Origin of the sequence: Deinococcus grandis (assembly GCF_001485435.1) — a bacterium.
GTDB lineage: Bacteria > Deinococcota > Deinococci > Deinococcales > Deinococcaceae > Deinococcus > Deinococcus grandis.
The window spans coordinates 1,809,494-1,864,173 of the sequence record NZ_BCMS01000001.1 but is presented as its reverse complement, the minus strand read 5'-3'; the positions used below and the strand labels follow the sequence as shown (position 1 = coordinate 1,864,173).

Below are 54,680 nucleotides of genomic sequence, written 5' to 3'. Positions count from 1 at the left end.
CGCCCACCTGCACGTGCCCCGCCTCGATCCAGGCCGACACCTGCGAGCGGCTGGCGCCACTCAGCGCCGACACGACCGCGTCGAGGCGTCCGGGCGTGGCAGTCAGGGTCAGGCGGTCAGGGGAGGGGGCGGCGTCGTTCACGCGCCCGAGTGTACCCCCACGCCCCGCCCGGTCCGCCCCAGGGTTCACCCGCACTTCACGGTGGGCGCCCCCGTCATCCGATCCGGCCGGAACTGCATACAGCTGAATGAACCCAGTACCCGCCCGGCGCCGCCGGACCGGGTCACCGCCCCCACAAGGAGACCATCATGCCCAACATCGGACCCGCTGAACTGCTCGTCGTGCTGCTCGTCGCCCTGGTCGTCTTCGGCCCCCGCAAACTCCCGGAACTCGGCAAGAGCCTCGGCAACGGCCTGCGCGAATTCCGCAGGAGTACCCAGGGCCTGCGCGACGACCTGAACATCACCGCGCCCGCCCCCACCGCCCCGGTGGCCCCCGCCGCCTCGGTCTCCGCCGCGCCCGCCGCGCAGCCCGCCGCCGCGCACGCCGTGACGGCCACCCCCGGCACGGACCGCGTCGCCCCCGACAGCAGCGCCCACCGGGCGTAACGGAGGCCCGCGCGTGACCGCCCAGCATCCGGCCCCGGCCACCGGGCGTCCCACGCGCGACCTTCATGAACGGCGGCTCAGGATGCCCGCCCAACGCCACGCTTCCCCGCTGGTACGCTGGACCGGACCTATGACTGCCCCCCTTCACCCCGACCTGCCGGACGAGGCGCTCATCCGCGCGATGGCCGACGGCACCGAAGACGCCCTGCGGGAACTTCACCGCCGCTACGCCCGGCTGCTGTACAGCCTCGGGCACCGCATGCTCCGGCAGGCGGACGACGTGGAAAGCTGCGTGCAGGACGCCTTCATGAACGCCTGGCGGCACGCCGCCCGCTTCGACCCCACCCGCGCCAGCGCCAAGACGTGGCTGGTGAGCATCGCCCACCACCGCTTCCTGCAGGAACTCCGCGACCGGCCCGACACGCCCCTGGAGATCGAGGACTGGGACGCCCCCACCGCCTCACCCGACGTGGACTCGCAGGTCATGGCGCAGGGCGCCGTACAGGCCCTCGACGAGACGCAGCGTCACCTCGTGGAACTCGCCTACTACCGCGGGTACTCCCACAGCGAACTGGCCATCCTGACCGGACTGCCGGTCGGTACGGTAAAATCCCGTCTGCGCGCCGCGATCGACCGCATGCGCACCCACCTGGGCCTCCAGTCATGAGCGCCCACCCCGCTCCCCGCCCCCTCCTCCCCGCAGCCGCGCGCGCCGCACGCCAGGCAGGTGAATCGTGATCAGCAGAGAAGACATCCTGGCGCTCGCCCTGGGACAACTGGGCCCCGCCGACGAGCAGCGCGTCCGGGCCGTCATCGAGGCCGACCCGGCCCTGGCCCGCGACTACCGCGCGGACCTCGAACTCCTGCACGGGCTGCCCGACAGCCTCCCGGACGCCCCCGTGCCCGACGGCGCCGAGTCGCGCCTGATGGACCGCCTCGCGCGTGAAACGTCCGCGCACGCCAGCGCGGCGCCCACCCCGCCCGCCGCGCCGGTCGGCACGCCCCCGAACGTTCCGCTGTACCCGGACGGTCAGGCGCCCCCCACACCCGCCCGCTCGCCACGCGGCCTGAACTGGCGCCTCATGCTGCTCGCCGTGGTGGCCGCCGTGACACTTGGCGTGATCTTCCTGCGCCCCCCCGCCGAGCAGAGCCTGCTCAGCCAGTACCAGGACACCCCCGGCGCGCAGAGCCAGCCGCTCGCCGCGAACGGACAGCCACTGGGCGAACTGATCCGCCTGCCCGACGGCCGCGCGTTCCTGCACCTGAACGCCCTGGCCCCCCAGGACCGCGTGTACCAGCTGTGGCGCATCGAGGGCGGCAAGCCCGTCAGCGCCGGTGTCTTCGACGGCCAGGGCATCGTGATTCCCCGCGTGGAGTCCGGGCAGACCGTCGCAGTCAGCGTCGAACCGACCGGCGGCAGCGAGCAGCCCACCACCACACCCATCCTGATCCAGCAGCTGTGACCACCACACAGGGGTAGGGACCACAGAGAGGGAGGCCGCAGGCTGTACGCCCGGCCTCCCTCTCACCTGTCGCCTACATGGCATTCATGGCATTCAAGTCATGCCCCGGCTGCGGCGTCGTCCGCTGGTCCCCTCACCACCGCCGAGTCGAGCAGGGTGAGCACCTGAACCGGACACCGCCCTCAGCGCAGCCAGTCGTCGCCGACGTCTTCGACCTTCTTGCCGCGCAGGTCGTCCACCTCGTCCTTGCGGGTCGCCCACGCGGGGAAGGGGTAGTTCACCAGCACCGGGTTCGGCACGTCCGGCTGACTGACGAGCATGGTGCCCGGCTGGAGGATGCCCGCGCGCGCGCGGAAGCTCTGCGGCAGGAAGCGGTACTCGGGCCGCTCGGCCTCCGCGAGGTCCAGGCGGCCCACCACGCGGATCGCGGCGTTGGACACGATGCGCCGCTCGACCTCGCTGGCGGTCTGCTGCGCGCCGATCAGGATGATCCCCAGGCTGCGGCCACGTTCGGCGATGTCCAGCAGCACGTCCTTGATCGGGCTGTCCCCGTCGCGCGGCGCGTACTTGTTCAGCTCGTCCAGCACGACGAACACCGTGTCCTGCCGCCCCACACGTTCCTTGTGTTCGAACAGGTCGCGCAGCAGCACGCCCACCACGAACATCTGCGCCGTGGCGGACAGCGTGTGGATGTCCACCACGGTCGTCTGCACCCCGGGCTTCAGCGGGTCCGGGCGGTACTGCGCGGCCTGCTGGGCGCTCAGGTCCCCGCGCACCAGCGGCGTGAGGTGCTTCTGCACGCCCCGCAGTCGCCGGATGAACGCCTGCAAGGTGGCGGGGGACTGCTTGCCGACCCACTTCCGGTCGCCCTCGCCGTCGTTCGCGTCCAGCAGCTTGTACTCCAGGTACGCGACCAGCTGCGGGAAGGTGCTGATCCGCACCCCGCCCAGCTCGTCGAAGCGGACGTCCTCGTCGATCAGCTGCTCGGTGTCCGGCTGCCAGTCCTCCACGGTCAGGTACGGCGTGTCCGCACCCTGCGCGAGGCGGTACAGGCGGTCCTCGATACTGCCGATCACGAAGCCCAGGTTCACGCTGGCGTCCCGGTCCACGAACACGTACGGCAGCATGCGCCGCAGGCAGAACTCCCGCAGCGAGTACAGGAACGGCGTCACACCGCTGGCACGCTGCTCCACGTGCGGCACGATCGCGCCCGCCGCGCTGCCGGGCCGGGGCGGCGCGAGGAACTGCACGTCCCGGAACGCCTCCGCCGGGAGGTTCATCAGGTCGTAGCGGGTGCGCGGCAGGCCCTTCTGCGCCTGCGCGTCCGCCTCGCGCGCCGCCACGTCCTTATTCGCCTGATCGAGAAACAGGAGGTCCTCGCCCTTCACGTTGAAGATCAGCGCCCGGCCCGCCGACGCGGACGCGCCCATCACGCCGCTGCGGAAGATCGAGTGCAGCAGGAACAGCGCGTAACTCGTCTTCGTCGCCACGCCCGAGATCCCGCTGATGTTGATGTGCCCGCCGTTCTCGCCGTTCACGAACCGGTAGTTCAGCGGCAGCACCTGCCCGTCCGCCAGCAGCCCGCCGGGGAAGGCGCGGTCGCCCATCTTGTCCGCGCTGAGCGCCATGCGCAGGTCCGCGTCCCGCGCGTGCCGCACCACGTCCCCCGGCTGCGGCGGAATGAAATTCTCCGGGTGCACCCGCGTGACCAGCACCCGCGCCGCGTAACTGACACTCGCAGGCAGCAGGCCCGCTGCGACGTCCTGCACGTCACTGTCGAACGTCACGCCCTCGTGCCGGGTGCGGACGTGATCCACGATTCCGTAGAAGCGCACCTCCGCCCCGTCGGGCTTGCGGGTGCCCACCACGACCAGATCGTCCAGCTGGATGCTCGCGCCGGGCTGCACCGCGAACCAGAAACTCACCGGGGTCACGTCCTGCGTGCCCAGCACCATGCCCACCACCGCGCCCGTCGCGGCCGACGGCCCCTGCACGCCCGTCATGCCACCGCCTCACGCCCGAACGTCGCGGCGATGTGCGCCCGGATGCGCCGCGTGACCAGATCCGCGCTGCCCATCGAGCGGTTCATCGCCTGCTCCAGCGCCGCCGTCGGGATCAGGTTCTGCGGCGCGCGCGGGTCCTTGTGCGCCCGGCTGCCCAGCCGCGTCAGCAGCGTGCCCGACAGGTTCGCCACCTGACGCACGATGGGCGGCAGGAAGTCCGTGTCGTCGGGTGCGAACATCTCCAGGCGCATCACGCCGCTCATCGGATGCTGGTAGAACGCCGCCTCGGACAGGCGCACGTACCAGATCAGGCGCGTGAACTGCCCGCCCTCGTACGTCATGCGCAGGATGGGCGTGCGTTCGCCGGGTTTCAGGTCGCTCAGCAGTCCGGCGCGGTCGGCGGGGAGGTACATGGTCTCCATCGTCTTCACGCAGCCCACCACCGCCCCGTTCAGGTTCTGGCCGCGCAGGGTGCCGTCCTGGATGGTCAGGGCGGTCAGCCACTCGCGGTCGTCGGTCTCGTCGAGCGGCACGCGGGACGCGAGCTCATGCGAGAGGCGCTGCTCGGCACTCAGCATGTGCTGTTGCAGCGTGTTCAGGGCCGCCAGCGGGTCGTGCCCCTGCATGGGCGCCGGGGCGTACTCCAGCTGCCCGGTGTGCGGATTGCGCGGCGTGAGCTGCGCGGGTTCCACGAGCAGGTTCGGGGCGTGGGCCAGCAGGCGCTGCGCCTTCACGGCCAGCAGTTCCGCCTGCCGGGTGCCGTGCGGGCACAGTTCGACCGCCCCGACCACGTAGGCGCCGAAGCCGCCCAGGCCACTCTGACCGTGGGTGTCCTCGATGAAGATGCGGGATTCCATGCGGCGTTTGCCGTCCACGACGAACACCTGTTTCAGTCGTTCCGGGATGGGCCGGGCGGGAATGGCGGCCCAGCGGGGCGTTTCCACGTCGTCGAGGGTGCCGCCGAAGGCTTTCAGGGTGAGCTGTCCTCCCTGGATGTCCACGGGCCAGGGGTCGAGGCGGATACGCATGCGGGCCATTCTACGTGCCGGACAGAAAAAGTGTGCAGTGACGTGCGCGGCGCACAAAAACGCCGCCCCGATGAAGGGACGGCGTGCAGGGTGCAGGGGACTTCAGCCGTGGTAGCCGCTGAGCAGACGCAGGCCCGCCTCGTCGGTCAGGGTCAGGCAGCGGTATGCGGGGTTCAGCAGGCCGTCGTCGCGCATCTCGCCGATGAGTTTGCTGACGCTCTCGCGGGTGGCGCCGGTGCCCTCGGCGATCAGTTCGTGCGTGGCGCGCACGAAGCGCGTGCCGTCCGGGTGCTGGCCGCCCAGGCTACTGTCGGCGAGGTTCAGCAGGTAACGGGCGATGCGTTCGCGCAGGTCGCCGTCCTGGATGTGCACGCCGTCGGTCATCATGCGCTGCAGCTGGTGGCTGAGGCTGCGGGTCAGGTCCCACAGTTCGCCCTGCGACAGGTGCTGCGGGTGGATGGGGGTCAGGACGGCGTCGGTAAGTGCAACGACCTGATGGCCGCGGGTGGTGCCGTGCAGGCATTCCTCGCCGAAGATGTCACCGGGGCGAATGTGGCGCACGGTCAGGTTGCGGCCCTGCGGGGTGAGGCGCACGGCACGCATCAGACCGCTTTCCAGGCGGTAGAGGCTGGGGGCGGCGTCCCCGGCGTAGTAGAGGGTCTGACCGCGGCGGACGGTGCGGTTGGGATCGGTGTAGGTGGGGACAGTCGTGGGGGAGATGTAGGTCATGGCCGGAACTCCTGGGGTCGTGCGTCCGCCTGCGGCGCTGGTGCCGTGGCGGGGGTGGGGCGTGCGTGTGGGGGCCGCCTGTCCTTCGATTGATCAGGAGTGTACAAACCTTGTACAAGCCTGAATCGTGTGCGGCACACAGTGTGAACACTCCGCCAAACGGCCCCCCGTCGGGTGTGGCTGTTCTCACCCTTCCCGACCGGCTGACCCGTTCAAAACCGACGGCCTGGGCAGTCTTTTCCGGCCATTCGTGCCCGTTCACGCTCACGGGTCACGCCCGGCACGGCAGACTGCCGGACGTGACCCTCCCCGACCACGCCGGACCCTACCGGGCCTGGACGCCCGCCGCCTACACCTTCCCCCTGCCGGACGGGCACCGCTTCCCGGCCTACAAGTACGCCGGGGTCCGCGACCGCCTGAGCGGACTGCTGCCCGTGCTGGACACCCCGAACCTCAGCTGGGCGGACGCCGCCCGCGCCCACGACCCGCTGTGGCTGCGGCGCTGGCGCAGGGGCGAGATCGACCGGCACGAGGAACGCGCCTTCGGCCTGCCCTGGAGCGCCGAGGTAGTCGAGCGCGCCCGCCGCGCCGCCGGGGGTTCCCTGGCCGCCCTTCACGACGCGCTACGGGTCGGGTGGGGCATCAACCTGGCGGGCGGCACGCACCACGCCTTCCGGGACCGCGCCGAGGGCTTCTGCCTCGTCAACGACGCCGCGATCCTGACCCGCGTGGCCCTGGGTGACGGACTGGCTCGGCGCGTGGCGATCCTCGACCTGGACGTGCACCAGGGCAACGGCACCGCCGCGCTGCTGGAACACGAGGCGCGGGCCTTTACCCTCAGTGTCCACGGCGAGCGGAACTACCCCTTCCGCAAGGAACGCAGCAGCCTCGACCTCGGCCTGGGGGACGGCGTGACCGATCAGGAGTACCTGCGGGTGCTGCGCGAGCAGGCACTCCCGGCACTGGACGCCTTCCGGCCCGACCTTCTGCTGTACCTCGCGGGCGTGGACGTCCTGGCCGGGGACCGCTTCGGGCGCTTCGCCCTGACCCTGGACGGCGTGCGCGAACGCAACCGCGCCGTGCTGACCTGGGCGCGCGGCGCGGGCATTCCGGTCGTCACGATGATGGCCGGCGGGTACAACCGCGACCACGCCCTGACCGTCGAGGCGCATGCCAGCGTGGTGCTCGACGGCCTGGACGTGCTGCCCTGAACGCTCCCCGCCCCCGGCGGCGTCCCGTCTTGCCGATCGACTGAATCGTTCAAGGTGAATAATGCCCCCCATGACGACCCGCGCGCCGTGGAACCGCAACGAACGCCTGGGCATCCTCAACGGCTGGGCGATCTTCCTCGGCGACGGCTTCATGAGCGTCGCCGTCGTCCTGACCGGCTTCGCCGCCCGCCTCGGCGCGCCCAACTGGGTCATCGGCCTGCTGCCCGCCATCGCGGGTGGCGGCTGGATGCTCCCTCAGCTGCTCGTCGCCGCCCGCGTCCGGCCCCTGACCCACAAACTGCCGGTGTACCGCTCGGCCGCCATGGTCCGCACCGCCACGTACATCTTCATGGTGCTGGCCGCCGCGCTGCTCGCTGACCGGCCCGCGCTGTGCCTGACGCTGTTCATCGTCGCCATGAGCCTGAACGCCCTGGCGTCCGGCGTCAGCGGCCTGCCGTTCCTGGAGGTCGTCAGCAAGACCGTCCCCACCGAACGCCGCGCCCGCTTCTTCGGCACCCGCAACCTGTACGGCGGCCTGCTCGCCTTCGGCGCGGGGCTGCTCGTGCGGGCCATCCTGGGCAGCGACCTGGCCTTCCCGCTGAACTACGCCCTGATCCTCGCGCTGGGCACCGTCGCGTTCACGTTCGGGTACTGGGTGTTCGGGCAGGTGCAGGAACCCGCCGACACCCCCCTGGACGCCCAGGGCACCCGCGCCGAGTTCCGCGCCATCCCCGAGACGCTGCGCGACCCGCACTTCCGCGCGTTCCTGACCGTGCGCCTGCTGCTGGCCGCCGCGAGCATGAGCGACCCCTTCCTGGCCGTGTACGCCCTGCGGGAACTGCACTACCCGGCTGCCACGCTGGGGAGCTTCGTCATGGCCCTGACCTTCGCCGCGCCCCTGAGCAACATCGTCTGGCAGCGCGTCGCCGAACGCAAGGGCTCCCGGCGGATCATCCGCTACGCCAGCGTCTTCTACGGCCTCGCGCCCCTGTGGGCCCTGACGGTCGGACTGCTGCACCTGCCCAGCTGGACGTACCTCCTCGCGTTCATCCTGACGAGCACCGCCGCGCAGGGCTTCAACCTGGGCCACACCAACCACCTGCTGAATATCGCGCCCGAGCATGCCCGCAGCCGTTACATCGGCACGCTGAACACCCTGGTCGGCGCGGCCCTGTTCACCCCCGTCCTCGGCGGGCTGCTCGCCGACCGCGCCGGATACGGCCCGGTGTTCGTCCTCAGCGGCCTGCTGTGCGCCGCCGCGTGGGTGTGGTGCGGGCAGCTCCGCCGCGACGCCTGAAAAGGACTCCGATTGAATGGCTGACAGAGCCGCTGGGTCCGAGCGGACCCGCAGAGCTTCGCAGCAGAGCGAGCAGGAAACTAACGGAATCCGTATGAACAGCAGGAGGGTGCCCGCCAGCGTCCGCCGGGGGCACCCTCCACGTCCTGCCGCTCAGTGGTCCAGGATCTTGCTGAGGAACGCCTTGGCGCGCTCGTGCTGCGGGTTCTGGTAGAAGGCTTCCGGGGTGGTGTCCTCGACGATGTTGCCCTGATCGAAGAACAGGATGCGGTCGGCGACCTCGCGCGCGAAGCCCATCTCGTGCGTGACGACCAGCATGGTCATGCCGGTGCGGGCCAGTTCCTTCATGACGTCCAGCACCTCCTTGATCATCTCGGGGTCCAGGGCGCTGGTGGGCTCGTCGAACAGCATGACCTTCGGTTCCATCGCCAGGGCGCGCGCGATCGCCACGCGCTGCTGCTGCCCGCCCGACAGCTGCGCCGGGTACTTGTGCGCCTGCTCCTCGATGCCCACGCGGCGCAGCAGCTCCAGGCCGCGCTTCTCCGCGTCGGCTTTGCTGGTTTTCCGCACGCGCGTGGGCGCCAGCGTGATGTTTTCCAGCACGGTCAGGTGCGGGAAGAGGTTGAACGACTGGAACACCATGCCGACCTCGCGGCGGATGGCGTCCAGGTTGCCCTTGCCGTCCAGCGGAATGCTGTCCACGGTGATCTGCCCGCCGTCGTGCGGGTCCAGGGCGTTGATGGTGCGGATGAAGGTGCTCTTGCCGCTGCCCGACGGACCGATCACGACCACGACCTCGCCCGGCTGGACGCGCAGGTTCACGCCGCGCAGCGCGTGGAAGCTGCCGAAATGCTTGTGCACGTCGCGCACGTCGATGATCGGGGGGGCGTCCCGGCGGATCTGGCTGCCCGTGGCGGTGGGGGAGGACTGCGTCATGCCCAGCATGGTACCGCCACGCCGGAATGCGGTGCGCTTGACCCGGTTCACCTTTCAATTGAGTCAAAAGGTGCCGTGCTACGATCCGCCTACTCTTCACACCCCGGGCCGAGACTTCTCATCTGCCCGACCATCCCAAGGAGGACCCATGAAGAAGACCACGAAACAACTCGGTGCCCTGCTCGTCCTCGGCACCGCCGCCATTGCCCTGGCACAGGGCACCACCTTCCTGACCATCGGCTCGGGCAGCACCACCGGCGTGTACTTCCCCGTCGCGACCGGCATGGCCAAGATGGTCAACGACGCCGGGGCCGGCGTGCGCGCCAACGCCCGCTCGACCGGCGGCAGCGTCTTCAACGTGAACGCCATCGCCACCGGTGAACTCGACGCGGCGCTGGCGCAAAACGATGTGGCCTACTACGCCTACAAGGGCACCGGCCTCCAGGCCTTCCAGGGCAAGGCGAACACCAAGCTGCGCACCATGGCCGTCCTGTACCCCGAAGTCCTGCACGTCGTGGCCCGCAAGGACAGCGGCATCCGCTCGATCGCCGACCTCAAGGGCAAACGCGTCGTGATCGGCGACCTGGGCTCCGGCACCGAACTGACCGCCAAGCAGGTACTCGAATCCTACGGCCTGGGCTTCGACGACCTGGGGCAGCCCCTTCGTGTGTCCCTCGCGCAGGGCACCAGCCTGATGCAGGACAAGCGTGCCGACGCGCTCATGTTCACGGCAGGCGTGGGCGCCAGCGCCATCAGCCAGATCGCGCAGACCGTGGACGTCACCATGGTCCCCGTCAGCGGCAACCAGGCCAGCAGCCTGATCAAGAAGTACCCCTTCTACGTCCGCTACAACATCCCCGCCAAGAGCTACAAGGGCGTGGGCGCCACCGTCCCCAGCGTCGCCGTGCAGGCCACCCTGGTCACCAGCACCGCCGTCAGCGACGACGCCGTGTACAAGGCCATGAAGGCCATCTTCGACGACGAGGGCGCGCTGAAGGCCATCCACCCCAGCCTCGCGAACAACTTCAGCTACGCCAAGGCCGTCAAGGGCATCCCCGCGCCGCTGCACGCCGGGGCCGTCAAGTTCTTCAGGGAAAAAGGCCTGAACGTCAAGTAACGGCCCGCACCTGGGGGCCAGCCGGGGACACACTCGAGCTGGCCCCCAACCCCATTCACCCCATGACGCGGACTCCGTCTGTTCCGTCGGCCACCCGGAACGACACCGGGTCGCCAACTCCACGCCCGGACTCCGCTCCGCTCCTACTCGCATCCGCTCGGATGGAACGGTTCTTCAGAACCGTTCCACCGGAGTCCGGAGAAGGAACCCATGAGCGACCCCACCCGTCCCATCAGCAGCGACCCCACCCTCACCCCACCCGGCCAGGAGATGACCGACGGCGAACGCCGCGCCATCGAGATGGTCGAGGCCGCCGAGACCGGCGGACGCAAACTCGGCGGCTGGCAGCGCGGCCTCGTCACGCTGGTCGCCGTCGCGTGGTGCCTGTACCAGATGTACGCCGCGCAGGTCGGCAACATCGACACCCTCACCCTGCGCGCCACGCACCTGGGCTTCGCGTTCTTCCTCGCGTACCTCGTGTTCCCCCACCGCAAGACCCCCGGGCAGCCGCAGACCCGCGTGCCCTGGTACGACTGGATCCTGGGCATCGGCGCGACCGGCACCGCCGCGTACCTCATCGCGCAGTACCCGCACATCGCCAACGAACAGGGCGGCCTGCTGACGAACACCGACGTGTGGGTGGGCAGCGGCATGATCGTCCTGCTGCTGCTCGCCGCGTGGCGCACCATCGGCGTCGCCATGCCCATCGTGGCGGGCGTGTTCATGCTGTACGCCCTGACCGGCCCCAAGGGCCTGATCCGCGGCGACCTCGGGCCGCAGCTTCAGCTGCACGCCGGGCAGACCTGGCCCCAGGTCGTGGGTCAGCTGTTCGCGAATACCGAAGGCATCTTCGGCACCGCCATCTTCGTTTCGGCACAGATCGTGTTCCTGTTCGTGCTGTTCGGCGCGATCTTCGACAAGCTCGGCGCGGGCGAATGGTTCATGCGCGTCGCGCAGGGCGTCCTGGGCGGCTTCCGGGGCGGCGCGGCCAAGGCCAGCATCCTGTCCAGCGCCCTGAACGGCGTGATCTCCGGCTCGGCCGTCAGCAACGTCGTCACCGGCGGGAACATCACCATCGGCACCATGATCCGCACCGGGTACAGCCGCGAGAAGGCCGGCGCGATCGAGGTCGCCAGTTCCAGCAACGGCCAGCTCATGCCGCCCGTCATGGGCGCCGCCGCGTTCATCATGGCGCAGAATCTGAACATCGAGTACCGCAGCCTGATCCTCGCCGCCGCCATCCCCGCGTTCCTCTGCTACGGCGCGCTGCTCGTCGTGGCGCACATCGAGGCCCTCAAGCTCGGCCTGAGGGGCCTGCCCAGAAACGAACTGCCCCCGGTGCGGCAGACCCTCCTGAGCGGCTGGTACTACATGCTGCCCCTCGGGTACCTGATCGGCACGCTGACCATCAACCCCGACGCCACCCCGGAACGCGTCGCGCTGAACACCATCTTCGTCATGCTGATCATGATGTTCGTGCAGGAAGCCGTCCTCGCGCAGCGTGACGGACGCGGCCCCGCGCGGGGCCTCCTCGACGGCGGGAAGAAGATCATCGAGGCGTTCGAGGGCGGCGCCCGCTCCATGATCGGCATCGCCATCGCCACCGCCGCCGCCGGGATCATCGTCGGCATCGTGACCATCACCGGCCTGGGCTTCGGCCTGGCCGACATCGTGCAGCTCGCCAGCGACGGCGTCAAGAACCTCATGGCCTTCGCCGGGCCGCAGGTCGCCACCTTCGCGTCCATCGTGGTCGTGCTCGTCATGGCGCAGCTCATCGCGCTGATCCTCGGCATGGGCCTGCCCACCACCGCCAACTACATCCTGATGAGCGCCCTGATCGTCCCGATCATCGCCAAGATCGCCGGGCTCGACCCCAGCAACCCCGCGCAGATGCTCCCGGTGCACATGTTCGTCTTCTACTTCGGGATCATGGCCGACAGCACCCCACCCGTCGCGCTCGCCGCGTTCGCCGCGGCCGCCATCAGCGGCGGGAACCCCGTCGCGACCGGCGTGCAGGCCTTCCAGTACGAACTGCGCACCGCGCTGCTGGCCTACATGATGTTCTTCAACCCGCAGCTGCTGCTCATCGCGAACGGCCGCCTGGGCGGCGTCACCTGGACCGAGGCGATCCCCATGATCCTCTTCGCGTTCATCGGCCTCGTCGCGTTCAGCGCCGCCACGCTGCGCTTCCTGCACCGCCGCACCAACCCCCTGCAGGCCCTGCTGCTGCTGGCCGCCGCACTGATCCTGATCATCCCCACCCATGTCCTCTGGAACCTCGGCGCGCTGGCCCTGATCGCCGCCGTGTACTTCTGGCAGAAAGTCGGCAGCCGCGCCGAACCCCCGGCGGAACCACCCGCCGCCCTCGCCTGATACGGACTCCGATTGAATGGCTTGCAAAGCCGTTCAATCCGAGCGGACGCGAGTAGGAGAAAAACGGGTTCCGGACGTGGAGTTGACAGATCGGTGGCGTTCCGATCTGTTAACGAAACAGACGGAACCCGTATGACCCACGGCAAAGCGCCCCCCGCTCAGGACGGGGGGCGCCTTCGTTCAGCCGGGATGCCCAAGCAGAAACCCCCGCCGGGGCGAGGGCATCTGCCTAATTGGTGCCGGTGAGGGGACTCGAACCCCTACGGTTTCCCGCTCGATTTTGAGTCGAGTGCGTCTACCATTCCGCCACACCGGCCGGTGCGTGGGGAATGGTAGCGCGTGCGCGCGGGCTGGTCAAACGGGCGTGGGGTCAGGGGCCGCGCCGATGCGGGCGCCGATGTCGCGTCGCAGTTGCGCGCCGGGGAAGTCCACGCGGTCCGCGAGGGCGTACGCGCGGCCCAGCGCGCCGTTCAGGGTGTCCGCAACGGCCGTGACGGCCAGCACGCGGCCCCCGCTGCTGATCAGTCCGGCGGCGCTGGTCGTGGTGCCCGCGTGGTAGATGACCTCGTCCGGGCCGGGTTCGGGGAGGGTGAGGGGAATGCCTTTCTGCGGCTCGCCGGGGTAGCCGGGCGCGGCGAGGATGATGGTGGCGCTCGCGGCGTCGCGGAAGTGCACGTCCTCCGGCCGGAACTGGCCGCGCGCGGCGTCCAGGGCGTGCCCCGCGAGGTCACTCTCCAGCAGGGGCAACACGGCTTCCGCTTCTGGGTCGCCGAAGCGGGCGTTGAACTCCACGACCTTCGGCCCGTTCGGCGTGAGCATCAGCCCGGCGTACAGCACGCCCCGGAACGGGTGTCCATCGGCGCGCATGCCCGCCAGGGTGGGTTCGATGATGTCGCGCCGCACCACCTCCAGCTGCTCGGGGCTGATGGGGAAGGGGCAGATGACGCCCATCCCGCCGGTCATGGGGCCGGTGTCGCCCTCGTGGATGGTCTTGTGGTCCTGGCTGGGGGGCGTCAGGGCGTACGCGCTGCCGTCGGTGAGGGCGAGCACCGTGACCTCCTGCCCGGTCATGAAGTCCTCGATGACCGCCTGCGCGCCCGGCTGCGTGAAGATGTCCCGCAGCGCCGCGTGCGCCTCCTCGGCGGTATGGGCGATGGTGACGCCCTTCCCGGCCTTCAGGCCCGCGTCCTTCACCACGATGGGCGGCGTCAGGGTCGCCACGTGCGCCCCGGCCGCGCCCAGGTCGCTGAAGGTGTGGTGCGCGGCGGTCGGGATGCCGTGGCGGTGCATGAACGCCTTGCTCCAGGCCTTGTCGCCCTCCAGGCGGCTCGCGGCGCGGGACGGGCCGAACGCGGGGATGCCCAGCGCCTCGCACTCGTCCACGACGCCCGCCGCGAGGTACGCCTCGGGCCCCACGATCACCACGTCGGCCGCCTCGGCGCGGGCCAGCTGCGCGAGGCTTGCGGCGTCCTGCGCGCTGCCGATCACGCGGGCCATGTGCGCGATGCCGGGGTTGCCCGGCGTGCACAGCACCTCGTGCCCCGCGCGGACGCAGGCGTGCACGATCGCGTGCTCGCGTCCGCCGCCGCCGATCACCAGGACGCGCATCAGCCCTGCCCCCGCGCGGCCTGCCGCGCCCAGTAGCGCAGCAGGCCCTGCACGCTCATCCACGGCGGGCACGCGAAGTCGTAACGGGCGGGCAGGGTCGGGTCTTCCATCTTGAGTTCGTGCATCAGGTCCTCGGTGAAGGCGGTCGTGATGGCCTGCGGATCCAGTCCGGCACTCAGGCCCGCGCGGACGCGCTCGGCGTCGGCCGTCATGGTGGCGCGCAGCCCGGCCCAGTGGGCGGGCGTGTTCGGGTACGCCCCGAAGTGCGCGAGGTGCAGCGTCCGGGCGTCCAGCGTCTCCAGCACGGAGAGGCTGTCGCGCCACGCCTCCAGATTGATGTCCGGCGGCGGTGTGGGCGCGCGGGGTGTCTGGGCAACGTCCAGCCGGATGCCGCCCACGTCCCCCAGGAAAAGGTGGTCCCCGGCGTGGTACGACACGTGGTGCACGGCGTGCCCTGGCGTGTAAAACACCCGCACCGGGAGGTCGCCCAGCGTCAGCGTCTCGCCGCCGCTCAGGACAGTCAGGCGCGCGGGATCGATGGGCTGCATGGTGCCCCACAGGGTGTCCATGTGCTCCCCGTAGATCTGCGTGGCGCTCGCCAGCAGCCGCTCCGGGCGCGACAGGTGCGCCGCGCCCCGCTCGTGCACGTACGCGCGGGCCTGCGGCACCCGGTCCAGCACCGTGCCCGCCGCGCCCGCATGATCGAAGTGAATGTGCGTCAGCAGCACGTGCCGCACGTCCGCCAGCGCCGCGCCCAGCCCGGCCAGTCCGGCCTCCAGCGCGCCCAGGGTGCTGCCCGGCCCGGTATCCACGACCGCCAGCCCGTCCCCGGTGTCGAACACGCTGGACGCGATCACGCCCCCCACGCCCTGGAAGTTCAGGTCGAGCGTGTGGACCGTCATGCCTTCCCGGTCAGGCGCGCGCCCAGCAGCAGCAGCGCCGCCGCGTACTGCACGTACGCGATCATCCGGATGACCCGCACGTTCGCCGCCGCGCGCAGCGGGCCGAACGTCATCGCCAGGATCAGGGTCGCGCTGAGGAGGATGAAACCGAACACAAGCCAGAGTGCCATGACGCGCAGGATACCCCGCCCCCCAGCCTGATCAGTCGCGCCTGCGGCTGCTGATCGCGATCAGGGCGTCCCAGCTGTCCGGCTGCCCTGGGTCGTCCAGCGCGGCGCGGTTGCGGCCCGTGAATCCGCATTTGCGGCAGCGGTGCACGATCACCCAGCCCTTCTTCCCACTCTGGTCCACGTCCACGGGTTCCATCACGCCGTGGCAGTCGCAGGCGCGGTCGCCGGGCATGACGTCCACGTGCAGGCTGTGCAGGCACGCCGGGCAGTGGTTGCGCACCGACCCGTTCTGAAGGGGGTGCACCTCGGACCCGCAGTTCGCGCAGGTGAACGAGTTGTTCGTGCCCTGCACCGTGAAGCGCCGCTCGCCGCTCACGCCCGCCGCCCGGACCGCTGCGCCCAGCGGGAATCGAGAAACGCGCGGATGCTGGGCGTCCCCACCAGCGCGGTGCACAGCAGCAGGTAACCGACGCCCGCCAGACTGACGATCCAGCCGCGCCACGACGCGCTGCCCGCCAGCATACCCACGATGAACACCAGGAAGCCCGCCAGCATCCCGAAACTCAGGGTCAGGCGCCACGCCCACACGCTGCCGCGCCACACCATGCTCAGCAGGAACGCCGTGCCCGCCGCGTAGATCAGTTCCCGCAGGACGCCGTCGGTCTGCCCCTGGATCAGGCCCGCCAGGAACGGCAGGACGGTCAGGCCGAACAGGGACACCAGCACGGCCAGGGTCGGGACTCGCCCCGCCTCGGCCAGGGCGGGATCGAAGGGAGACGCGGGGGGCGGAACACTCACGCCCCGCATTCCATCACACGCCCGCGTTCCTGACGAGGACAGCGGTCACCGCGCCCCACGCTCCTGTCGGCCACACCCCGCACCCGGCACGCTACGCTGGCCGGCATGACTCCTACCCTCAAGCTGGATGCCGTGTGCGTCGGGCAGCCGACCGCCCTGCGCGTCGGGAAACGCGACGACATCAGCGGGATCGACAAGCACCCGGTGCCGGGCCGCGTGACCGTCGGCACGGCACGGCTGGATGGCGACCATATCGACAACCGCAAGCACCACGGCGGCCCGGATCAGGCGGCGTACCTGTACACCGCGCCCGACTACGACCACTGGACCGAAACGCTGGGCGAACCGCTGCGGCCCGGCACGCTGGGCGAGAACCTCGTCCTGAGCGGACTGGAGTCCGCGCACCTCCGGGTCGGCGACCGCCTGACCGTGCACGCCCCCGGCGGGGACATGGTGTTCGAGGTCACCGCGCCCCGCATTCCCTGCGCGACCCTCGCGGCCCACATGGGGGACGGCACCTTCGCCAAGCAGTTCGCGCAGGCCCGCCGGCCCGGCGCGTACCTGCGCGTCCTCCAGCCCGGCACGGTGGGCGCGGGCGACCCGGTGACCTTCACGCCCGCCGGGGACGGCGCCCCGACCATCGGCGAACTGTTCGACCTGTCGTTCGGCGCCAAGCCGGGCGCCGCCACGCTGGAAGGGTACCTGCGCTGGCCGCTGGCCGCCCGACTGCGCAAGCACGTGCAGGAACACCTGGACGACGCGCGGGGCTGACCGAAGCAGAGGGGGCGCGGACGTTCGATCAGTCCGCGCGCCCTCTGCCCCGTCCTTACACGGATTCCGTCTGTTTCGTTGACAACCCGGAACATCACCGGGTTGTCAACTCCACGCCCGGAACCCGTGTTGCTCCCACTCGCATCCGCTCGGGTTGAAAGTTTTTGCAGACCTTTCAACCGGAGTTCTTATTACCCGATGGCGAGCATGCGCTCGATGGGTTTCAGGGCCAGCGCGCGGATGTCCGCCGGGACGGTCACGCGCGGTTCCAGGTTCACCAGGGCGTCGCGGATGTTCTCCAGGGTGATCATCTTCATGTACTCGCAGCAGGCGGTGCGGCTGACGGGAATGAAGGTCTTGTCGGGCACGTCGTGTTCCAGGCGGGTGACCATGCCGGTCTCGGTGACGACGATGAATTCCTGCGCGGGGCTGGCCTTGGCGCGGTGGATCATGCCCTCGGTGGAGTACAGCTGCAACTCGGGAATGGCGCCGAGGATCTTGCTGGAGCAGCCGCACTCGGGGTGGATGAGGAGTTCCGCGTCCGGGTACGCCGCCTGCTGGCCCTGCACGTCCTCGGGGCGGATCGCTTCGTGCACGTGGCACGCGCCGTCCCAGACGTCCATGGCGCGGCCCGTCTCGCGGATCACGTGCGCGGCCAGGAAGCGGTCCGGGGCGAACAGGACGGGCACGCCTTCAGGGAGGCTCTGCACGACCTGCACGGCGTTGCCGCTGGTGACGCAGTAGTCGCTCTCGGCCTTCACGTCGGCGGTGGTGTTCACGTAGGTCACGACCAGCCCGCCGGGGTTCTGCGCCTTCCAGTCGCGGATGCCCTGCGCGGTCACGGTGTCCGCCAGCGAGCATCCGGCGCGCAGGTCGGGCAGCAGCACGGTCTTTTCCGGGTTGAGGATCGCGGCGGTTTCCGCCATGAAGTGCACGCCCGCGAACACGATCACGTCCGCGTCGGTATTCGCCGCCTGCCGGGAGAGGCCCAGCGAGTCCCCCACGAAGTCGGCGATCTGTTGCACCTCGGGCCGCTGGTAGTTGTGCGCGATGATCACCGCGTTGCGTTCCTTGCGCAGCCGCTTGATGTCCGCGCGGAGCTGCGCCTCGTCGGGCAGGACCTCCAGTTGCAGCAGGTCGCGGTGCGGGGTCTGGGGGCGGGGAACGACGGGATTCACGTTCGGGTCAGTCATTGTGGGTCCTCGGGCAGGGGAATGAAGTTCAGGCTGATGTCCAGCGCGGGCGCGGAATGGGTCAGGCCCCCGGCGCTCACGAAATCCACGCCGCTGGCCGCCACGGCAGGCAGGCGCGCGGGGGTCATGTTCCCGCTGGCCTCCAGCGTGACGTGCGGCGCGAGGCGGTCCCGGACCGCGACCGCCTGCGCGAGCAGGTCGTCACTCATGTTGTCCAGCAGCACCCGGTCCGCCCCGGCGCGCAGGGCTTCCTCCAGCCCGGCGAGGTCCGGCACCTCGCACTCGACCTTCAGGAGGTACGCGGCGTCCCGCGCGCGGCGGATCGCCACGGTGATGCTCCCGGCGGCCGCGACGTGGTTGTCCTTGATCAGGATGCCGTCGTCCAGGCCCGCGCGGTGGTTGAAGCCGCCCCCGTGCCGAACCGCCTGTTTTTCCAGGTCACGCCACAGCGGCGTGGTCTTGCGCGTGTCGAGCAGGCGCGTGCGTGACTCACCCAGGGCGTCCACGTGACGGCGCGTCTGGGTCGCCACGCCCGACAGGCGCTGCATGAGGTTCAGCGCCAGCCGCTCGCCGGTCAGGAGGCTGCGGGCCGCGCCCTGCACCGTCCCGATCGGGCCACGCCCGCGCGCCTCGCCGTCGCGGGCGGTCCAGGTGACGGTCACGGCCGGATCCACCAGCGCGAACACGCGCGTGGCGACCTCCAGGCCGCTGAGCACCCCGGCCTCCTTGAGCAGGAACTCGGCGCGGGCCTGCTGCGCAGCGGGAATGGTGGCGAGGGTCGTGGCGTCGCCCCGGCCGATGTCCTCGGCCAGCGCGGCGCGCAGGCGCTCATCCAGACTCAACATGGGATGACCCCCACGGGGGGTATTGTGCGGGAATTCACGCGGAAGACCCTAGCACAGCGGCGCGCGCCTCGGGCACGCCCACCGGCACGCGGGCCACCCCATCCCCCAGCGCCCGCGACTGCACCGAGTGCGCGGCCGACGCCGCCTCACGCGGGAAGTCGGTGCGGTGATGCCCGCCGCGCGATTCCTCGCGGGCCAGGGCCGCGCGCAGCAGCCGCTCCCCGATCAGGGCGAGGTGCCCCGCCTCCAGACTCTCGCGGGACTCGGCGGTCACGGTCGGCCAGTACCAGCCGTCCAGCGCCGCGCGCAGGCCCGCCGCGTCCCGGCGCAGGCCCGCCGCGCCCGCCACCACCGAGCGCAGAGTGGGCAGGCAGGCCGGGTCCACCAGCGGCGCGGGCAGGTCCTCCGAGCGGGCGGGCACGGCCTTCAGGGCGGCCAGGGCCGCGCGGGCCGCCCGCGCGCCGAATACCAGTCCCTCCGACAGGCTGTTGCTCGCCAGGCGGTTCGCGCCGTGCAGGCCACTGGACGCCACCTCGCCCGCCGCGTACAGGCCCGGCACGGTCGAGCGGCCCTGCACGTCCGTCTGCACACCGCCCATCGTGTAGTGCACGGCGGGCTGCACCGGGATCAGGTCCGCGCCCAGATCCAGGCCCAGCGGGGCCAGGGACGCCGTCACCGTCGGGAAGCGCGAGCGCACGAACGCCGCGCCCAGGTGCCGCAGGTCCAGATCCACGCGGCCCGTCGCGGCGATCTCCGCGGCGATCGCGCGGGCCACCACGTCCCGCGGCGCGAGTTCCAGCGCCGGGTCATAGCGCTCCATGAAACGCTCGCCGCGCGCGTTCAGGAGCCGGCCCCCCTCACCCCGCGCGGCCTCGGTGACCAGATGCGCCGCGCCGCCGCGGACCACGGCGGTCGGGTGGAACTGCACGAACTCCAGGTCGCGCAGCGCCGCGCCCGCCTGCCACGCCAGCCCCAGCCCGTCCCCGGTGCCCTCGGGCGGCGCGGTCGTCACCGGGTACAGCCGCCCGAAGCCCCCCGTGGCGAGCAGCACCGCCCCCGCCCGCACCCGCACCGGGCCGTCCGGCGTGAGCAGGTCCGCGCCGACCACCGCGCCGCCCGACACGCGCAGGTTCCGTACGAACGCGTGCTCCAGCACCCGCAGCGCCGGACTGCGGCCCGCCTGCAGCGCCTCGGCCAGCGCCACGCTGATCGCGTGCCCGGTCGCGTCCCCCTGATGCCGGATGCGCGCCCGGCTGTGCCCGCCCTCCAGGGTGGCGTGCGGGCTGAACGTCACGCCCAGGTCCCGCAGCGTCTCCACGTGCGAGCGGGCGTCGCGCACGAACGCCTGCACCGCCTCCGGTTCGCACAGGCCCCGCCCGGCCTTCACGGTGTCCTGCGCGTGCGCGTCCTCGTCGCCCTCTGCCAGCGGCGCGGCGATCCCGCCCTGCGCCCAGCGGGTCGAACCGCCCACCAGCGGCGTCTTGCAGGCCAGGATGACGTCCGCGCCGTAACTGCGCGCCGTGAGGGTCGCGTACGCCCCGGCCACCCCGCCGCCCACCACGAGCAGCTCCGTCTCCAGCATCTTCACGCCGCCCAGGGTACGTCAGGGCGCCACTGATGCGCGGTGCCCATCTGGGGGACACGCCCCTTGCTACACTGCGAACCGATGACCCGAATCCTGCTGGCCCTGGCGGGCGTGATCCTGCTGGCGGTGACGGCCCTGGCCGCCGTGTGGCTCCTCGGGCAGCTCCTGACCGGCCTGGGCCTGTTCATCGTTGGCGCGGCCGGGGTGCTGGGCCGCCTGCTGTGGTTCCTGCTGATCACCGGCGTCCTGGCGGGCGTGGTGTACTTCGTGGCCAGCGCGTGGCGGCCCAGCGTGCGCGCCCCGGTCCGGCCCTACACGACCCAGCCCGAGGTCAGGCGCGCCGCCCCCGGCAGACCGAAGCGCGGCCGCAGCGGCAAACGCGCCGAGCCCACGCCGATCGTCCCGGCCAGCCCGGCGCCCAGCAGCGTCGCGCCCGCGCACCCGGCACCGGCTGCCCCGTCAGCGTCCGAACAGGCCCTGACTGAATCTGCCCTGACTGAGCCCGTCCAGACCGAGCCGGCCCCGACCGAAGCGCCCGAAACCGAGGCTGCCCCGGCCGGGCCGGTCAGATCCGGCGGTTGAGCGGCTCCCCGGCGCGTATGCTCCGGGCATGACCGACTCGCAGGTGGTGAATCCCGCGCGGTTCCTGGGCCGCGCCGACGCGTACGCCGCCGCCCGGCCCGGTTACCCCGCCGCGCTGGGCGCGTGGCTGCAGGAGGCCGGGCTGCTGTCGGGTGGCGTGGCGGACATCGGCGCGGGCACCGGGCGGTTCACGGCGCTGCTGCTCTCAGGTGGGGCGCGCGTGGCGGCGGTGGAACCCAACCCGGAGATGCGCGCCCACCTAGAAACCAGCCTGGAGGGTGCCGTCCGCGCCGGGGGGCTGAGCGTCCACGCGGGCACCTCCGAGGCCACCGGTCTGCCGGACGCCAGCGCCGGGCTGATCACGGCGGCGCAGGCCGCGCACTGGTTCGACCCGGCCCGCACCGTCCCGGAGTTCCGGCGGGTGCTGCGGCCCGGCGGGCGCGTGCTGCTCGTCTGGAACGACTGGCGCGCGGCGGACAGCCCCTTCAACCGCGCGTACGGCGAGGTCGTCCGGGCCTTCACCGGGGACGACCCGCTGCGGACCCGCGTGCTGGAGGACGAACTGCCCCAGCACCTCCCCGGTGGGTTCACGCGGCACACCTTCACGCACGGGCACCCCCTGACGCGCGAGGGCCTGCGCGCCCTGGCGACCAGCGTCAGCTACCTGCCGAACCACGGGGACGAGACCTACCCGGCGCTGGAGCGCGCGCTGGACAGTGCCTTTGACCGGCACGCGCAAGGCGGAGGGGTCACCCTGGCGTACCAGACGCAGGCGTTCCTGGGCCGCCTGGACTGACGTCATGCGGACTCCGGTCGACAGGTGTGCAACAGCTTTCAGCCCCAGCGGATGCGAGGAGGAGTGAAGCGGGTGCCGGACGTGGCGTGGACGGAGCGGTGGTCTTCCGATCCGTCCACGAAACAGACGGAATCCGTATCACAGCGGTTTCCAGTTCCATTGAAGGGCCAACACCACGCCCTTCAATTCCACTTCCAACCGCTGGTGATGTCAGGTGCTCGCTCCGCTCGTTCAGGAGTATTGAAGGGCACCTTCAATACTCCTGAATTCTGCTGTCAGTCGGCCCGGTCGGGCAGGAAGGACCGCAGCAGGTCGGCCAGCAGCGCGCGGTACGCGGCGGGCGCGGTGGGGCGCACGTGGTACGCGCTGGCGCCGGCGCGGCGGGCGGCGGCCGCGCCGCGCAGGTCCTCGTCGGCGCTGAGGATCACGACCGGCAGCGTCTGCCCGCCCGGCGAGGCCCGCACGGCCCGCAGGATGTCCAGGCCCATGCAGCCGGGCATGTCCTGCTCGACGATCAGCAGGTCGGGGCGCAGGCCGTCCGGTCGGGTCAGGTCGCGCAGCAGCGCGGCGGTGGGTGGTCCGGCCTGCACCGCGCAGCGCGGCCAGGTGTCCTGGATCAGGGTGCCCAGCAGGGTGCATTCGTGCGGGTCGTCGTCCAGGACGACGATCAGGGGTGACCGTGTGGTGACGTCGGGAAGGGTGGGACGGGTCATGGTGGGGTGCCGTCACTCTGCCACGTGTCGGGCGGCGGCGCGCGCCGATCTGCGGGGCATGGCCGGGCACGGCGCGCCGGATAGTTCAGAAGTGGACAGCTGTCACGGCATTGTCCAGAGGAAGACGTGTTCAGTCAGGCCCTGAAGATGAAGGTCTCATAAAATGGGTGGGTATGGTGCCCCGAAACCGCAGTGTCAGGCGAACCAAGGCGGCGCTCCAGTCCGCACTGGTGGACCTCCTGCTGGAACAGAAGAACCTTCAGTCCGTCACGGTGCAGGCCATCTGCGACCGCGCGAACATCAGCCGTTCGACCTTCTACCTGCACTTCGAGAACAAGGACGAGGTGCTCAGCAGTTACCTCCTGCAGATGATCGGCCGGGTCCACGACGCCCTGCGCGCCTGGACCGGCTCGGACGACACCCGCTGGACCGTGTACTTCGCGCATATCGCGCACATCGCCCCGATCCTGGGTTCCCTCAGTCCGGACGGCGGTCCGCACGCGATCCTCTCGCGGTACGAGCGGCAGTTCGCGGTGATCATGCAGGACCTCGTCATGCCGGGCCGCGTTCCCACGAACGACACGGCGGTCGGGTACGCCGCGCATTACCTCAGTGGGGGCCTGCTGGCCCTGACGTGGTGGTGGGTCGAGGAGGACCGCTGCGCCACGCCCGCGCAGGAGATGTCCCGCCGGTACCACGCGCTGTGCAGCGGCCAGCTCTGCCCGTAAACCCCATCACGTGAACGGAGGCGGCCCAAGCTGTGGGCCGCCTCCCGCTTCGGGGGGGTCGCGCTTACTGCCCGGCCAGGAACGCCGCCTGATTGCGGTAGAAGGCCTTCACGTCCCGGAAGGACAGGTTCCCCGTGATGTCGATGTGGTCGTACCCGTCCACGCGGCCCAGGCGGTACCAGCTTCCTGGGGCCGTGATCTGCCCGGTGTACGCGGCGCTGCTCTGACCCAGCGGGGCGTTCATGGAACGGTTCGGGACGATCCCGTCGTTCGCCCACCACGAGCTGTCGTACCCGATCCCGCCGGGGCTGCGGCCGCTGATGTTCCCCAGGCCCGGCTTGAGCGGCCACGCGTACGGGTACGCGATGGGGGAGAGGACGGCGTTCATGGTCAGGTTCGGGTAGTGCCAGCCCGAGACGAGGCCCCTGCTGGTGGCGTTCGTTTCCCAGGAGAAGTACTTCGTGGTGCGGCTGCGGCCCACGTACGTGTTCAGCGCCGCCGAGCCGTCCACGCTCAGGTCGTACGCGGCCTGATCGCGGGACGTCCAGATGCCGGAGTTGAACACGCGCGTGTTGTACGAGGTGAAGGTCTCACCGGCCGCGCGGCTCAGGCCCCAGTGGCCCAGGTCGAAGTCGTACACGAAATTTTCGGGATCCAGGCCACCCACGCTGGACGCGAAGGCCAGGATCAGGTTCTTGAACATGGGAATCGAGTCCTGCAACGTGTCGGCGGCCGGGGAGCCGCTGTTCGGGGAGCTGACCGTCATGACATTGCGCACCCACCCGGCGCGGCCCCCGGTGAACAGGCCGCCACTGGCGCGGTTCGCGGCGTCCCCGTCGTCCAGCAGTTTCACGAGCAGCCGCGCGGTCTGCCCGCCCATGGAGTGCCCCAGCAGGTTCACGGGGCGCGTGGCGTCCCAGCCGGGGTAGAACCCCGCGTAGCATTTCTTCGTGTCCTTCTGCGCGTGTCCGTGCGTCTGGGCGTGCGCCGCGCCGTAGTCCACGCAGCCGCCCCTGATCTGCGCGTACAGTTCCGCGGCGCGGTCCCAGTTGCTGCTGACCGGCCCCAGGCTGGCGGTGTACACGGTGTACCCCTGGGCGCGGAGGTCGGCCTGCACGTCCAGCAGTCCGCCCCAGTAGCGCAGGCCCAGCCCCTCGTCGCGGCCCCAGCCGCCCAGCCCGTGCACGAGGATCAGCGGGACGCTCTTGTCCAGGGCCAGCGTGCGCGGTTGCGTGCCGCCGGGGTACGTGGCGGTCAGGTCGGTGAGTTTCGGCGTGGCGGTCGCCTCGGTCGGGGTGGGGGTCGCGGCGACGCTCAGGCGGGTGTCCGCCCTGGCCGGGGTGGGCGCGGCGGGGTCGCTGCGGCACGCGGACAGGAGGCTGGTGACGGCAAGGAGCAGCGTGAGGGGAAGGCGGGGTGCGGTCATACGGTCTCCTGGGTGGCGACCCAGGCGGCCACGTTCCGCCCGGGTCGGGGGCGGCGTGTGGGGGCCGGTCGCCGGGTGAATTGTGGGTACGCGAGCATGGTGACACCCGGCTGACCCGCTGTCTTGACCCGGGTTCAGAAGAACGGATTCGGGCAGTGTGGGACGCGCGGCGTGGCGTTCCGCTCCATACGGTCCCCGAATCCAGCTCCCAGGGGGATTGGCGATTGAAAAGTTTTATCTGGAAAATCCAGTCAATCTCACGCCGTCCGCTGCGGAATGCGGCATCATGGGGCGCATGACGAACCCCACCCCCCGCCCGCAGACCATGGCGGAAAAGATCCTCTCCCGGCGCGGCACGCAGACGGTGTACGCCGGTGACCTCGCGGTCGTCGAGGTCGATCAGGTCATGGTCGTGGACTCCATCGCCCAGAGCTTCATCCAGCGCATGCAGCAGGACCTCGGCGCCACGCCTAAATACCCCGAACGGGTCAGCATCGTGATCGACCACGTCGCTCCCGCCAGCACCGTCAGCGTCGCCCAGGCGCAGAAGGAAGCGCGCGAGTACGCCGCGCAGACCGGCGTCCGCCTGTTCGACGTGGGCCGCGGCATCTGCCACCAGGTCCTGATGGAGGAAGGCCTGGCCCGCCCCGGCTGGATCGTGCTGGGCAGCGACAGCCATTCCACCACGTACGGCGCGGTCGCCGCGTTCGGCAGCGGCATGGGCGCCACCGACATCGCCCTGGCCGCCGCCAGCGGCAAGACCTGGCTGAAAGTCCCCGACAGCGTGAAAGTCACCTTCACGGGCGACCTGCGGCCCGGCGTGACCGCCAAGGACGTCGCGCTGGAGATGATCCGCCGCCTCGGCGCGGACGGCGCCACGTACCAGAGCATCGAGATGCATGCCGGGGACCGCTTCACGCGCGGCGAACGCATGACCCTCGCCAACCTCTGCGTCGAGGCGGGTGCGAAGGCCGGACTGGTCGTCCCCGGCGGCGAGATCCTCACCGCGTACGGCTACGACATCCCCGACTGGGTCTACCCGGACGGGGGCGCCACGTACGTGCAGAGCATCGAGATCGACCTGGGCGCCCTGAACCCCCGCATGAGCGCCCCCAGCGAGGTGGACAACGTGTTCGACGTCGCCCAGCTGCGCGAGGACCTCCGCGACGTGCCCGTGGATCAGGTGTTCATCGGCACCTGCACCAACGGCCGCATCGAGGACCTGCACGCCGCCGCCGACGTGTTGCGCGGACGGCGCGTCGCGCCCGGCACGCGCCTGCTGGTCATCCCGGCGAGCAGTCAGGTCATGGAGGACGCCATGGCCGACGGCACGCTCCTGACCCTGCAACGCGCCGGGGCCGTGCTGGGCACCCCCGGCTGCGGGCCGTGCATGGGCCGCCACCAGGGTGTGCTGGCCCCCGGCGAGGTCTGCGTCAGCACCAGCAACCGCAACTTCATCGGGCGGATGGGCGACAAGGACGCCCGCATCTACCTCGCGTCGCCCGCCGTGGCCGCCGCGACCGCCGTCATGGGCCGCGTCTCGCTGCCCGAGGACGTCCTGGCCACCCCGGTGGGTGTGTGACCGACCCGAACTTCTGGGCGGTCCTCGACGCCCTCATGGCGGACGCCGACGTAGTTGTGGAGCGCCCCGCCGGGTCGGCCCACCCGCGCTTCCCGGACACCCCCTACCCGCTCGATTACGGGTCGCTGCGCGGCACGACCTCCGGCGACGGCGCGGAGATCGACGTGTTCGTGGGCCACCCCGGCGCGCGGGCCGTGACGGGTGTGGTCGCCACCGTGGACGCCCGCAAGCGCGACACGGAACTCAAACTGCTGCTGGGCTGCACGCCCGGGCAGATGCAGGCGGTGCAGGCGTTCCTGTCCTGGCCGGGCTCGTTTGGCTGCGTGGTGCTGCCTCGCCCGACCTCTCATCCCCTTGACCATTCAGGCCGTTCGGGCCAGGAGTAACCCAGCATGCCGAGAATCTGGAAATTTGGCGACAGCGTGAATACCGACGACATCCTGCCGGGCAAGTTCGCGCCGTTCATGGCGGGCGAGGACGTGTTCCAGACGTTCGCGTTCCATTACATCCGCCCGGAGTTCGCCGCATCCGTGCGGCCCGGTGACGTATTGATCGGGGGCCGGAACTGGGGGCTGGGCAGCAGCCGTGAGTACGCTCCGCAGGCGTTGAAGAAGTTACAGGTTGGGGGGATCGTCGCGCCGAGTTTCGCGCGGATCCACTACCGCAACCTCCTGAACCTGGGCATTCCGGCGTTCGAGTACAACCTGACCGGGCTGCTGGAGGATGGCGCGGAGGTGTCCCTGCACGTGCCCACGGGCGTCCTGACGTACGCGGGCGGGACGGTGCAGTTGCCGCCACCGCCGGAGTTCCTGCGTGAGGCGCTGGCCGAGGGGAGCATCATGGCGTTCTTCAAGAAGCACGGGCGTTTTCCCGGCGAGCCCGCCTAAACTGGGTTCATGGCGACCCTTGAGATTGATTGCCCCATCTGTGCCGAGGTGCTGGAACTGACGGATCAGGACCGCGCGGAGCTTCAGGTGGGGGACGTGATCGTGTGTTCCTCCTGTCATTCGGAAATGGAGGTGACCCGCAACGACGGCGGCGAGGACTTCGAACTGGAGCTGCTGGGCGCGATGACGACCTGCCTGAACTGCGACGAGGAGTTCGAGGTGACGGCGGAGATGCTGCAGGCGGCCCCGATGACCCGCGCGCAGGACGGCGTGGAGGTCGCGCTCATGACCTGCCCGCACTGCCGCGCGAAGTTCGAGCTGGAACTGGCGGACGAGGAAGGGTGAGTCCCCTAGGCAATAACAAACGATAAGCCCGATATCGTTTAGCCTATCAAACGCAAGGAGTGATTATGGCTACTGTTCAATTTGAAAACCCCGATACCGGCGCGACCATCGAACTGACCAACCCCGAACTGGGCGAACTCGTCATCGACGACGAGACCGGCGTGGAATACGAGGTCGTCTCCATCGACCCGCCCCGCCTCGAAGCCGCCCCGCAGGAAGCGGAGGACTGGGGCGAGTAAAGCGGAATACGTGGGCGGTCAACCCGGTGGTCCGGCAGCTGAGGGCGCAGTTCCCGAAGGTGTCGGACCTGAGCGGAGCGAGAACCCGATTCCAGCAGCGATCTGAAGTGGAAGGAACGGACGTGTTGTTCGCCCGTTTCTGAAGCGGAGGATCGCTGCCACGCCCTGGCACCTCTGCCGTCTGACCGCCCGCCCGCTTTCCCCCAGGAGACCAGCATGGCCGACCTCGCCGTCCTGTACGACCGCATCCGCCCCGACGAGAAGATGCTCTTCGAGGCCCTCGACGACCTCGGCGTTCCCTACGACAAGGTCTACACCCCGCAGCTGAAGGTCACCTTCGACGAGCAGGGCCGCGCGGGCGTGCCCTGGAAGGTCGCCATCGAACGCTGCGTCAGCCAGAGCCGCGGCCACGGCGTGACGCGCGCGCTGGAAGGCTTCGGGGTGAAGGTCATCAACCCCGCGCACGTCATCGAACTGTGCGGCGACAAGCTCGCCACGAACGCCGCCCTGCACGCCCACGGGCTGCCCACCCCCCGCACCGGCGTGGCCTTCGACGGCGACACCGCCCTGACCCTCATCGAGGAGATGGGCTACCCGGTCGTCCTGAAACCCACCGTGGGCTCCTGGGGCCGGATGGTCAGCCGCCTGAACGACCGCGCCGCTGCCGAGGCCGTCATCGAGCACAAGGAAGTCCTAGGCGGGCCGCAGCACGGGATCTTCTACGTGCAGGAACTCATCAACAAGCCCGGACGGGACATCCGCGCGTTCGTGGTGGGCGGCGTGTGCATCGGCGCGATCTACCGAACCAGCGAACACTGGATCACGAACACCGCGCGCGGCGCGAAAGCCAGCAACTGCCCCGTCACGCCCGAGATCGCCGACCTCGCCGGGAAGGCCGCCGCCGCCGTACACGGGCAGATCGTCGCCATCGACCTCGTCGAGGACCCCGCCGCACAGAACGAGTGGGGCGGCCTGAAGATCATCGAGATCAACCACACCATGGAATTCAAGAACTCCGTGGCGACCACCGGCGTGAACATCCCGCGCCTGATGGGCGAGTACGCGATCAGCCTGCTGTAAAGGCAAACCCCGGAACAGGCCAACAGGGGAGGCCCGGTGCGCTACACACCGGGCCTCCCTCTGTCCTGTGCTCAGTCCAGCACGTCGATGCCCGCCGCGCGCACGCGGTCCCGCACGTCCCGCACGCCCTCGCCACTGACGCGCATCACGAAGCGGCGGCGGCCGTTCTCCCCGCCGAACGTCGCCACCGAGATGATGTTGCTCGGCAGGATCGCGTGCGTGGCCTTCTCCAGACTGCCCGGCACGTCCGGCATGTCCAGCGTCAGGCGCTGCCCACCCTCGCGCATGCCCAGGATGCCCGTGAACGCCCGCAGGACGTCCATGGTCGTGATGATGCCGCTCAGCTGCCCCGCGTCGTTCAGGACCGGCAGGCCGCCCACGTGATGCTCCTGCATCCGCAGCGCGGCGTCCTCCATGTACTCGCCCTCGGCCGCCGTGATGACCGGGCGGGCCATCATCTCGTCCACCGTCAGCTTGCTCAGCAGGTAGTTCAGTTCCCACACGCTCAGGGTCGTGGCCTTGCTGGGCATGGCGTCCTTCAGGTCCTTGCGGGTCGTGATGCCCACCAGGCGTCCGTGCCCGTCCAGGACCGGCAGGCGGCGGAATCCGCCCTCCTTGAGGATCTTCAGGGCGTCCATCACGGGCGTGTCGGGGGTGACGGTCACCGGGTTGCGGGTCATCCAGTCGCGAACGAGCATACCCGCAGTGTACCCAGCCCGGGCGCGCGGGGGCGGCCAGAACGTCCCGCCCTGACGGATGATACGGATTCCGTTTGTTTCGCCAACACTCCGGAACTTCACCGGATTGCCGACTGCACGTCCGGAGGGGCGTTTCTCTCCTTCTCTCCTCCGCTCGGACACAGCGGGCTGTGCAGCCCATTCAATCGGAGTCCGTATGACACCGCACGGATGGGAAGTGCATGTGACGCGCGTCAGGTGCCCTTCATTCGGCTCAGAATGCCGCGTGCTACGTTTCCAGGCATGAAGATCAGCGCGAAACTCGTGGCCCCCGTGGCCCTCGCCGCCGCATTCGGCCTCGGCATGGTCGCCCCCCACGCGCAGACCACCCCCCAGAAGGTCGCGTTCGTGGACGTCAGCAAGCTCCTGGCCGCCCACCCCAACGACAAGAGCATCAAGGACATCCAGGCGAAGGCCGAAGCGGAACTCGGCGCGATCGACAAGCAGATCAAGGCCATCGACGCCAAGGGCGCCAGCGCCACCGCCGCCGAGAAGCAGACCCGCGAGCAGCTCGTGAAGACCATCCAGGCCAAGGCCGCGGACTACGACAAGCAGATCGACCCCAAGATCACCGAGATCGAGCAGGCTGTCGACAAGGCCGTGAACACCGTCGCCAAGAGCAACGGCTACAGCATCGTCATGGACAAGACCGTCGCCGCCAAGAGCGGCCTCGTGATCTACGCCGACGACAACACCGACCTGACCGCCGCCGTCGCCAAGAACATCAAGTAACCCACCCAGCGCCGGTCGCCGCCTGCCCGCAGGCCCGACCGGCGCTGCGCCTTGCAAGGAGGTTCGCATGAACCGCTTCCTGATCCTCGCGCCCCTGGCGCTCCTCGCCACCGTCCCTCACGCGCAGCAGAGCAAGAACCGCGTGGGTGTCGTGAACGTCCAGAACGTCATCAAGAACATGAGCGGCAGCAAGACCTACCTGGACCTGAACACCAAGTCCAGCGCCGACCTCAAGGCCCGTCAGGCCACCCTACAGACCCTGGCCACCAAGGCCGCCCGCGGTACCGCCGCCGACAAGGCCGCGCTCACCAAGGCCCAGCAGGACTACGCCAAGGTCCGCGACGGGTACGTCAAGCAGATCGAGACGGCCTTCAAACCGCTGGCCACCAAGGTCAACACGGCCGTCGCGAAGGTCGCGAAGACCAACGGGTACAGCATCGTGCTGGACGCCAACGTCGCCAACGCCACGAACCTGATCGTCCACGCGAACACCGCCGTGGACCTCACGCAGGCCGTGCTGAAGGAAGTCAAATAACCGGACGCGCACATCAGTGAGCAGCAGAAGAGGGGGAGACCGGTCACCGGCTCCCCCTCTTCGACTGTGCGTGCCCTCAGGATCAGAGCTTGATGGTCTCGTTCTCGCCCTGGTGGGCGTGCTCGCCGGTCACGAGGCCCCTGGCGATCTGAATGAGGCTCCGGACCTTGCCGTCGCTCTCCCAGTACTCCGCGCCGTTCGCGGCGATGTGGATCAGCTGGATGTTCGGGTCTTCCTTGCCCTGCGGGAAGTACGCCTTGTACATGTCGCTCCAGAGTTCGTCCAGCTTGGCGCGGTCCTCGACCAGTTTCGCCTCGCCGTTCACGCTGACGTACACGCCCTTGTCAGGGCGGGCGTAGCTGACGTTCACCTGAGGGTGGGCGCGCATCGCGGCGACCTGCTCGGTGTCCTTCCCGCCGATGAACCAGATGTCCCCGTCGAATTCCACTTCCTGGGTGGTCATGGGGTGCGCGTGCAGGTGCCCCTCGGCCGTCTGGACGGTCAGCATGGCGAACTTCACGCCCCCCATCAGGTCGGCCAGTTTCTTCACGTCTCCGGATTGCTGTTGTGTCATGTCCGGAGCCTCCCACCCGGCCCGGGCGCAGAATGCAGCCGTCGGCACCGTGTGAACGCCGCCCGAAGCCCGCGTGAACGCCCCCTCACGGGGACATGAGGGGCCGGGCGCGCTCAGGCGGACAGACCCAGCGCCTCCCGCAATTCCTGGTGTGAGCGCAGCACCCGCGACGCCCCGATGGCCTGCATGTGCGCGGCGCTGTCCGGGTGGATGTGCCCGGCGGCGAGCAGCGCGAACAGGGTCGCGCCCGCCGCCACCCCGGCGGTGCCGCCCGGCACGGAATCCTCGACGACCACGCAGCGCGTGACGTCCACGCCCAGCCGGGCAGCCGCGAACACGTAAAGCTCGGGGTGCGGCTTGCCCCGCCCACCCACCCACGACGGATCGTAGGCGTGCGCCCCGACCAGGTCCGCCAGTCCCGACGCGCGGAGCTTCAGGTGGAGGCGACCCCGTTCACTGTTGCTGGCCACCGCGAACGGAATCCCTGCCGCGCGCAGGGCCAGCAGCGTCTCCCGTGCGCCCTCAATGGCCGGGAGGTCATGGAACGCCTGATTGAACCGTTCCTCCAGCACCGGCAGGAACGCGTCCGTGGCCGTCCAGCCGTGCAGCTCCTGAAGTCGCAGCAGCACGTTCGGGAAGGTCTGCCCGACCGCCATATGCGAGAACTCGTTCGCTGCAATGGGCAGGCCGTGCTCGGCCAGCGTCCGCACCCACACCCCCTCCGCCCGGTGCTCGCTGTCCACCAGCACGCCGTCCAGATCGAACAGCACCCCCTCGAACGGCATCTCCTCGAATGGCATCAGGTGTCGCTGTCCGGGCCGTGCTCCCAGCCCGCCAGCACGTGAATGTGCGTGTGGAAGATGACCTGACCGCCCCCGGTCCCGCAGTTCACGACCAGCCGGTAATCCTCGGCGTGCTGCCGCGCCACCTTCACGGCCGTCAGCCACAGCTCGCCCATCTCGGCGGCGTCCGTGATCGCGTCCACGCGGGGCGTCATGCGCTTGGGAATCACCAGCAGATGAATGGGAGCCTTCGGCGCGATATCCCGGATGGCGATGTAATGCTCGTCCTCGAACACGATGTCACTGGGAATCTCCCGCGCGATGATCCGCTCGAACAGGGTGGGCTGGTCACTCATGCCGCCCACTCTACCCACCCCACTCGCCTTCATGTGGCGTTCACGTTCACCCGGGCGGTGATCCAACCCCGCCCCGCCCCGCATATGGCTGGATGTCAAGAACGAACCCCGCCACCCAGCGACGGTTCACCCCCCCAACCTCCCCACCCCCACACCGGACCCCCCGACAGGCGGCGTCCAGGGGCGACCACACCCAGGAGCACCACCATGAGCCACCACACCGAACAGCAGATCATCACCGACGCCCAGAACGAAACCGCCATGAATCGCCGCGCCGCCATGGGCTTCCTCGGCAAACTCGGCCTGGGCGCCGCCGCCATGGGCCTCGCCGCGGGCAGCACCGCCAGCGCCGCCCCCGCCAAGAACATCGACGGCGACGTCCTGAACTTCGCCCTGAACCTCGAATACCTCGAAGCGGCCTTCTACCTCGCCGCCGTGGGCCGCGTGAACGAACTGCGCAAGATCGGCGGCGGCGCCGACATCATCCTGCCCGCCAGCCTCGACCAGGACCGCGGCATGCAGTTCAAGGACGGCAACGTCCAGGCCCTCGCCCGCGACATCGCCGAGGACGAACTCGCGCACGTCAAGTTCCTGCACGGCGCACTCGGCAAGGCCGCCGCACCCCGCCCCGTCATCGACCTGAACGGCGCCTTCCGCGCCGCCGGACAGGCCGCCAGCGGCGGGAAGATCGACGGCTTCAACCCCTTCGCCAACGACCTGTTCTTCCTGCACGGCGCGTTCATCTTCGAGGACGTGGGCGTCACCGCCTACAACGGCGCCGCGACCCTCATCACCAACCCCGCGTACCTCCAGGCCGCTGCCGGCATCCTCGCCGTCGAGGCATACCACGGCGGCGCCATCCGCAGCATGCTCTTCCAGCAGCGCCAGGTCAGCGCCGCCGCCGGACTGTACGTCGGACAGGTCGTGCAGGCCATCAGCAACCTGCGCGGCAAGGTCGGCGGCATGAAGGATCAGGGCCTCACCGACAACGCGGGCCGCGCCGTCATCGCCCCGGCCGACGCGAACGGCGTCGCGTTCCCCCGCAGCACCCGCGAAGTGCTGAACATCGTCTACCTCGCCCCCGGCGCCAAGAAGGGCGGCTTCTACCCCAACGGCCTGAACGGCAACATCAAGTAATTCCCCTGGTTGGACGGTTTTCCCAAACCGTTCAACCCGAGCGGACTCGCAGAGCTTCAGAGAAGAGCGAGAAGGGTACGAAAGGATTCCGGAAGTGGAGTGGGCAGATCGGTGACTTTCCGATCTGCCCACGAAACGGACGGAATCCGGAGAACAGCGGTTCAACAGAACTGTTCCCACCCGCCGGTCAGGGCCTCAGCGCTCTGACCGGCCGGTGCTGTCCAGCGCCTCCCGGTAGGACGCCACCGACTCGCCTGGGCAGGACAGCGGATGCACCTGCACCAGCCGCCGCCACGCCTCGACCCGCTGATCGTCCACGAGCACCTGCGGTTTGGGCAGGAACGCCGCGAACACGCCCTCCAGGCCCACCTCACGCGCACTGTCCCGCGCGTACGCGGCCCCGCCGGAACTCCAGCAGTAGAGCTCCGCGCCCTGCGCCGCCAGCTCGTGCACATGAGCGATTGCCCCCGGGATCGGCACCCGTGACCGCCCCACGTTCCGCACCAGCGTCTCGTCCACATCCACGTACACCACAAGCGGTGGCGGGGTCATCAGATCACTTCTCTGTAGGCGACGCTCTGGCTGCGGTTCTGCAGTTCGCTGCGGAGGTACTGGAGGCGGGGGTGTTCCAGTTTCGGGTCGTGCGCGAGGATGTGTTTGGCGAGTTCGCGGGCCTGTTCGATGATCTGCGTGTCGTTGGCGAGGTCCGCGAGGCGCAGGTCGGGGATGCCGCTCTGGCGGGTGCCGCGGATCTCGCCGGGGCCGCGGAGTTTCAGGTCGGCCTCGGCGATGACGAAGCCGTCGGTGCTGCTTTCGATGATCTTGAGGCGCTGGCGGGTTTTCTTGCTGTGTTCCCCGGCGATCAGCACGCAGTAGCTCTGGGCGCTGCCCCGGCCGACGCGGCCGCGCAGCTGGTGCAGCTGGGCGAGGCCGAAGCGTTCGGCGTTCTCGATGACCATGACGGTGGCGTTGGGGACGTCCACGCCGACCTCGATGACGGTGGTGGATACGAGGATGTCGAAGTCGTGCGCGCGGAAGCGGTCCATGACGTGGTCTTTCTCGGCGGCGCTCATCTTGCCGTGCAGCAGGTCGATGCGGGCTTCCGGGAGGATGGTCTTGAGGTCGTCGGCGAGTTGCGTGGCGGCGAGCAGTTCGAGGTTCTCGTTCTCCTCGATGAGGGCCGTGACGACGAACGCCTGCCGTCCCTCGCGGATCTGGCGCATGACGAACCCGTAGGCCTGCTGCCGGGCGGTGTCCTGAATGAGTTTGGTTTCGATGGGTGTGCGGCCCGGCGGCAGTTCGTCGATGATGCTGAGTTCCAGGTCGCCGTACGCGGTGAGCGCCAGCGAGCGGGGGATGGGCGTGGCGCTCATGACGAGTACGTCGGGGCGTCCCGCGAGGAGTTTGCGGCGCTGTTGCACGCCGAAGCGGTGTTCCTCGTCCACGACGGCCAGCCCGAGGTTGTCGAAGCGCACGTTCTCCTGAATGAGCGCCTGGGTGCCGACCACAACGTCCACGTTCCCCTCGGCGATGCGGGTCTGCATTTCCAGTTTCGTCTTCGGGGTCATCGCGCCGATCAGGAGGCCCACGCGGATGTCGAGCTGTCCGAGGTACCCGACGAGGTTCGCGTAGTGCTGCCGCGCGAGGATCTCGGTGGGGGCCATCAGCGCGCCCTGGTAGCCGTCCCGCACGGCGAGGTACAGGGCGCAGGCGGCCACGGCGGTCTTCCCGCTCCCCACGTCTCCCTGCACGAGGCGGGCCATCTGGCGGTCGCTGCGCATGTCGTCCGTGATTTCCAGCAGCACGCGCCGCTGCGCGTTCGTGAAGCGGAACGGGAGGGCGCCCTCGAAGGTGTGGATGTCGTCGCCCTTCGCGTTGAAGCGTTTGCCCTGCAGCACGGCGTCCTCACCCTGGAGGAGCATGCGGAGTTCCAGGAACAGGTACTCGTCGAAGCGCAGGCGGTGGTTCGCGCGGCTCAGGTGCGCCTCGTCCGCCGGGAAGTGGATGCCCCACAGCGCGTCGCTGAGGTCCGTCACGCCGTACTGCCGCCGCCAGTGCGCGGGCAGGTAATCGTCCAGCGGCACGGCCTGGAGGGTGCGGAACGCGGCTCGGCGCAGGAACTCCTGCGAGATGCCGTCCTTCGCGTCGTACACGCCCACGATCCGCCCGGTACTGAGGCTGTCCTGCGCGCCGTCCACGGTCTCCAGGTGCTCCACGCCCAGTTGCACGCTGCGCCCGAAGCGTTTCACGCGGCCCGTCAGGACCAGCCGGGCGCCCTCGCGCAGCTGCTTCTCCACCCATGGCTGGTTGAACCACGTCGCCTTCACGCGCCCACCGGACGGCGTCTCCAGCGTCACGTCCAGGATCTGCATGCCGGGTTTGGGGCTGCGGCGGGACTTGGCGACCACGCGGCCCTCCACCGTGACCTTCTGCCCTTCCTCGATCTCGGACAGGTCGGGCAGGGCGCGGCGGTCCTCGTGTCGGTGCGGGTAGGCGTGCAGCACGTCGCGCAGCAGGTGCAGGCCCAGCGTGTGCAGTTTGCGTGCGCCGCCGGGGCCACTGTCGAGCCGCTCGACCGGCGCGTCCGGGAGCAGGCGCTCGCCGGGCTCGGCGGTGGGCACGGCGACCCGCCTGGCGACCGGGGCGGCGCGGGTCGCGGCCTTCTGGCTGTCGGGTTCGGTCAGCAGGTCCAGGGCCGCGCGCAGTGCCACCTCGCGCCCTGCCGCGTCCAGACCCGCGTACCCGGCCAGGGCCTCACGCACCTTCGGGAAGGGGTTCCCCAGCGGCGAGGCGAGCAGTTTCTCCACGCCGCCCGCCACCACGCGGTTCTGGCAGCCGGACGCCAGCTCCGCCGCCAGGGGCCGCCGCAGTTTCTCCCGTAATTCCGCCACCGTCGCCATCGAGCACACAGCCTAGCAGAGCGGACTCGATTATGTGCGGGACAGAATTTTGGGGTCGAAAGGTCGAGGGTCTAAGCGTCAAAGGGGATCAGCCTTAGACGCTTAGACCCTCGACCCTCAGCTCAATTCAGCGTCTTCGCGGTCGTCGGGACCTGTCCCAGCAGGTGGTCCAGCCGGTCCAGCAGCGTCCGGGCACGCAGGGCGTCCTCGCGCGATTCAGGGCTCAGCGGCAGGACGCTCGCGGCGAAACTGGCGATCAGGAGGGGGTCCTCCGGGGCGGCGGCGCGCAGAGCCTCGGTGTTCTCCGGGTTCAGGCGCAGCAGGGCCGACAGGAGTTCACGGGCGGTGGCCTGCGCCGCCCCCTCGGCCTCGGCGGGGCTCAGGTCACCTTCAGCCTCCAGCGGCCACAGGGTCACGTCGGCGCTCAGGTACGGGTGGTCCGTGTGGAAGTCCTGCACCTGGAAGCGGTCGCCGCCCGCGATGATGATCGTGCTCGTGCCGTCCTCGTGCGGATCGGCGTGCCGCAGGTGCGCCAGGGTACCCACGCGCGACACCCGGTCCTGGAACGGCAGATCCGACTCCTTGGACGTCTGCAGGATGCGCACGATCCCGAACGGCTGCCCGCTGGCCTGCACGTCCGCCAGCAGCGTGCGGTACCGGGGTTCGAACACGTACAGCGGCAGCACCACGCCCGGGAACAGCACCAGATTCGGCAGGGGAAACAGCGGAACGCGCATAGGCTGTCATGCTGGCGCGTTCCGCCCCGCGCGACTTGAGCGCATCCCACAGAAGAAACGAAGTTTTGACTGGATTCTCACGTTCCGGAGGGCGTCCCAATCGGTTTTTTCTTGCGGTTCGGCTTCTTCGGTGGCGGCGGTGGGGGCGCGCCCCAGCCCGTCAGGTCGTCCGGGGTGGCCCCCAGGGTCAGCAGCGTGGCGCTGTCCTGCGGGGTCAGCGGGGCCGAGGCGAGCAGGTCCGGGCGGCGGGTTAGCGTACGCCTGAGCGCCTGCTCACGCCGCCACGCTGCGATGGCCGCGTGGTTCCCGCCGCGCAGCACCTCCGGCACCTCCTGCGACTGCCACGCCAGGGGCCGCGTGTACTCGGGGTAGTCCAGCAGGCCCGAACTGAACGAATCGGCCCGGTGCGAGTCCGCGTCGCCCAGCACACCGGGCCGCAGGCGGGCCACGGCCTCCAGCACGCACGCGGCGGCCGCCTCGCCGCCCATCATCACGAAGTCCCCGATGCTCAGTTCGCGCGTGACCAGCCCCTCAACGCGGGCGTCGAAGCCCTCGTAGCGGCCGCACAGGAACACGAGGTGCGCCTTCCCGGCCAGTTCCTCCGCGACCGCTTGGGTGAACGGCTGCCCGGCCGGACTGAACAGGATTACCTCGTCGGCAGGCGGCAGGCTGGCCATGGCGCGCTCGGCGACGTCCACGCGGATCACCATGCCCGCCCCGCCCCCGTACGGCGTGTCGTCCACCTTCAGGTGTTTGTTCTGCGAGTAGTCCCGCATGTTCACGAGGTTCACGTCCACCAACCCCCGCTCGCGGGCCTTCCCGAGGATCGCCTCGGACGCGAAGGGCGCCAGCAACTCGGGGAACAGCGTCAGAAACGAGAAGGTCAGTGGGCCGTCCGGGGTGGGCTCAGGCGTCATCGCCGCCGACCTCAGGGGCATCCGCCTCCAGCAGACCCGCCGGGGCGTCCGCGGAGAGCGCCAGCGACGCCGGGCGCCTGCGGTCGTTCAGGTTCACCAGCACGTACGGCGCCTGAAGGGGCACGAACGACTCGCCGCCCTCGTGCCGCACGACCAGCAGGTCCTGATGCCCGGCGTCCTCCACGTCCACGACCTCGCCCAGCACCTCGCCACCCGCGCCGTGCAGGGTCAGGCCGCGCAGCTCGTGGTAGTAGTACACGCCCTCCTCGGGCTCGGGCAGCTCGTCGTCCGCCGCGAACACGTTCAGGCCACGCAACTCCTCCGCCGCCTCGCGCGACGTCACGCCCGCCAGGTGCAGGGCCACGCCCGGCGCGAGCATCTCCAGCCGCGCGACACGCAGCCAGCCGCGCCCCTCCACGAACACCCGCTTCAGCGCCCGGAACTGCTCCTGGTCACCCAGCACGTACACCTTCACGCCACCCTTCACGCCATGCGGCCCGAGGAAATACCCGAGCCGCGTCCGGTCCTGCCCGCCCGTCACGCTTTTCTGGGCGCGTCCAGGTCGACGTTCAGCCGTTCGCGCGGGTCCGACGCGGCGCGCACGAGCGTGCGGATCGCCTGGATCACGCGCCCCTGACGGCCGATCAGGCGGCCCTCCTCGCCGGGGCCGACGCGCACCATCACGGTCGGGCCGCGCTTCGAGACGCGCACCAGCGACGGCTGGTCCACCACGCTCTGCGCCAGGAACAGGGTCAGATCCACGGGATCACTCTTCATGCGCGGCATTCTACGCCATGCACCCCCCGCGCGCCGGACGCCTCCCATGCCCCCGGTGTGCGCCCCGGCACGCGGCGGCACGTGACGCGCCCCCCACTTGCACCTGCGCGCTTCCGCTAGAATCGCCGATTGTGACGCGCGCCGCCCCCGGGCGGACCCGGTGAGGAGCCCGGAGGGACACCCCCCCTCCAGCCGCGCGCCCCCGGAGGACCCTTGAGCTACTGGCGCACGACCATCAAACCCCTGCTGGACGACGAGACCGGCACGATCTACAAGCAGGCCCCCGTCCGCGTGACCCTGGCCTTCCCGAACCGCTACTCCGTGGGCATGGCCTCGCTGGGCTACCAGGTCATCTACCGCATGTTCAACCAGGAAGAGGGCGTCGCCTGCGAACGCGCGTTCCTGCCCGACGACGTGGACGCCTTCGAACGCACCGGTCAGGCCCTCCCCACCGTCGAGTCCGGGCGGGACGCCGGGGACTGCAACCTCTTCGCGCTGAGCGTGTCGTTCGAACTGGACCTGACGAACATCATCCGCACGCTGGACGTCGCGGGCCTGCGCCCCCTGCGCGAGGAACGGGACGACAGCGACGCCATCGTCATGATCGGCGGGCCGTTCACGAGCAGTAACCCCTACCCCCTGACGCCCTTCGCGGACATCATCGTCATCGGGGACGGCGAGCAGATCGTGCCCGTCATCAGCGAGGCCCTGCGCGAGGCGACGAGCCGCGAGGACTTCTACGACCTGATCGATGGGATGCCCGGCATCTTCCTGCCCGCGCGGCACGTCCACGAACCCAAGTGGGCCACCGCGCCCAAGGAACTGCTGCCCGCGTACAGTCAGATCGTCACGCCGCACAGCGAACTGAGCAACATGTTCCTCGTCGAAGCCCAGCGCGGCTGCCCGCGCCCCTGCACGTTCTGCCTCGCGCGGACCATGTACGGCCCGAATCGCAACAACCAGGCGCAGGAACTGCTGGACACCATCCCCGACTGGGTCGAGAAGGTCGGCCTGGTCGGCGCGGCCCTCAGCGACTTCCCGCACACCAAGTTCGTGGGCCGCACCCTGACCGACCGTGGCATCAAGCTGGGCGTCAGCTCCATCCGCGCCGACACCGTCGACGCCGAACTGGCCGAGATCCTCAAGGCGGGCGGCCTGCGCACCTTCACCGTCGCGAGCGACGCGCCCAGCGAACGCCTGCGCCGCTGGCTGAAGAAGGGCATCACCACCGAGGACCTCACCAAGACCGCGCACATCAGCCGCGACCTGGGCTTCAAGGGCGTCAAGGTGTACATGATGATCGGCCTCGGCCCCGAGAACGACGACGACATCACCGAACTGATCGAGTTCACCAAGGACCTCGCGAAGATCAACCGCATCGCGCTGGGCATCAGCCCGTTCGTGCCCAAACGCCACACGCCGCACTTCGCCGACCCCTTCGCGGGCGTGCAGACCATCGAGAAGCGCATGAAGCGCATCCAGAAGGAACTGCGCACCACCGCCGAACTCCGCAACGTGTCCGCCAAGTGGGCCTGGGTGGAAAGCGTCATCGCGCGCGGCGGCCCCGAGGTCGGCATGGCCGCCTACCAGATCTACCGGAACGAGAGCATCGGCGCGTGGAAGAAAGTCCTGGAGGAAGTCGGCTGGAGCGACGAATTCGAGGCGAACACCCCCAGCATCGGCCTGCCGCCCGGCCAGTACGAGAGCAGGGACGTCAGCGCCCACGCCCAGGGCCTCGCCATCTGACCCGACCCTCACGAGAAGCCCCCTCCGATTCATCTGGAGGGGGCCTGTTCTACGCTTCGCGGTTGAGGATGTGCCGCACCTCGCCCGGCGGGACGCGCAGCAGGTCCCGGATGACCAGCGGGTACACCGGGGTCGCCTCGATCCGGTCGAAGGGCACCCACTGACACTGTACGTCCGGGTTGTCCTGCACGGTGAACGTCCCGTCCGGCAGATCGGGTGGGGCGGGCAGGTGGTAGCAGAAGCCGATCTCGTGCTCGCGCCGCCCCGGCGGGCCGAAGAAGCTCTCGACGACCCCGACCAGCCGCAGCGCGTCTGCGGTGAGGCCGGTCTCCTCGTGCCATTCGCGCGCGGCGGCCTGCGCGGCAGCCTCGTCCGTCCTGACCGCGCCGCCCGGCAGAAAATGAAAGCCGCTGCCGTGCTCGCCGGGCCCGCAGTTCGTCAGGAGCGTGTCCCCGCGCGTGCAGAGGATCACGGCCCGCACGCTGAACTTCACGCCCCCCAGGGGCAGGCGGATGTCCGTCACGCGCCGACCCGCGCGGCCTCCTCGCGCACGCTGGCCTCCGGATCGGCCCGCAGCGCGTCCCGCACGCTGGGGGAGAGGTCCGCGCGCCCAGCGACGGCCAGCCGCACGCCCTCGTCCGGGTCCCCGGCCAGGACCCCCAGGTCCTCGGGGTCGAGGTTCGGGTGCAGGGCCGCCGCGCGGCGCACCCCGGCGTTCGGGTCGCGGGCCAGCCCAGCCAGCGTCCTGCCCGGGGTGCCGGTCGCGTACGCCACGGCGCGGCGCACCTCCGGGTTCGGGTCGCCCGCCAGCACCTCCAGCTGCGCCTCGCCCAGGTCCGGGCGCACCGCCAGCACCGTCCGCACGCTGGCATCCGGGTCGGTCAGCAGGGCGTCCAGCACCGACGCGGGAATCCCCTCCGCGCTCGCCACGTGCAGGCGGATGTCCGCCTCCGGCGCGCGGGCCAGCGCCAGCACGGCGTCCTCGGGCAGGTCGCTGCGTTCCAGCACGGCGCGGCGGACCGTCTCGGACTCGTCGCCCGCCAGTCGCGTCAGCAGCTCCGCCGGGGCGTCCGGGCGGCGGGCCAGCGCGGCGCGCACGTCCGGGTCGGCGTCCACCTCCGCCCGCGCCAGCCACTCCGCCGGGACCGTCCACGCCTGGAGGGCTGCGGCGCGCACGAGCGGCTGGTCGTTCGTCGCCAGCCACTCCCGCACCGACCGGGGCAGATCCACCCGCCGCGCCAGGGTCGCCAGCACGTCCGGGTCGCCGTCCGCCGCGAGCTGGATCATGCAGTCCAGCGGCAGGTCCAGCCGCCGCGCCACCCCGGCCCGCACCATGCCGTGCGCGTCCCCCACCAGCACCCGCAGCACGTCCCCCGGCAGGTCGGGGCGGGACGCGACGGCCTTGCGCACGTCGTAATCGTCGTCCGCCGCCAGCTGCCGCACCAGCGCCTCCGGCAGCTCGTCGCGCCGCGCGACCGCCTCGCGGATCTGCCACCCGGCGTCCTGCGCCAGCGCCGCCACCCGCTCCGCACTCAGATCAGACCGGCCCGCCAGCGCCGTGCGCACCGCGTAATCCTCGTGCCGCAGCGCCGAATCCACCACCCAGCCCGGCACGCCCGGCGCGTTCAGCAGCGCGATCACCCCGTCCGCCGGGAACACCCCCAGCAGGTTCGGGCGCGCCAGGCGCATCAGCGGCAACCCCGGGTTCGCCAGGACGTCCGCCGGGTACGCCGCCGCCAGCGACCCCAGCACCTCCACCGGCGTGTTCGGATGCCGCGCCACCCGCGCCCGCACCCGCGCGTCCGGATGCGCCGACAGCCCGGACAGCGTGTCCGCCGTCGCTCGCGGCGCACCCGCCGCCTCCAGCGCCCCCTCCACACCCAAGATCGTCAGCGTCCGCGGGTCAAGCTCACCAGTCATCGCAGCGATGATGGCACGGGGGGAAAGGGAAGTGGGGAGTAGGGAGTGGGAAGTGGATGGCCCGTGGGTGGGCGGGTCCGATGCGTGTGGGCAAGGGCGACGTGCACATCAGCCGATCCACTCCCTACTTTCCACTCCCCACTTCCTCCAGCGCGCCCGCCACCGCCCCGTCGATCAGTGCCCGCGCGATGCTGAACGCGGCGGGCAGCGTGGGCAGGTCGGTGACGGGGAACCAGCGGGCGTCGTCGATCTCGCCGGGTTGCGGGGTGATGTCGCCCCCGGCATACTCGGCGGTGAAGCCCAGCATCAGCGAGTGCGGGAACGGCCACGGCTGACTGAACTGGTACCGCAGGTCACGGATCTGCACGCCGACTTCCTCCTGCACCTCGCGCCGGGCGGCGGCCTCCAGGGTCTCGGAGGGTTCCACGAAGCCCGCCAGCGCGGAGTACATGCCGGGCGGGAAGTGCGGGCTGCGGGCCAGCAGCAGTTCGGTGTCCCGGCCCTGCCCGCGCCGGATCAGCACCATCGCGACGGGGGCCACGCGCGGGTACACCGTCAGTCCGCAGTTCGGGCAGCGGCGCGAGCGTTCATGCGCGGCGTCACTCAGGGGCGTGGCGCAGCGGCCGCAGTAGCGGTGCGTGCGCGCGAACTCGATGACCTGCGCGGCGTACCCGGCCAGCCCCATGTGGTGCTCCGGCAGACGGCCGAAGCCGGATCGGACTGGGATCGACTGGAACCCGTCGGGCAGGTCACCTTCCAGCCCGGCCGCCAGATACGACGTGCCGCGCAGGGTGCCCAGCGGCGTCACGTCCACCACGGGCAGAGGAGCCTCGCCCGTCGGAAGGCTGCGGTCCGCGCGCAGGACGAGTTTTGGCCCGTCGAACACGAACCACACCGACCCCGCCTCCGGGGTCAGCGTCAGGGCGACCTCGAAGCCGTCCGGGCGACTGGTGGCGATCATAGTTCCGGTCGAGCGCTTCGCCAGAAGCACTTGACCCGAGCGGATGCGAGATGGAATCGGGCGGCAGCCGGGCGTGGAGTTGACCGATCGGTGGTGTTCCGATTGGTCGACGGAACAGACGGGTGTCGCTTCACGTGTGTTCCTCCAGGCGCAGCACCTCACCGAAGGGGAAGCCCTCGTCCTCCAGGCCGCCGGGCGGCACGATCCACAGGGTGGAGACGCGCGGCGCCTGCTCGGGGAAGTCCCCGTAGCCGTCGGTCAGGTAGATCAGGACGTCCGGTTCATGCTCGTCCAGCAGCCGGAAGATCGGGCGGAAGTCGGTGCCGCCGCCCCCCTGCGGTGGGGGGATCTCGCCGCCGGGCGTCAGGTCGTGCGGGCCGTACGCCTCGGTGTCCGCGTAGTACAGGGTCGCGCGGACGTGCGGGTACGCGCCCAGCACGCCCTGCACCTCGCCCACCAGCGCCCGCACCGCGTCGTCGTCCACGCTGCCGGACGTATCCACCGCGATCAGCGCGGTCAGGGACTCGTCGTCCAGCGCCTCCAGGTACAGGCCGCGCCCCACGAACCGCCGGTCGAACCCCCCGAAATCCACCGGGGTGCGCGCCAGGAAGCGCCACAGGTGCGCGCGCCAGTCCAGTCGCGCCGGGGCGAGGCGCTGCAACTCGCGGTGCTCGCCCAGCGGGTCGTCGCCCTTGCCGCTCATCGCCTCCACGCTGCGCGCCTGCGCCAGCGCCTGCTGCCACTGCCGCTGCGTCTGCCCCGCCTGCCCCGGCTTCTGCCCGCGTGGCGGCGCGTCACTGGGCGGCCCGTCCAGCAGGTCGTCCCCCTCGTCGTTGCCGTCCCCCTCGGCTTCGGCCTCGATGGACGTGTACACCTCCTCGACGCTCAGGCGTTCCAGGTGCTCGTCCCGCCGCGACTGCGGCGGCGTGGGCAGCCCCGCCGCCGACACCATGCCGTTCACGATCAGGTCCGCGGCCTTGTTCCAGCGTTTCTTCTCACGCGGGCCGCGCCGCTCCACGTGCGACAGCGCCGCGTGCAGCACCTCGTGCAGCAGCAGCCCGTCCAGCACGTCCGGCGGCAGGGTCGCGGCGACTTCCGGGTTCACGTACACCCGCTCGCCGTCCGTGCCCGCCGCCGCGACCTCCCGCGACGGCACGAACTCCGCGTGCAGCAGCAGCGTCGCGAAGAACGCCGACCGTCCCCGCAGCCGCAACCGGGAGCCGGAGATCAGGCGCTGGAACTCAGGGGTGACCGGAACGGGAGTGGTCATGGCGTGACCACCGCAGATGGCTGATGGCAGATGGCCGAAGGTGCTATCCGCCATCTGCCATTTGCCTTCTGCTCACTCCTCACGCGCTTTCCGTGAGGCTCAGCGTGGTCTGCACGAGCGTCGCGAGGCGTTCGTCCCGGCCGACGAGTTCCGCGAGGTCCGCGAGTTGCCCGATGGCCTGGAATTTGCTGACGAGGGTGGCGACGTACAGCTGCAGCCATTCGGGTCCGGCGCTGTCGGCGAGCCACGTGAAGGCGTGGTACGCCTCGTCGGCGGTGCTGGCGCGCGCGGCGAGGCCGACGACGGCGGCGTAGCGGACGCTGGGTTCGTCCGGCAGGCGCAGGCCCGCGCCCCGGCCCTCCAGGACGATGCCCAGGTCGGGCAGCTGCTCGTACAGGCGCACGAACGCGCTGAATTCGGCCCCGGCGGCCTCGCCGATGGCGGGCGTGGCGTCCAGTCCGGCGCGGTGCAGGCGGGAGGCCATCTCCCAGGCGCGGGGGCTGGGCCACGCGGGCTGCTGCGGGTCGAGGCGGTGCAGGAGTTCCGGGCGGAACGTCAGGAACGCGATGACGTGCTCGTGCAGGTTCCGGCCCAGGGCGTAGGCGCGCCAGGAGTCGAAGTCCGGGCGGACCGTCAGGTGCAGGAAGCGGTTGGCGAGGGGGGCGGGCATGTCGAACACGCTGGCGCGGTCCTCCTTGCGGTTCCCGGCGGCCCACACGAACCACCCGTCCGGGAGTTCGTAGCTGCCCACCCGGCGGTCGAGGATCAGCTGCTGCGCCATGCCCTGCATGGTGGGCGGGGCCATGTTCACCTCGTCCAGGAACAGGATGCCGCGCCCGCTGCGGGGCAGGAATTCCGGGGGGTACCAGCGGCTCACGCCGCCCCCCTGGCCGTCGCTCTCGGGGACGGGCAGGCCGCGCAGGTCGGTGGGGGCCAGCTGCGACAGGCGCACGTCCACGAAGTCCAGGCCGTGCGCGGCGGCGACCTGCGCCACGACGCTGCTCTTGCCCACGCCGGGGGGGCCCCAGATCATCGTGGCGAGTTTCAGGTCCCCGCGGACGAGGGCGTGCAGGTACGTCTGAAGTTCGGCAGCAGTCAGGCTCACGCGCTGAGGCTACCGCAACGGGGCCGCCCGGCGCTGAGCGCGCATGCAGGCGGCCTTCAGGGTGCGGGGTGGGGTCGGTGGTGTTCCGGCGTGACGTTACAGCGCAACGGTGCAGGTCACGGAGGTGCTGCCGCCCCCCGCGAGGCGTTTCGTACCCTGGATGTCCAGTTTCACGCTGGGCGCATTGCGGCCCCAGGTGGCGTGGAAGTCCAGTTCCTTCGGTTCGGTGGCGGTCAGCGGATCGTCGATCAGCCAGATCACCTGATTCAGGTCCGGCAGGGTCTGATGCCCGAACACCCGGATGGCCTGCGGGGTGGGCGTGAACGAGTACGTCAGGGCCGGACTGGCGAAGGTGTAACTGCCGTCCGCCGCGACCGTCAGCGAACAGGCCGCGCCGCCGAGGGTCTTCCCGGCGTACGTCCCGGCGAGGCAACTGCTCGCGGCGGGGTCCGATGAGGTGTTCACGACCGGGCACGCCGCGAGGCGCGTGGTGATCGCGTTCCCCGGTGTCGGCGTCGGGCCTGGGGTGGAGGTGCCGCCCCCACCGCACGCGGCGAGCAACAGGGGCAGGAGCAGGGCGGTCAGGGAAGCGGGTCTCGTCATGGGGGCCTCGTGGGGTAGGGGACAGGACGCCCGGTCCGCCAGTGCTTCTGGCGGGTCGGGGCTATGGTCGGTGCGGCTCGCGGTGAGGGCTTACTGGGCCTTGGGTGGGCAGAGGCGCATGGGGCAGGTCAGGGAGATGCCGCTGTCGGCCGGTCCGGTCAGGGCGGCGGCGCTCGCTTGCGGAAGGATGAGGGTCAGGGCCAGCAGGATGGTGCGCGTCATGGGGGACCTCCGGTGGTGATCACGGTAGCGGAGGTCCGCTGCGAAAACCCCCGTAGAATTCGTGACATGGCGCACGTTATCCTTGACGATCCGCAGGTGGTTGAGGTGCTGCTGGATCATGACCGCATGCGGCTCCTGACGCCTTTCATGGCGGCGCCGATGACCATCGCGCAGGCGGCGGAGATCACCGGGAGCCCGCCGACGTCCCTGGGGTACTGGGTCAAGCGCTTCGTGCGGCTGGGGCTGGTGCGTGAGGTCGGCACTCGGCGTCCGGGGGTGTTTCAGGCGGTGTCGAACGAGTTCATCGTGGATCCGTCGCGGGTGATGCCGCTGGAGGAGATGCTGTCGGGCGTGCAGCGTCCCTCGTGGGAGCGGATGCTGCGCGGGTACGCGCGGGAGTACGGGCGGTTGTCGCCGGACTGGCTGCTGCGGTTTCACGTGACGCCCGAGGGGGTGCTGACGCGGCGTGAGTTGACCCGCGAGGAACTGGAGCGTCCGGGGGGTCCGGCAGCGCAGCGGCCGCTGGGGGAATGGGCGCTGCTGCGGCTGTCGCGGGAGGACGCGCAGGCGTTCCGCGAGCGGCTGTCCGGGGTGGTGCAGGAGTTCCTGGCCCGCTCGTCGGAGCTTGAGTCGGACAGCGTGTATCTGGTGCATGTGGGGTTGACGCGGGACCCGGTGCACGGGTGATGTGCGCGGGCGCGGCATCCGATATACTTTGACTCAGTCTAATTTTTCGTCCGAGTACAGTTAAGCCATTCCGACCGAAGGAGTTGCCCCCTTGCTGCCCCTGATCCACAAACTGCTGTTCTTCCTGTTCGCCCTGATCGCCGGTGGCTTCGGCGCGTGGGGCTTCTACCGCCTCTACCGCCGCGTCGCGCGCGGCGCGCCCGCCAGCGAGGACCGCACCGGGAACCCCGTCCAGCGCGTGATGTACGCCATCCGGGTCAGCCTCACCCAGGAGCGCACCTTCCGCCGCCGCACCGCCATCAGCGTGCTGCACAGCTTCATCTTCTACGGCTTCGTGTACTACCTGCTGGTCAACGTCGTGGACGGCCTGGAAGGTTACCTGCCGTTCCACATCTACTCCAAGGACAGCCCGCTGCTCGCCGGGTACAACTTCCTGGCGGACCTGCTCAGCATGCTCGTGCTCGTGGGCGTCATCAGCCTGCTGATCCGTCGCCTGTTCCTGCCCAGCAAGCGCGACTTCCGCTTCACGGACAAGACGCTGCTGCACCCGCTGCTGAAGGCGAACTACATCCTGCGCGACAGCCTGATCGTCTCGTCGTTCATCACCTTCCACGTGGGCAGCCGCGTGCTCGGCAACGCCGCCAAGATGACCGAGGAAGCCCGCGCGCTCGGCGGGTACGACACCTTCCAGCCATTCAGCAGCGCCCTGGGCCGCCTCCTCTTCAACGGCGCCAGCGAGCAGGCCATCGAGGGCTGGCGCGTCTTCGGGTACTGGGGCGCGCTCGGCAGCGTCCTGGCATTCCTGGCGTACTTCCCGTTCACCAAGCACATCCACATCTTCATGGCCCCCCTGAACTACGCCCTGAAGCGCCCGGTCGGCAGCGGCGTCCTCCCCCCCATGAAGGGCCTGGAGGAGGCGATGGAGGCCGAGGAACCCAAACTGGGCGTCGAGAAGTTGGAAGACCTGGAATGGCCGCGCCTGCTCGACGCGTACTCCTGCATCCAGTGCAACCGCTGCCAGGACGTCTGCCCGGCCAACGCGACCGGCAAGGCCCTGAGTCCCGCCGCGCTGGAGATCAACAAGCGCATGGAACTGAACGTGATCGGGTCGCACCCCAGCCCCTTCACCCTGAAACCCGCGCCCTTCGAGGGTGGCGCGAGCACGGCGCACCCCCTGCTGGAATTCGCCATCAACGAGGAATCGGTCTGGGCCTGCACCACCTGCGGCGCCTGCATGCAGGTCTGCCCGGTTCAGGACGAGCAGATGCTCGACATCATCGACATCCGCCGCCATCAGGTCATGGTGGCTGGTGAGTTCCCCCCGCAGCTGCAGACCGCCTTCCGCGGCATGGAACGCGCCAGCAACCCCTGGGGCATCAGCCGCGACAAGCGCATGGAGTGGGCCGAGGGCCTGAAGGTCCCCACCATCGACGAGAACCCGGAACCCGACGTCATCTACTGGGTGGGCTGCGCCGCCAGCTACGACCCCGGCGCGCAGAAGGTCGCCCGCAGCTTCGTGCAGCTGCTCGACAAGGCGGGCGTGAACTACGCCGTGCTGGGCAAGAAGGAAGCCTGCACCGGCGACAGTGCCCGCCGCGCCGGGAACGAGTTCCTGTACCAGACGCTGGCCCAGGAGAACGTCGAGACCCTGAACACCGTCGCGCCGAAACTGATCGTGGCGACCTGCCCGCACTGCATGAACGCCATCGGCAACGAGTACCGTCAGCTGGGCGGCGACTACCGCACCATCCACCACACCGAGTACCTCGAGACCCTCGTGGCCGCCGGGAAGCTCCCCATGGAGCGGCTCGCCGAGAACGTCACGTACCACGACCCCTGCTACCTGGGCCGCCACAACGGCGTGTACGACGCGCCCCGCAGCCTCATCACCAAGATGGCGGGCGAGGTGCTGGACCTGGAACGCAGCCGCGAGAACTCCTTCTGCTGCGGCGCGGGCGGCGCGCAGTTCTGGAAGGAAGAGGAAGAAGGCAGCGAGCGCATCAGCGACAACCGCTTCCGTGAACTCCAGGCCCGCCTGGACGGCGCCAAGGCGGCCAGCGACGAGTTCGAGCAGACCGGCAAGGTCGTCGCCGTGGGCTGCCCGTTCTGCAAGGCGATGATGAACTCCACGCCCGAGAAGCAGAAACGCGACGACATCATCGTCAAGGACGTCGCGGAACTCATGCTCGAGAGCGTGCAGCGCGCCGACGGCACCTGGCAGCAGGCTGCTCCCACCGGTCCCGTGGCGGACGCCACCCCGCTGGAACAGCCCGAGGTCGTCAGCGCCCCCAACGCGCAGACCCCCATGGAGCGCACGGGTGACCGCCCCGGCGCCGGTGCCCCCGCCGCCGTGGTCGGCGAGACGAGCGCCGCCGTGATCAATGCGCAGCCCGGCAGCCCCGACGCCACCCAGGGCACCCAGCCCGAGGCGCAGGCCGCGCACCCCGAGGCGACCGCCCGCAAGAGCTGGAAACTCAAGGCGGCGGGTGCCGACGACGTGGCGCCCACCGCCCCTGCCCCGGCTGCTGCCCCTTCCGCCGACGCCCCGGCCCGTAAGAGCTGGAAGCCCAGAGGCGGGGACGACGTGAGTGCCGCGCCCGTCACGCCCGCCCCTGCGACCGAGACTGCGGCTGCGGTGCCCACCACCCCGGCGGCCGACGCACCGGCCCGCAAGGCCTGGGCGCCGAAGGCGAAGGCGGACGACGTGAACCCCGCCCCCGTCGCTCAGGCCGAGCCTGCTCCGGCCGCACCTAGCACGGACGCCCCCGCCCGCAAGGCCTGGGCACCCAAGGCCAAAGCCGCCGCAGAGGCGGCGCCCGCCCCGGCGGCCACCGAGCCCACCGCACCTGCCGCGCCGAGCGAGGCGGCCCCCGCCGCAGGTGAACGGAAGAAGTGGGCGCCGAAGAGCCAGCCGGTCGGTGCCGCGCCCGTGACGGAGGCAGCCGAGCCGACCTCCCAGCCCGCGATCACGCAGCCCGCGCCCGCTCCCGCCGTGACGCCGGAAGCCGCGCCTGCCCCGACTGGCGAGCGGAAGAAGTGGGCACCGAAAGCCGCGGCGGCCCCTGCGCCGGACGTGCAGGCTGCCGCCCCCGAACCGGTCGCCGCGCCCATCACGGAGCACGTGCACCTCGAACAGGTCGGGGAGAACCTGCTCGAGGAAGGGCAGGGGGCGACGAGTGAACCCGGCGCCGGTGGCCGCAAGAAGTGGCAGCCGAAGAAGAAGTCCGAGTAACGACCCTGCCAGCGGACCGCCCCACATCGGGGCGGTTTCGCGTCCTGGTTGTCTGCACCGGGTGCAGGGTCACGGTAGTATGAGGGAATGACCATTGCGATCGTCACGGATTCCACGAGTGACCTGACGCCGGAACTGCTCGCGCAGATCGGCGTGAAGAGTGTGCCGCTGTACGTGCTGTTCGACGGCAAGATGCACAAGGACGGCCTGGAGATCAGACCGCAGGACATCTTCACGGGCCTGAAGGCGGGCAAGAAGACGCCCAGCACCAGCCAGCCCAGCCCGGCCGAGTTCGCGGCCGTGTACACCGAGGCGCTGCAGGTGGCCGACGAGGTCCTGAGCCTGCACATCAGCGGGCAGATGTCCGGAACGGTCGGCAGCGCCCGACTGGCCGCGCAGGAGTTCGGGGGGAAGGTCACGGTCGTGGACAGCCGCTCGGTCAGCATGGGCCTGGGCCTGCGCGTCCTGCGCGCCGCCGAACTGGCCCACCAGGGCCTGAGCATGGACGAGATCGTGCGGCAGCTGGAGGCCGCGGCAAGCAAGGCCGATATCCGCTTCACGGTGGACACCCTGGACTTCCTGCGGATCAACGGGCGCATCGGGGGCGCGCAGGCGCTGCTGGGCAGCCTGCTGAACATCAAGCCCATCCTGGTCGTCAAGGATGGCCGCGTGGACTCCGGCGGGCGTGTGCGCGGCCACAAGAAGGCCATGGCGGACCTCGTCGAGCACGTCCGGAAGTACACGGCCGCGCACGGCAGCACCCGCGTGGCGGTCATGTGCACCCCGGGCGGCGAGGAGTACGTCAAGGAGGTGCGCGCCGGTCTGGCGGGCCTGGCGTTCGAGGACATGGGTGACCACATGATCGGCGCGGTCGTCGCGACCCACGCGGGGCCCGGCACGGTGGGCGTGACCCTGGAGCCCGTCACGGTCTGACGTGAGGGCCCTGTCCTACCGGGCCGCGTGGTGGCTGCCCGCTCTCCTGCTGGGCTGCGCCCAGCCCGCCCCGGTGCGCGAGGGGCACGTGACCCTGCAACGTCAGCCGGTGCCCGGCGAGGACCGCCCGGGCCAGCCGCAGGTGACCGCCGCGCCGCTACGGGACGACCGGGGCTGCCTGACGCCCGCACCCGCTGTCCCCAAGGCCCCGCCGCCCCCGCATCACCTGAGCGGGCAGCTGGGCCTGTGGGTGGCCGAGATGGACCCGGTGACGCTCTCGGTCCGCCGCGCGGTCGCCACGAACCCGGACAGCGTGTTCCCGCTGGCCAGCACGTACAAGCAGGCGGTGCTGTGGGCGCTGCTGCGCGGCATCGACGCCGGGCGGGTGTCGCCGCGGGAACGGTTCGACGTGACCCGGCAGAACCAGTCGCTGGGCAGCTACCCCTTCGACGGGTCGGACGTCCGGACCCTCTCGGAGCGCATGATCCGCAACAGCGACAACACCGCCACCGACATCCTGCACCGCCGCGTGGGCCTGAACGCCGTGCAGGACGTCGCCGACCGCCTGGGCCTGTGCCGAACGCGCTTGATCCTGCCCACGAAGGCGTGGTGGGTCGCGCAGACCGGCCTGTCCGCGACGTTCAACGGCACGGCCCGCTGGGTGGGCGCCCGCGGCGACGAGCAGCGCCGGATCGCCGCGCTGATCGACGGGGACGCCCAGCGCTACCGCGCCGATTACGTGCAGCGCAAACTGAACGACCACTTCGACCACCGCCGGGACGACGCGCTGGACGCCCAGGTGTACAACCTCAGTACCCCGTACGAGTTCGGGACGCTCGTCGCACAGGAGTTCCTGCGGCCCGACCTCTCGGACGCGTCGCGCCGCTGGCAGCGGGACGTCATGGCGCTCGGCTACGGGAAGTCCGCGTTGACCCTCACGCACCAGAAGCGCGTGCGGTACGTGGGCGCCAAGGGCGGCAACGGCTGGCAGCTGCTGACGTACAGCGGGTACATCGAGACCACCGACGGGCACCACCTCGTGTACGTGTTCATGCAGCGCGGCGCGGACCAGACGTACACCATGCCGAACACCCGACGCGCCTTCGCGTGGATCAACGCGGCCCTGCGCGACGTGCTGGCCCGGCCGCCCACGCCCTGACCCGCCCCGCCTGAAGGTTCCCCGCGTGTGAGGAACCTGTGCCGCGCCCCCCACTACCCTGAACGCATGCCACAGGGGACCGCGTGACACACCAGGAGGTGAACAGCCCGCTGCGCCCGCCGCCCGGGTCACTCGAACGTGACCTGGCGGCGCTGGAAGCCGGGATGTACCACACCCCGGAGGTGACGGCCGGGCAGATCGGCGCGCTCCTCGCGCTCGCCACGCAGCGGGGCGACACCCGCGCGCAGCTGCTCGCGAACCTGCTGCTGGGCGGCTGCGCGCTGTATACCGGCCGCCTGCCGGACGTGAAGGCGCACCTGGACGCCGCCCTGACCCTGGCGCGGCAGGTGGACGACCCCCTGATGCAGGCCCGCTGCCTGAACGGCCTGGGCCTGTACCACGACCGCGTCGCGCAGTACGACCTGGCGCTGCAGGCCTTCCTGGACAGCCTGCGCCTGACGCAGGCCAGCGGGGACGACACCGGGTCGTTCCGGGCGCTGAACAACCTCGCGGCGCTGTACACCACCACCGGACAGCTGACGCAGGCGCTGGCGTTCCACGACCGCGCGCAGCAGCTCGCGCAGGTGCTGCAGTCGCCGATCATGCTGGCGTCCTCGACCACGCACCTGATCCTCATCCACGACCGGCAGGACCACCCCGCGCAGGTGCTGGACCTCGCCGGGGCGCACCTCCCCCTGATCCGGCAGGTCGGCCCGCCCCGCTGGGTGAGCACCGTGCAGGAATGCGTGAGCCGCGCCCTGCTCCGCCAGGGGCACACCGCCCGGGCCCTGACGGTCGCCCTGACGGACCTGGACGCCACCCGCGCCCGGCAGGACCGCGAGGGCATCAGCCGCCTCGCGTGCGCCGCCGCGCTCGCCCACCTGACCCTGGGCAACCTGGAGCAGGCCGGTACGCTGCTGCGCGAGAGCCTCGAATGCTGCCGTGAGGTCGGCAGTCGCCCCGTCGAGATCCTGGCCCTGGACGGACTGGCACGCCTTCACGAGCAGTCCGGCGACCACTGGGCCGCGCTGACCTACGCGCGCGAGCACCACGCGCTGGAACGCGCCGTGCACGAACACGAGGTGGACGCCCGCTCGCAGCTGCTGACCGCCGAGATCCGCCTGGAACTCCTGAACCGCGAGGCGGAGATCGAACGGCTGCGCAACGTGGACCTCGCCCGCGCGAACCGGCAGCTGCGCGACACGCAGGCGGACCTGCTGCACCGCGCCACGCACGACCCCCTGACCGGCGTGAGTAACCGCGCGCACTTCCATCAGGTCACCACCGACACCCTGCGCGCCCTGGGCGGCGGCGACAACGCCGCGCTGATCTTCATCGACCTGGACCGCTTCAAGACCGTGAACGACACGCTCGGGCACCCCGCCGGGGACAGCCTGCTGCAACAGGTCGCGCGGCGCCTCCAGAGCGTCGTGCGCAGCAGCGACCTCGTCGGGCGGGTCGGCGGGGACGAATTCACGGTCCTGCTCAGCCGCGTCAGCGCCCGGCAGGACGCGACGCTGGTCGCGCAGAAACTCGCGGACGTGCTCGCCGAACCCTTCGACCTCTCGGGCAGTCGCGTGACCATCACCGCCAGCATCGGCTGCGCCGTCGCGCCCTCCGACGGACGGGACGCCGAGGCGCT

58 protein-coding genes and 1 tRNA gene (2 of these 59 running past the window's edge) are annotated in these 54,680 nt (G+C 70.4%); 26 read left to right on the top strand and 33 right to left on the bottom strand.

What is annotated here, in order from left to right; all coding sequences use genetic code 11:
• Positions 1–142, bottom strand: the start of a protein-coding gene (locus DEIGR_RS09195; RefSeq protein ID WP_058976688.1) for an RluA family pseudouridine synthase. It extends 833 nt beyond the left edge of the window; the window shows 142 of its 975 coding nt (coding positions 1–142); the start codon lies at positions 140–142; the stop codon falls past the left edge of the window.
• A gap of 167 nt (positions 143–309) precedes the next feature.
• Here DEIGR_RS09195 and tatA point away from each other — a divergent pair, with 167 nt between their 5' ends.
• The 3 genes from tatA (at position 310) to DEIGR_RS09180 (ending at position 2,072) form a co-directional block, all read left to right on the top strand.
• Entirely contained in the window at positions 310–609 is a 300-nt protein-coding gene (tatA, locus tag DEIGR_RS09190; protein ID WP_058976687.1) for a twin-arginine translocase TatA/TatE family subunit, read from the top strand.
• A 130-nt stretch (positions 610–739) separates the two neighbouring features.
• The gene (locus tag DEIGR_RS09185; protein ID WP_058976686.1) at positions 740–1,276 is read left to right on the top strand and encodes an RNA polymerase sigma factor; all 537 of its coding nucleotides are present in this window, start codon (positions 740–742) and stop codon (positions 1,274–1,276) included.
• A 67-nt stretch (positions 1,277–1,343) separates the two neighbouring features.
• Positions 1,344–2,072: an anti-sigma factor gene (locus DEIGR_RS09180; RefSeq protein ID WP_236704713.1), complete on the top strand. Its 729-nt coding sequence runs from the start codon at positions 1,344–1,346 to the stop codon at positions 2,070–2,072.
• Between the two features lie 182 nt (positions 2,073–2,254).
• On the opposite strand, the gene DEIGR_RS09175 is transcribed toward DEIGR_RS09180, so the two are convergent.
• The 3 genes from DEIGR_RS09175 to DEIGR_RS09165 form a co-directional block, all read right to left on the bottom strand.
• A complete protein-coding gene (locus DEIGR_RS09175) occupies positions 2,255–4,075 on the bottom strand; it encodes an ATP-binding protein (RefSeq protein ID WP_058976684.1) in 1,821 nt (606 codons plus the stop codon).
• Positions 4,072–5,112: a DNA double-strand break repair nuclease NurA gene (locus DEIGR_RS09170; RefSeq protein ID WP_153013690.1), complete on the bottom strand. Its 1,041-nt coding sequence runs from the start codon at positions 5,110–5,112 to the stop codon at positions 4,072–4,074. Before DEIGR_RS09170 ends, DEIGR_RS09175 begins: the two co-directional genes overlap by 4 nt.
• A 93-nt stretch (positions 5,113–5,205) precedes the next feature.
• The gene (locus tag DEIGR_RS09165; RefSeq protein ID WP_058976682.1) at positions 5,206–5,832 is read right to left on the bottom strand and encodes a Crp/Fnr family transcriptional regulator; all 627 of its coding nucleotides are present in this window, start codon (positions 5,830–5,832) and stop codon (positions 5,206–5,208) included.
• A gap of 299 nt (positions 5,833–6,131) precedes the next feature.
• Between DEIGR_RS09165 and DEIGR_RS09160 the strand changes: the two genes are divergently transcribed.
• Positions 6,132–7,043, top strand: coding sequence for a histone deacetylase family protein (locus tag DEIGR_RS09160; RefSeq protein WP_058976681.1), 912 nt, complete (start codon positions 6,132–6,134; stop codon positions 7,041–7,043).
• Between the two features lie 70 nt (positions 7,044–7,113).
• A complete protein-coding gene (locus DEIGR_RS09155; RefSeq protein WP_058976680.1) occupies positions 7,114–8,340 on the top strand; it encodes an MFS transporter in 1,227 nt (408 codons plus the stop codon).
• 153 nt (positions 8,341–8,493) lie between these two features.
• Here DEIGR_RS09155 and DEIGR_RS09150 read toward each other — a convergent pair whose 3' ends face one another.
• Complete coding sequence (locus DEIGR_RS09150; protein WP_058976679.1) at positions 8,494–9,276, bottom strand: amino acid ABC transporter ATP-binding protein; 783 nt, start codon at positions 9,274–9,276, stop codon at positions 8,494–8,496.
• A gap of 148 nt (positions 9,277–9,424) precedes the next feature.
• Between DEIGR_RS09150 and DEIGR_RS09145 the strand changes: the two genes are divergently transcribed.
• Together DEIGR_RS09145 and DEIGR_RS09140 are read left to right on the top strand one after the other, a co-directional pair.
• Entirely contained in the window at positions 9,425–10,393 is a 969-nt protein-coding gene (locus DEIGR_RS09145; protein ID WP_058976678.1) for a TAXI family TRAP transporter solute-binding subunit, read from the top strand.
• A gap of 210 nt (positions 10,394–10,603) precedes the next feature.
• Complete coding sequence (locus DEIGR_RS09140) at positions 10,604–12,766, top strand: TRAP transporter permease (RefSeq protein ID WP_083523985.1); 2,163 nt, start codon at positions 10,604–10,606, stop codon at positions 12,764–12,766.
• Positions 12,767–13,000: 234 nt separating this feature from the next.
• On the opposite strand, the gene DEIGR_RS09135 is transcribed toward DEIGR_RS09140, so the two are convergent.
• The 6 genes from DEIGR_RS09135 to DEIGR_RS09115 form a co-directional block, all read right to left on the bottom strand.
• Positions 13,001–13,082: transfer RNA gene (locus DEIGR_RS09135), tRNA-Leu, on the bottom strand.
• Positions 13,083–13,120: 38 nt separating this feature from the next.
• On the bottom strand, positions 13,121–14,374 hold the full coding sequence (gene purD, locus DEIGR_RS09130; RefSeq protein ID WP_058976677.1) for a phosphoribosylamine--glycine ligase: 1,254 nt from the start codon (positions 14,372–14,374) through the stop codon (positions 13,121–13,123).
• Positions 14,374–15,276, bottom strand: coding sequence for an MBL fold metallo-hydrolase (locus tag DEIGR_RS09125; RefSeq protein WP_058976676.1), 903 nt, complete (start codon positions 15,274–15,276; stop codon positions 14,374–14,376). Before DEIGR_RS09125 ends, purD begins: the two co-directional genes overlap by 1 nt.
• On the bottom strand, positions 15,273–15,446 hold the full coding sequence (locus tag DEIGR_RS21070) for a hypothetical protein (RefSeq protein ID WP_168927148.1): 174 nt from the start codon (positions 15,444–15,446) through the stop codon (positions 15,273–15,275). The genes DEIGR_RS09125 and DEIGR_RS21070 overlap by 4 nt, the downstream gene beginning before the upstream one ends.
• A 31-nt stretch (positions 15,447–15,477) precedes the next feature.
• Complete coding sequence (locus DEIGR_RS09120; RefSeq protein WP_058976675.1) at positions 15,478–15,822, bottom strand: RNHCP domain-containing protein; 345 nt, start codon at positions 15,820–15,822, stop codon at positions 15,478–15,480.
• Positions 15,819–16,253 carry a hypothetical protein gene (locus tag DEIGR_RS09115; protein ID WP_058976674.1) on the bottom strand — a complete coding sequence of 145 codons (435 nt, stop codon included), beginning with the start codon at positions 16,251–16,253 and terminating at the stop codon, positions 15,819–15,821. Before DEIGR_RS09115 ends, DEIGR_RS09120 begins: the two co-directional genes overlap by 4 nt.
• A gap of 96 nt (positions 16,254–16,349) precedes the next feature.
• Between DEIGR_RS09115 and DEIGR_RS09110 the strand changes: the two genes are divergently transcribed.
• Positions 16,350–17,015 (top strand): MOSC domain-containing protein, encoded by a 666-nt coding sequence (locus DEIGR_RS09110; RefSeq protein ID WP_058976673.1) that lies wholly within the window; start codon positions 16,350–16,352, stop codon positions 17,013–17,015.
• Between the two features lie 191 nt (positions 17,016–17,206).
• Here DEIGR_RS09110 and nadA read toward each other — a convergent pair whose 3' ends face one another.
• From nadA to nadB, 3 genes are read right to left on the bottom strand one after another with little or no spacing between them, the layout of a single operon-like run.
• Positions 17,207–18,208 (bottom strand): quinolinate synthase NadA, encoded by a 1,002-nt coding sequence (nadA, locus tag DEIGR_RS09105; protein WP_083523984.1) that lies wholly within the window; start codon positions 18,206–18,208, stop codon positions 17,207–17,209.
• A complete protein-coding gene (gene nadC, locus DEIGR_RS09100; RefSeq protein ID WP_058976672.1) occupies positions 18,205–19,053 on the bottom strand; it encodes a carboxylating nicotinate-nucleotide diphosphorylase in 849 nt (282 codons plus the stop codon). Before nadC ends, nadA begins: the two co-directional genes overlap by 4 nt.
• Before the next feature lie 34 nt (positions 19,054–19,087).
• Positions 19,088–20,635, bottom strand: a complete 1,548-nt coding sequence (nadB, locus tag DEIGR_RS09095) for an L-aspartate oxidase (protein WP_236704792.1) — start codon at positions 20,633–20,635, stop codon at positions 19,088–19,090.
• Positions 20,636–20,719: 84 nt separating this feature from the next.
• On the opposite strand from nadB, the gene DEIGR_RS21305 reads away from it, so the two are divergent.
• Positions 20,720–21,220 (top strand): hypothetical protein, encoded by a 501-nt coding sequence (locus DEIGR_RS21305; protein ID WP_236704712.1) that lies wholly within the window; start codon positions 20,720–20,722, stop codon positions 21,218–21,220.
• Positions 21,221–21,248: 28 nt separating this feature from the next.
• Positions 21,249–22,016, top strand: a complete 768-nt coding sequence (locus DEIGR_RS09085) for a class I SAM-dependent methyltransferase (RefSeq protein WP_058976670.1) — start codon at positions 21,249–21,251, stop codon at positions 22,014–22,016.
• A gap of 275 nt (positions 22,017–22,291) precedes the next feature.
• Here the strand turns inward: DEIGR_RS09085 and DEIGR_RS09080 are convergent, their stop codons facing one another.
• Positions 22,292–22,729, bottom strand: a complete 438-nt coding sequence (locus tag DEIGR_RS09080) for a response regulator (RefSeq protein WP_058976669.1) — start codon at positions 22,727–22,729, stop codon at positions 22,292–22,294.
• 230 nt (positions 22,730–22,959) lie between these two features.
• Between DEIGR_RS09080 and DEIGR_RS09075 the strand changes: the two genes are divergently transcribed.
• Positions 22,960–23,457, top strand: a complete 498-nt coding sequence (locus DEIGR_RS09075) for a TetR/AcrR family transcriptional regulator (protein ID WP_160329925.1) — start codon at positions 22,960–22,962, stop codon at positions 23,455–23,457.
• A gap of 64 nt (positions 23,458–23,521) precedes the next feature.
• Here DEIGR_RS09075 and DEIGR_RS09070 read toward each other — a convergent pair whose 3' ends face one another.
• A complete protein-coding gene (locus tag DEIGR_RS09070) occupies positions 23,522–24,883 on the bottom strand; it encodes an esterase/lipase family protein (protein ID WP_058976667.1) in 1,362 nt (453 codons plus the stop codon).
• 295 nt (positions 24,884–25,178) lie between these two features.
• Here DEIGR_RS09070 and DEIGR_RS09065 point away from each other — a divergent pair, with 295 nt between their 5' ends.
• The 6 genes from DEIGR_RS09065 (at position 25,179) to lysX (ending at position 29,016) form a co-directional block, all read left to right on the top strand.
• Complete coding sequence (locus tag DEIGR_RS09065; protein ID WP_058976666.1) at positions 25,179–26,465, top strand: 3-isopropylmalate dehydratase large subunit; 1,287 nt, start codon at positions 25,179–25,181, stop codon at positions 26,463–26,465.
• Positions 26,462–26,851 carry an inorganic pyrophosphatase gene (locus DEIGR_RS09060; protein ID WP_236704711.1) on the top strand — a complete coding sequence of 130 codons (390 nt, stop codon included), beginning with the start codon at positions 26,462–26,464 and terminating at the stop codon, positions 26,849–26,851. Before DEIGR_RS09065 ends, DEIGR_RS09060 begins: the two co-directional genes overlap by 4 nt.
• A gap of 6 nt (positions 26,852–26,857) precedes the next feature.
• On the top strand, positions 26,858–27,352 hold the full coding sequence (locus DEIGR_RS09055; RefSeq protein WP_058976665.1) for a LeuD/DmdB family oxidoreductase small subunit: 495 nt from the start codon (positions 26,858–26,860) through the stop codon (positions 27,350–27,352).
• Positions 27,353–27,361: 9 nt separating this feature from the next.
• Positions 27,362–27,697: a hypothetical protein gene (locus DEIGR_RS09050; protein ID WP_058976664.1), complete on the top strand. Its 336-nt coding sequence runs from the start codon at positions 27,362–27,364 to the stop codon at positions 27,695–27,697.
• Between the two features lie 65 nt (positions 27,698–27,762).
• Positions 27,763–27,936, top strand: coding sequence for a lysine biosynthesis protein LysW (gene lysW, locus DEIGR_RS09045; protein WP_058976663.1), 174 nt, complete (start codon positions 27,763–27,765; stop codon positions 27,934–27,936).
• 216 nt (positions 27,937–28,152) lie between these two features.
• Complete coding sequence (gene lysX / locus DEIGR_RS09040) at positions 28,153–29,016, top strand: lysine biosynthesis protein LysX (RefSeq protein ID WP_058976662.1); 864 nt, start codon at positions 28,153–28,155, stop codon at positions 29,014–29,016.
• A 71-nt stretch (positions 29,017–29,087) separates the two neighbouring features.
• On the opposite strand, the gene DEIGR_RS09035 is transcribed toward lysX, so the two are convergent.
• Entirely contained in the window at positions 29,088–29,714 is a 627-nt protein-coding gene (locus DEIGR_RS09035; RefSeq protein ID WP_058976661.1) for a CBS and ACT domain-containing protein, read from the bottom strand.
• A gap of 282 nt (positions 29,715–29,996) precedes the next feature.
• On the opposite strand from DEIGR_RS09035, the gene DEIGR_RS09030 reads away from it, so the two are divergent.
• Positions 29,997–30,485: an OmpH family outer membrane protein gene (locus tag DEIGR_RS09030; protein ID WP_058976660.1), complete on the top strand. Its 489-nt coding sequence runs from the start codon at positions 29,997–29,999 to the stop codon at positions 30,483–30,485.
• A 67-nt stretch (positions 30,486–30,552) separates the two neighbouring features.
• Positions 30,553–31,020, top strand: coding sequence for an OmpH family outer membrane protein (locus tag DEIGR_RS09025; RefSeq protein ID WP_058976659.1), 468 nt, complete (start codon positions 30,553–30,555; stop codon positions 31,018–31,020).
• Positions 31,021–31,102: 82 nt separating this feature from the next.
• On the opposite strand, the gene DEIGR_RS09020 is transcribed toward DEIGR_RS09025, so the two are convergent.
• The 3 genes from DEIGR_RS09020 to DEIGR_RS09010 form a co-directional block, all read right to left on the bottom strand.
• Positions 31,103–31,594: a pyridoxamine 5'-phosphate oxidase family protein gene (locus DEIGR_RS09020; protein ID WP_058976658.1), complete on the bottom strand. Its 492-nt coding sequence runs from the start codon at positions 31,592–31,594 to the stop codon at positions 31,103–31,105.
• A gap of 113 nt (positions 31,595–31,707) precedes the next feature.
• Complete coding sequence (locus DEIGR_RS09015; protein WP_058976657.1) at positions 31,708–32,394, bottom strand: HAD family hydrolase; 687 nt, start codon at positions 32,392–32,394, stop codon at positions 31,708–31,710.
• The gene (locus DEIGR_RS09010) at positions 32,394–32,732 is read right to left on the bottom strand and encodes a histidine triad nucleotide-binding protein (RefSeq protein ID WP_058976656.1); all 339 of its coding nucleotides are present in this window, start codon (positions 32,730–32,732) and stop codon (positions 32,394–32,396) included. The genes DEIGR_RS09015 and DEIGR_RS09010 overlap by 1 nt, the downstream gene beginning before the upstream one ends.
• Positions 32,733–32,939: 207 nt before the next feature.
• Here DEIGR_RS09010 and DEIGR_RS09005 point away from each other — a divergent pair, with 207 nt between their 5' ends.
• Positions 32,940–33,869: a ferritin-like domain-containing protein gene (locus DEIGR_RS09005; protein ID WP_058976655.1), complete on the top strand. Its 930-nt coding sequence runs from the start codon at positions 32,940–32,942 to the stop codon at positions 33,867–33,869.
• A 195-nt stretch (positions 33,870–34,064) separates the two neighbouring features.
• Here the strand turns inward: DEIGR_RS09005 and DEIGR_RS09000 are convergent, their stop codons facing one another.
• From DEIGR_RS09000 to DEIGR_RS08975, 6 genes are all read right to left on the bottom strand, one after another.
• Complete coding sequence (locus DEIGR_RS09000; protein ID WP_058976654.1) at positions 34,065–34,421, bottom strand: DUF705 domain-containing protein; 357 nt, start codon at positions 34,419–34,421, stop codon at positions 34,065–34,067.
• On the bottom strand, positions 34,421–36,769 hold the full coding sequence (gene recG, locus DEIGR_RS08995; protein WP_058976653.1) for an ATP-dependent DNA helicase RecG: 2,349 nt from the start codon (positions 36,767–36,769) through the stop codon (positions 34,421–34,423). The genes DEIGR_RS09000 and recG overlap by 1 nt, the downstream gene beginning before the upstream one ends.
• Positions 36,770–36,891: 122 nt before the next feature.
• Entirely contained in the window at positions 36,892–37,506 is a 615-nt protein-coding gene (locus DEIGR_RS08990; RefSeq protein WP_058976652.1) for an LON peptidase substrate-binding domain-containing protein, read from the bottom strand.
• Positions 37,507–37,583: 77 nt separating this feature from the next.
• Positions 37,584–38,423, bottom strand: coding sequence for a tRNA (guanosine(37)-N1)-methyltransferase TrmD (trmD, locus tag DEIGR_RS08985; protein ID WP_058976651.1), 840 nt, complete (start codon positions 38,421–38,423; stop codon positions 37,584–37,586).
• The gene (rimM, locus tag DEIGR_RS08980; RefSeq protein WP_058976650.1) at positions 38,413–38,964 is read right to left on the bottom strand and encodes a ribosome maturation factor RimM; all 552 of its coding nucleotides are present in this window, start codon (positions 38,962–38,964) and stop codon (positions 38,413–38,415) included. Before rimM ends, trmD begins: the two co-directional genes overlap by 11 nt.
• On the bottom strand, positions 38,961–39,200 hold the full coding sequence (locus tag DEIGR_RS08975; protein WP_058976649.1) for a KH domain-containing protein: 240 nt from the start codon (positions 39,198–39,200) through the stop codon (positions 38,961–38,963). The genes rimM and DEIGR_RS08975 overlap by 4 nt, the downstream gene beginning before the upstream one ends.
• Positions 39,201–39,413: 213 nt before the next feature.
• Between DEIGR_RS08975 and DEIGR_RS08970 the strand changes: the two genes are divergently transcribed.
• Complete coding sequence (locus DEIGR_RS08970) at positions 39,414–40,946, top strand: B12-binding domain-containing radical SAM protein (RefSeq protein WP_058976648.1); 1,533 nt, start codon at positions 39,414–39,416, stop codon at positions 40,944–40,946.
• Positions 40,947–40,995: 49 nt separating this feature from the next.
• On the opposite strand, the gene DEIGR_RS08965 is transcribed toward DEIGR_RS08970, so the two are convergent.
• From DEIGR_RS08965 to DEIGR_RS21480, 7 genes are all read right to left on the bottom strand, one after another.
• Positions 40,996–41,469 carry an NUDIX domain-containing protein gene (locus tag DEIGR_RS08965; protein WP_058976647.1) on the bottom strand — a complete coding sequence of 158 codons (474 nt, stop codon included), beginning with the start codon at positions 41,467–41,469 and terminating at the stop codon, positions 40,996–40,998.
• The gene (locus DEIGR_RS08960) at positions 41,466–42,866 is read right to left on the bottom strand and encodes a hypothetical protein (RefSeq protein WP_058976646.1); all 1,401 of its coding nucleotides are present in this window, start codon (positions 42,864–42,866) and stop codon (positions 41,466–41,468) included. The genes DEIGR_RS08965 and DEIGR_RS08960 overlap by 4 nt, the downstream gene beginning before the upstream one ends.
• A 124-nt stretch (positions 42,867–42,990) precedes the next feature.
• Positions 42,991–43,827, bottom strand: a complete 837-nt coding sequence (gene nudC, locus DEIGR_RS08955) for an NAD(+) diphosphatase (RefSeq protein ID WP_083523983.1) — start codon at positions 43,825–43,827, stop codon at positions 42,991–42,993.
• 130 nt (positions 43,828–43,957) lie between these two features.
• On the bottom strand, positions 43,958–45,097 hold the full coding sequence (locus tag DEIGR_RS08950; protein WP_058976645.1) for a vWA domain-containing protein: 1,140 nt from the start codon (positions 45,095–45,097) through the stop codon (positions 43,958–43,960).
• Positions 45,098–45,176: 79 nt separating this feature from the next.
• Complete coding sequence (locus tag DEIGR_RS08945) at positions 45,177–46,202, bottom strand: ATP-binding protein (RefSeq protein ID WP_058976644.1); 1,026 nt, start codon at positions 46,200–46,202, stop codon at positions 45,177–45,179.
• A gap of 96 nt (positions 46,203–46,298) precedes the next feature.
• A complete protein-coding gene (locus tag DEIGR_RS08940) occupies positions 46,299–46,805 on the bottom strand; it encodes a hypothetical protein (RefSeq protein ID WP_058976643.1) in 507 nt (168 codons plus the stop codon).
• Positions 46,806–46,895: 90 nt separating this feature from the next.
• Positions 46,896–47,027, bottom strand: coding sequence for a hypothetical protein (locus DEIGR_RS21480; RefSeq protein ID WP_269083793.1), 132 nt, complete (start codon positions 47,025–47,027; stop codon positions 46,896–46,898).
• A 66-nt stretch (positions 47,028–47,093) separates the two neighbouring features.
• On the opposite strand from DEIGR_RS21480, the gene DEIGR_RS08935 reads away from it, so the two are divergent.
• The 5 genes from DEIGR_RS08935 to DEIGR_RS08915 form a co-directional block, all read left to right on the top strand.
• Positions 47,094–47,714: a helix-turn-helix domain-containing protein gene (locus tag DEIGR_RS08935; protein ID WP_058976642.1), complete on the top strand. Its 621-nt coding sequence runs from the start codon at positions 47,094–47,096 to the stop codon at positions 47,712–47,714.
• 91 nt (positions 47,715–47,805) lie between these two features.
• Positions 47,806–50,946, top strand: coding sequence for a heterodisulfide reductase-related iron-sulfur binding cluster (locus DEIGR_RS08930; RefSeq protein ID WP_058976641.1), 3,141 nt, complete (start codon positions 47,806–47,808; stop codon positions 50,944–50,946).
• Between the two features lie 87 nt (positions 50,947–51,033).
• Positions 51,034–51,879: a DegV family protein gene (locus DEIGR_RS08925; protein ID WP_058976640.1), complete on the top strand. Its 846-nt coding sequence runs from the start codon at positions 51,034–51,036 to the stop codon at positions 51,877–51,879.
• A gap of 1 nt (position 51,880) precedes the next feature.
• The gene (locus tag DEIGR_RS08920) at positions 51,881–53,038 is read left to right on the top strand and encodes a serine hydrolase (protein ID WP_083523982.1); all 1,158 of its coding nucleotides are present in this window, start codon (positions 51,881–51,883) and stop codon (positions 53,036–53,038) included.
• Between the two features lie 83 nt (positions 53,039–53,121).
• Positions 53,122–54,680, top strand: partial view of an EAL domain-containing protein gene (locus DEIGR_RS08915; protein WP_058976639.1) — the 5' portion only. 889 nt of this gene lie beyond the right edge of the window; 1,559 of the gene's 2,448 nt are visible here — the first part of the coding sequence; its start codon is at positions 53,122–53,124; its stop codon lies beyond the right edge, outside the window.

What these genes read in the sequence shown, in the direction of transcription:
- tatA (WP_058976687.1), top strand. Translation starts at nt 310, where the DNA reads ATGCCCAACATCGGACCCGCTGAACTGCTCGTCGTGCTGCTCGTCGCC.
- DEIGR_RS09185 (WP_058976686.1), top strand. Translation starts at nt 740, where the DNA reads ATGACTGCCCCCCTTCACCCCGACCTGCCGGACGAGGCGCTCATCCGC.
- DEIGR_RS09175 (WP_058976684.1), bottom strand. Translation starts at nt 4,075, where the DNA reads ATGACGGGCGTGCAGGGGCCGTCGGCCGCGACGGGCGCGGTGGTGGGC.
- DEIGR_RS09170 (WP_153013690.1), bottom strand. Translation starts at nt 5,112, where the DNA reads ATGGCCCGCATGCGTATCCGCCTCGACCCCTGGCCCGTGGACATCCAG.
- DEIGR_RS09165 (WP_058976682.1), bottom strand. Translation starts at nt 5,832, where the DNA reads ATGACCTACATCTCCCCCACGACTGTCCCCACCTACACCGATCCCAAC.
- DEIGR_RS09155 (WP_058976680.1), top strand. Translation starts at nt 7,114, where the DNA reads ATGACGACCCGCGCGCCGTGGAACCGCAACGAACGCCTGGGCATCCTC.
- DEIGR_RS09150 (WP_058976679.1), bottom strand. Translation starts at nt 9,276, where the DNA reads ATGACGCAGTCCTCCCCCACCGCCACGGGCAGCCAGATCCGCCGGGAC.
- DEIGR_RS09145 (WP_058976678.1), top strand. Translation starts at nt 9,425, where the DNA reads ATGAAGAAGACCACGAAACAACTCGGTGCCCTGCTCGTCCTCGGCACC.
- DEIGR_RS09140 (WP_083523985.1), top strand. Translation starts at nt 10,604, where the DNA reads ATGAGCGACCCCACCCGTCCCATCAGCAGCGACCCCACCCTCACCCCA.
- purD (WP_058976677.1), bottom strand. Translation starts at nt 14,374, where the DNA reads ATGCGCGTCCTGGTGATCGGCGGCGGCGGACGCGAGCACGCGATCGTG.
- DEIGR_RS09125 (WP_058976676.1), bottom strand. Translation starts at nt 15,276, where the DNA reads ATGACGGTCCACACGCTCGACCTGAACTTCCAGGGCGTGGGGGGCGTG.
- DEIGR_RS21070 (WP_168927148.1), bottom strand. Translation starts at nt 15,446, where the DNA reads ATGGCACTCTGGCTTGTGTTCGGTTTCATCCTCCTCAGCGCGACCCTG.
- DEIGR_RS09115 (WP_058976674.1), bottom strand. Translation starts at nt 16,253, where the DNA reads ATGCGGGGCGTGAGTGTTCCGCCCCCCGCGTCTCCCTTCGATCCCGCC.
- DEIGR_RS09110 (WP_058976673.1), top strand. Translation starts at nt 16,350, where the DNA reads ATGACTCCTACCCTCAAGCTGGATGCCGTGTGCGTCGGGCAGCCGACC.
- nadA (WP_083523984.1), bottom strand. Translation starts at nt 18,208, where the DNA reads ATGACTGACCCGAACGTGAATCCCGTCGTTCCCCGCCCCCAGACCCCG.
- nadC (WP_058976672.1), bottom strand. Translation starts at nt 19,053, where the DNA reads ATGTTGAGTCTGGATGAGCGCCTGCGCGCCGCGCTGGCCGAGGACATC.
- nadB (WP_236704792.1), bottom strand. Translation starts at nt 20,635, where the DNA reads ATGCTGGAGACGGAGCTGCTCGTGGTGGGCGGCGGGGTGGCCGGGGCG.
- DEIGR_RS21305 (WP_236704712.1), top strand. Translation starts at nt 20,720, where the DNA reads ATGACCCGAATCCTGCTGGCCCTGGCGGGCGTGATCCTGCTGGCGGTG.
- DEIGR_RS09085 (WP_058976670.1), top strand. Translation starts at nt 21,249, where the DNA reads ATGACCGACTCGCAGGTGGTGAATCCCGCGCGGTTCCTGGGCCGCGCC.
- DEIGR_RS09080 (WP_058976669.1), bottom strand. Translation starts at nt 22,729, where the DNA reads ATGACCCGTCCCACCCTTCCCGACGTCACCACACGGTCACCCCTGATC.
- DEIGR_RS09070 (WP_058976667.1), bottom strand. Translation starts at nt 24,883, where the DNA reads ATGACCGCACCCCGCCTTCCCCTCACGCTGCTCCTTGCCGTCACCAGC.
- DEIGR_RS09065 (WP_058976666.1), top strand. Translation starts at nt 25,179, where the DNA reads ATGACGAACCCCACCCCCCGCCCGCAGACCATGGCGGAAAAGATCCTC.
- DEIGR_RS09055 (WP_058976665.1), top strand. Translation starts at nt 26,858, where the DNA reads ATGCCGAGAATCTGGAAATTTGGCGACAGCGTGAATACCGACGACATC.
- DEIGR_RS09050 (WP_058976664.1), top strand. Translation starts at nt 27,362, where the DNA reads ATGGCGACCCTTGAGATTGATTGCCCCATCTGTGCCGAGGTGCTGGAA.
- lysW (WP_058976663.1), top strand. Translation starts at nt 27,763, where the DNA reads ATGGCTACTGTTCAATTTGAAAACCCCGATACCGGCGCGACCATCGAA.
- lysX (WP_058976662.1), top strand. Translation starts at nt 28,153, where the DNA reads ATGGCCGACCTCGCCGTCCTGTACGACCGCATCCGCCCCGACGAGAAG.
- DEIGR_RS09035 (WP_058976661.1), bottom strand. Translation starts at nt 29,714, where the DNA reads ATGCTCGTTCGCGACTGGATGACCCGCAACCCGGTGACCGTCACCCCC.
- DEIGR_RS09030 (WP_058976660.1), top strand. Translation starts at nt 29,997, where the DNA reads ATGAAGATCAGCGCGAAACTCGTGGCCCCCGTGGCCCTCGCCGCCGCA.
- DEIGR_RS09025 (WP_058976659.1), top strand. Translation starts at nt 30,553, where the DNA reads ATGAACCGCTTCCTGATCCTCGCGCCCCTGGCGCTCCTCGCCACCGTC.
- DEIGR_RS09020 (WP_058976658.1), bottom strand. Translation starts at nt 31,594, where the DNA reads ATGACACAACAGCAATCCGGAGACGTGAAGAAACTGGCCGACCTGATG.
- DEIGR_RS09015 (WP_058976657.1), bottom strand. Translation starts at nt 32,394, where the DNA reads ATGCCATTCGAGGAGATGCCGTTCGAGGGGGTGCTGTTCGATCTGGAC.
- DEIGR_RS09010 (WP_058976656.1), bottom strand. Translation starts at nt 32,732, where the DNA reads ATGAGTGACCAGCCCACCCTGTTCGAGCGGATCATCGCGCGGGAGATT.
- DEIGR_RS09005 (WP_058976655.1), top strand. Translation starts at nt 32,940, where the DNA reads ATGAGCCACCACACCGAACAGCAGATCATCACCGACGCCCAGAACGAA.
- DEIGR_RS09000 (WP_058976654.1), bottom strand. Translation starts at nt 34,421, where the DNA reads ATGACCCCGCCACCGCTTGTGGTGTACGTGGATGTGGACGAGACGCTG.
- recG (WP_058976653.1), bottom strand. Translation starts at nt 36,769, where the DNA reads ATGGCGACGGTGGCGGAATTACGGGAGAAACTGCGGCGGCCCCTGGCG.
- DEIGR_RS08990 (WP_058976652.1), bottom strand. Translation starts at nt 37,506, where the DNA reads ATGCGCGTTCCGCTGTTTCCCCTGCCGAATCTGGTGCTGTTCCCGGGC.
- trmD (WP_058976651.1), bottom strand. Translation starts at nt 38,423, where the DNA reads ATGACGCCTGAGCCCACCCCGGACGGCCCACTGACCTTCTCGTTTCTG.
- DEIGR_RS08975 (WP_058976649.1), bottom strand. Translation starts at nt 39,200, where the DNA reads ATGAAGAGTGATCCCGTGGATCTGACCCTGTTCCTGGCGCAGAGCGTG.
- DEIGR_RS08960 (WP_058976646.1), bottom strand. Translation starts at nt 42,866, where the DNA reads ATGACTGGTGAGCTTGACCCGCGGACGCTGACGATCTTGGGTGTGGAG.
- nudC (WP_083523983.1), bottom strand. Translation starts at nt 43,827, where the DNA reads ATGATCGCCACCAGTCGCCCGGACGGCTTCGAGGTCGCCCTGACGCTG.
- DEIGR_RS08950 (WP_058976645.1), bottom strand. Translation starts at nt 45,097, where the DNA reads ATGACCACTCCCGTTCCGGTCACCCCTGAGTTCCAGCGCCTGATCTCC.
- DEIGR_RS08940 (WP_058976643.1), bottom strand. Translation starts at nt 46,805, where the DNA reads ATGACGAGACCCGCTTCCCTGACCGCCCTGCTCCTGCCCCTGTTGCTC.
- DEIGR_RS21480 (WP_269083793.1), bottom strand. Translation starts at nt 47,027, where the DNA reads ATGACGCGCACCATCCTGCTGGCCCTGACCCTCATCCTTCCGCAAGCG.
- DEIGR_RS08935 (WP_058976642.1), top strand. Translation starts at nt 47,094, where the DNA reads ATGGCGCACGTTATCCTTGACGATCCGCAGGTGGTTGAGGTGCTGCTG.
- DEIGR_RS08925 (WP_058976640.1), top strand. Translation starts at nt 51,034, where the DNA reads ATGACCATTGCGATCGTCACGGATTCCACGAGTGACCTGACGCCGGAA.